Here is a 55,303-nt window from a genome sequence, read left to right on the forward strand (position 1 = left end):
CCCCGATCTTCGACCTCGTCGACTACGGCGTCGTCGGCGACCTCTTCGACGTCGTCCCCGCCCTCACCGAAGAGGTCAAGGCCCGCAAGGGCTGATCTCCGCAGGCGCTTGTACGAGGCCCCCGCGACCGCTTTCCCGGCGGTCGCGGGGGCCTTGTCTCATCCCAGGGTCAACGTGGCCTGGACCGGCAGATGGTCGCTCGGGAACTGCCCGTCCACGGCGAAGGTGTTGATCGAGGCCCGGTGGACCCGCACCCCCGGTGTGGCGAGGATCCAGTCGATGCGCTCGCCGTCGGGCGTCAGCGGCTCGTAGCCGTGGAACGTCCCGTAGGCGTCACCGCGCTCGGCGGCGGCGTCCCAGGTGTCCACGAGTCCGGACTCGATCAGGTCGAGGTAGGCCTGGTTGTCGTGGGCCGCCGCGTTGAAGTCGCCGGTGACGACGACCGGTAAGGCGCGGTCGAACGTGGCGATGCCGTCGGCGATCTGCAGTGCGGCGCGCTCGCGCGCGTACTGGCTCACATGGTCCAGATGGGTGTTGAGGACGTAGAACTCCCGCCCGTCGTCGGCGCGGTCGCGGAAGCGGACCCAGGTGACGATCCGGGGGAGCGCGGCGCCCCAGGTGTTGGAGCCGATGGCCCGGGGAGTGTCGGAGAGCCAGTAGGTGTCGTGTTCGAGCGGGGCCAGGCGCCGGGTGTCGTAGAAGACCGCCGTGGACTCGTCGTGGCTGCCGCCCTCGCGGCCGGTGCCGATCCAGGCGTAGTGCGGGCCGAGGTCGGTGTGGATGTCCAGCAACTGCTGGTAGAGGCCCTCCTGGGTGCCGATGAAGGTGGGGGCCTCGCGGCGCAGCAGGGCGCGCATCACCGGGCGGCGGACGGCCCAGCTGTTGGGTTCGACGGCACTGGCGAAGCGCAGATTGAAGGTCATGGCGTCGAGCCGGCGGCCCACCGGACGGGCGGCGGAGGCGGGCATCGTGGCCATCAGGGGCAAGGTGAGCGCGGTGGCCACCAGGGTTCTCAGTCCCATGCGACGCGTCATCCTGTCGGTGTCCGGCATGTGAATCCCCTCCCGACGGATCAGGATGAAGGGGCGAACCGGCGTGCGAAAGAGGGCGTGGTGAGGCCGGGGTGCCGGAAGGGGCGCGGTGGCTCACGCTGTGGACGGGGTGTTGACCTGCGGGAAGATCCACGGATAACTTCGCTCTACGGATTGTTGATTCCGTAGTGCGGAAAACAGGAGGGTGTGGCATGGGTCAGCAGGAGCAGGTGGCGACGAGCCTCGCGGGTGCCGTCAGCGAGGAGATCAGCGCCTCCCTCGCGCCGGTCGACGCCGAGCTGGAGCGCCGCTACCCCGGTGACCCGGGCACCCGCCAGCCCGTCCACACCGTCTACGTCCCCGGCAACCTCTTCGCCGCCGACACCCTCCGCTCCTGGGGCGACCAGGCCCTCGCGGCCCTCGACGCACACGCCCCGGACGCCGCGTCCTTCGCCGCCGTCCTCGGACTCGCCGACGACCTCGCCGAACCGGTCCACGCGCGCGTGCGCGCCAAGCTGGAACGCGAGCCCATCGAGGACCTCAGGGTCGACTTCGAGGACGGCTACAAGGGGGCCGACGAGGACCAGGACGCCGCCCGCGCGGCCCGTCTCGTCGCGGACGCGTACAAGAACGGCACGGCCGCCCCGTACATGGGCATCCGGATGAAGTGCATGGAGTCCCCGGTCCGCGACCGCGGCATCCGCACCCTCGACATCTTCCTCACCGGCCTGATGGAGGCCGGCGGCCTGCCCGACGGGCTGGTCCTCACGCTGCCCAAGGTGACCTATGCCGAGCAGGTCACCGCGATGGTCAGGCTCCTGGAACAGTTCGAGACGGCCCGCGGTCTGAACCCCGGCCGGATCGGCTTCGAGATCCAGATCGAGACCAGCCAGTCCATCCTCGCCGCCGACGGCACCGCCACCGTCGCCCGCATGATCGACGCCGCCGAGGGCCGTGCGACCGGTCTGCACTACGGCACCTTCGACTACAGCGCCTGCCTCGGCGTCTCCGCCGCCTACCAGGCCAGCGACCACCCGGCCGCCGACCACGCCAAGGCGATCATGCAGGTCGCCGCCGCGGGCACCGGCGTACGCGTCTCGGACGGCTCGACCAACGTCCTGCCGGTCGGCACCACCGAGAACGTCCACGAGGCCTGGAAGCTGCACTACGGCCTCACCCGCCGCGCCCTGGCCCGCGCCTACTACCAGGGCTGGGACATGCATCCCGGCCACCTCCCCACCCGGTACGCGGCCGTGTTCGCCTTCTACCGCGAGGGCTTCGAGGCGGCCGCCAAGCGCCTCGCCGCCTACGCCAACCACGTCGACGGCGCCGTCATGGACGAGCCCGCCACCGCAAAGGCCCTCGCCGGCTACCTCCTGCGCGGCCTGGACTGCGGCGCCCTCGACTCCGGCGAGGTCACCCGCCTCACCGGACTGACCCTGGCGCGCCTCCAGTCGTACGCCGGCCCGCGCCGGGCGGATCTGACTGCCTCGGCGAAGTAGCAGCCGTAAAGGGTTGTCACAGCCGCCCCGTAGTCTGTACGGCACGCACAAGACGTGTCACAGGAACGGGGCGGCCGCGGTGTCTTCGGGGGACGAAGGACAGACGGAGGGGACCGGCAGGCTGCTGGCCGGGCGCTATCGCGTCGTGGCGCGGCTCGGGCGCGGTGGCATGGGCATGGTCTGGCGCGCGGTGGACGAGGTCCTCGGCCGTGAGGTCGCCGTCAAGGAGCTGCGCACCTACACCGACGCCGACGGGCCGGAACTGGCCGATCTGCGGCTGCGTATGCAGCGCGAGGCCCGCGCGGCGGCCCGGGTGCGCCACCCCGGCGTGATCGCCGTGCACGACGTGGCGGAGGTCGACGGCCGCCCCCTGATCGTCATGGAGCTGGTCGACGGACCGTCCCTGGACGACGTCCTGCGCGACCGCGGCACCCTCGGCCCCCACGAGGCCGCCGCCATCGGCGCCAAGGTCATGGACGCCCTCGCCGCTGCCCATCGCGCCGGCGTCCTGCACCGCGACGTGAAGCCCGGCAACATCCTGCTCGACCGGTCGGGCCGCGTGGTCCTCACCGACTTCGGCATCGCCACGATGGACGACCCGGGTGACGGCTCGGCCACCCATCTGACCCGCAGCGGCGAACTCGTCGGCTCCCTGGACTACTTGGCGCCCGAACGAGCCCAGGGCGCCGATCCCGGCCCCGCCTCGGACGTCTGGGCCCTGGGCGCCACCCTGTACGCGGCGGTCGAGGGCTCCTCGCCCTTCCGGCGCACGTCGACCTTCTCCACGCTCACCGCCATCGTCACCGAGCCCCTGCCCGAGCCCACGCGCGCGGGGGCGCTCGGTCCCGTCCTCCAGCGGCTCCTGGACAAGCGCCCCGAGGCACGCCCGGAGGCGGAGGAGGCCCGGCAACTGCTCCAGGGCGTCGCGGATTCCGGGGCGGCCGACTCCGCCACGACACGGCTGCGGGGTACGGCGGTGGCGGCGCCGCCCGTGATGACGGAGCACAGCGTTCCGTCGGTGCCGCCGGGGTTCGGGCCACCGCCCGACCAGGGGACACCGGTCGTCACCGGCCCCATGGACACCGCCCGCCCCACCCGTCGCAGGCGCCCTGTCCTGCTCGTGGCCGCGGCCGTCACCGTCCTGCTCGCGTCGGCCGGAGCGACGGTGGCCCTCCTGAACGACTCGGGTGACACGGAGACGGACGCCCGCTCCACGTCCTCCGTCACCGACGCCGCGGTCACGTCGGCGGCGAGCGGCCGCGGGGACGCCGTGCGTACGGACGAGCCCGTGCCCACCGAGAAGGGCGGCACGAGGACACCGACGCCAACTCCGTCCGCGACACGTACGGCGGACGGCAAGCCCACCCCGCGGGCCACCAGCCCTGCCCCGACCAGGACTTCGGGCGGCACTCCCACGTCCGGCGGCGACGGACCCGGCGAGACGACCCCCGCCGCGTCCTGCGTCTCCGCGGGCGGCGGCAAGTACAACTGCCAGGTCTGGAAGACCGCCGACTCCTACACCGCGTCCGGCGCCAGGGCGGGCGTCCTCAACGCGGGCACGAACTACTTCTACTGCCAGCAGAACCTGGGCCGCCGCGAGACCTACGGCGAGTGGACCAACGTCTGGTGGGCGAAGACGGACGACGACAGCGGCAACACCGGCGTCTTCGTCAGCGACGTCTATCTCAGAGGCGGCGACAACGACGAGCCGGTGCCGGGCCTGCCCGTCTGCTGATCCCCGGTGTACCGCTCCAGGCCGGAGTCGGTCACCAGCTTCTCCCGCCGGAAGAGCCGTGTGCCCTCCTGGCACAACTGCCGGTCGGCGCGCGCCCGGGCGCAGAACTCCTCGGGCGTGACACCGAACAGCTCCCTCAACCGGGCCGACCCGACGAGGAGTTCGGTGAGCAGCGGTCGCTGGCCCGGATGGCCGCGCGGGGCGCCGGTGCCGTCGTGCAGCACCCCGTGCGTGTTGACGTACACGTACGCGCCCGGCAGGGCGGTGCCGTCCGCGAGCTCGAACCGCACCTCGGGGTCGGGCAGCCAGGCCCGCCGGTAGTTCCCGGCCGCCAGATGCGCACCCTCGCTGGCGTCGACGACCGCGAGTTGCTCGGCGTCGAGCCAGGTGACGAACAACTCCCTTACGGCCCCCGGTGCTTCGACGGGGGAGGCGGACACATAGCCGAGGCGGCTGACGTGCGCGGAGACGCCGATGTCGATGCCCGTCACGCGGGTGCGCACCATCGGGACCGGGGAGACGATCCCGTGCTCGGCCATCTTGTGCCGCAGTTGGGCCGGACTGGCGTTGGACCCGACGGCGAGGACGGGGACGCGGTCCTCGTGCACCAGGCGGTCGAGGGGCAACAGCCGGTCCCCGTCGAGGAGTCCGGAGTCCGGGGGCCACGCGCCCGGGTAGAGCAGCGGGTGATCGCGCGGCGCCTCGGCCAGCCCCAGTGCCTCCAACGTGCGGCCGTACACGGGCACTGCCTTTCAGTCCGCCGGCGGCAGCTCGCCCGAGCCGCGGGTGATCAGGCGGGTCGGCAGCTCGATCCGCTCCGGGGTGATCAGCGTGCCGTCCAGCTGCCGGAACAGCCGCTCGGCGGCCGTACGGCCGAGGGCGGCGGCGTCCTGGGCGACGACGGTGACGCCCGGCTGGAGGAGATCGGCGAGCTCGATGTCGTCGAAGCCGACCAGGGCGACCCGGCGCGACTGCTCGGCGAGGACGCGGACCACGGTCACCGTCACCCGGTTGTTGCCCGCGAAGACCGCGGTCACCGGGTCGGGCCCGGACAGCATCTCCTCGGCCGCCCGGCGCACCCGCTCCGGGTCGGTGACCCCGAGGGACATCCACTCCTCCTCGACCGCTATCCCGGCGTCCTCCATGGCGGCCCGGTAGCCGCGCAGCCGCTCGGCGGCGGTGTGGATGCGGGGCATGTCGCCGATGAAGCCGATCCGGCGGTGTCCGTGCGCGATGAGGTGGGCGACACCGTCGCGGGCACCGCCGTAGTTGTCGGACAGGACCACGTCGGCGTCGATCTGGCCGGCCGGACGGTCCACGAACACGGTGGCCACGCCCGCCTTCAACTCCGGCTCCAGATACCGGTGGTCGTCCCCGGCCGGGATGACGACCAGGCCGTCCACCCGACGCGCGCACAGCGCCAGCACCAACTCCTGCTCACGGTCCGGGTCCTCGGCGCTGGATCCGTTGATCAGCAGGGCGCCGTTGGCGCGGGCGACCTCCTCGACCGCGCGGCTCAGCGGGCCGTAGAACGGGTCCGCGAGATCTTCGAGGACCAGACCGATGCTGGCGGTTCGGCCCTTGCGCAGCACGCGCGCGCTGTCGTTGCGCCGGAAGCCGAGCGCGTCGATGGCCTCCTGGACCCGGCGCTCGGTCTCCGGGGTGACGCCCGGCTCGCCGTTGACCACGCGGGACACCGTCTTGAGGCCCACTCCGGCGCGTGCTGCCACGTCCTTCATCGTCGGACGGTTGCCGTAACGCGTGGCGGCGATTCGGTCTGCGCGGCGGGTGGTCTCGGGCACGATACGGCGTCCTGTCCTGTCGTCCACGGGTTGTCCAGGGACCATCCCAGGGGAGGGATGCGGCGTCCATGATTTTGTATGAGGATGTGGCGTCGAGCATAGAGCCTGGACAACGTTGTCAGATGCGGGGGACACTGTCCACCGCAATTGCCGTCTCCGTGCCCCCACTCCGGAACGGCCCGCCCTTTCTCATGGTTGACGGGGAGATCTGACACTGATGCACACCGACCTCGTGGCAGCGCTCGACATCGGCGGCACCAAGATCGCCGGCGCGCTGGTCGACGACCGCGGCCACATCCTGGTCCGCGCGCAGCGCGCCACGCCCGCCCGGGAGGACGGCGAGACCGTCATGCGGGCCGTCGAGGAGGTGCTCGGCGAACTCACCGTGTCGCCGCTGTGGGGACGCGCCTCGGCCCTCGGTATCGGCAGCGCGGGCCCCGTGGACGCCTCCGCGGGCACCGTGAGCCCGGTCAACGTGCCCGGCTGGCGCGACTATCCGCTGGTCCGGCGGGTCCGGGAGGCGACGGGCGGACTCCCGGTCGAGCTGATCGGCGACGGCGTGGCCATCACGGCGGCCGAGCACTGGCAGGGCGCCGCGCGCGGCCACGCCAACGCGCTGTGCATGGTGGTGTCGACGGGCGTCGGCGGCGGCCTGGTCCTGGGCGGCCGACTGCACCCGGGCCCCACCGGAAACGCCGGACACATCGGCCACATCAGCGTGGACATGGACGGCGACCCGTGCGCGTGCGGCTCGCGCGGCTGTGTGGAGCGCATCGCGAGCGGCCCGAACATCGCCCGGCGGGCCTTCGAGAACGGCTGGCGGCCCGGACCGGACGGCGACACCTCCGCCGTCGCGGTGGCCGCCGCGGCGGGGGCCGGCGATCCGATCGCCGTGGCCTCCTTCGAGCGGGCCGCGCAGGCGCTGGCCGCCGGGATCGCCGCCACGGCCACCCTCGTCGAGATCGACATCGCGGTGATCGGCGGAGGCGTGGGCAAGGCGGGCGAGGTGCTCCTCACCCCGCTCCGCAAGGCCCTGACCGACTACGCCACCCTCTCCTTCGTCCAGCGCCTCGCGGTCGTACCGGCCCAGATGGGCACGGACGCGGGGCTGGTGGGGGCGGCCGCGGCGGCGCTCGCCAAGGGAGCGGACAGGGCGACGGTCTGACACGGTCCCGCAGGAACGTTCAGGCCGGCGGCCGGGCCCGCCGTTCGGCGCACCCGGCCGCCGACGGACCTCAGCAGCTCAACCGGGCGTCCGCCCAGTCGGCGTGGTCCGAGTCGAGGCCGTCGCCGCCGTCGGTGACGACGAGCCGGACCACCTGGGCACCGGTGACGTCCGCGGTGAGCGGCTGGGCCGGCATCGCGTTGGTGAGGACCCCGGTCGAGGCGACCTTGGTGCCGTCCGCCCAGATCTCGAAGGCGACCGTCCCGGCGGCGCCCTTCTCGTCGTCGACGCCGACGTCCGCGCTGACCGTCTCGCACGTCTTGCCCGTGTAGTACTCGATGATGCTCTGGGCGTGCACGCCCAGGCCCTTGGCGTACACCACGCCGCCGATGGTGATCGGATGTCCGTCGCCCGCGGTGTTCTCTCCATTGCTGGTGTCGCGCTCCACCGGCCCCCATCCGCTGAGGGCCGACAGCCATGGAAGGTCACTCAGCTCGGAGGTGCCCGAGGGCGGCGGCACCACCACGGAGACCGTCACGGTCAGGGCGGTGGTGACGCGAGCACCGGCCGGTGAGCGGTAACGCGCCTTGAGTGTCAGGTCGTACGACCCCGCAGGCGTCCCGGCGGGTGCGGCCACCGTCCATCCGGTGCGCAGGGAACGGCTCGTCGGCAGGACGGCCGCCGTGGTCGCGGAGGTGGCGCGCACGGACCAGCCCGCGGGGCCGGTGAGGGCGACGGAGACCTGCCGGGCCGGGGTGCGGCCCAGATCGGTGACCGAGCTCGTCAGCGCGGCCTGGGTGCCGGCCTCGATCAACGGGCTGCCTTCCAGACCGAGTTCCACGGCCGGCGGGTGCTTGGCCCACGCGGGGTCGGCGGAGACCCGTACGAGGACCGTGCCGTGCGCCGGGACGGTCGCCGCGATGGTGCCCGCGGTGTTGTAACTCCGGTGCTGCCACAGGTCGCGCAGCGTGTAGGCGTCGGCGGCGGGCAGGCCGACCGCCGCGGCGGTCGTGGCGACGCGCTGTGGAGTGCCGGACTCGTTGAACAGGGCCACGGCGCGGCTGCCGTCCCGCATCTGCTTGGCGATGACCCACCGGCCGCCCTCCGAGGAGACGACGGTGCCCTGCTTGCCGAGCGGGTCCTGGTCGACCGCGACGACCTCCTTGTTGCCGAGGATCTCGTAGGTCGCGTCGCTCGCGCTGCGCAGGTCGGAGCCGATGAGGAGCGGCGCGGCCATGATCGACCACAGGGAGAAGTGGGAGCGGTACTCGGTGTCCGTCATGCCGCCGTTGCCGACCTCCAGCATGTCCGGGTCGTTCCAGTGCCCGGGGCCGGCGTGCTCGGCGAGGGGGAGGTTCTGCCTCAGGATCGAGAGCATCGAGCCCCAGTTGTCGCTGATGTCACCGGTCGTGCGCCACAGGTGGCCCACGTCGGACGCCCACTCCCAGGGCTTGTTCTCACCCCACTCGCAGATGCTGTAGACGATGGGCCGGCCGGTCGCTCGCAGGGCGTCGCGCATGGTCGTGTAACGCGACTTGGCGTCCACGCCCTGGTTGTTGCAGTTGTCGTACTTGAGGTAATCCACGCCCCAGTCCGCGAACTGCTGGGCGTCGCTGTACTCATGGCCCAACGCACCGGGAAATCCCGCGGTGTTGCACGTCTTGGTGCCCGCGCTCGTGTAGATGCCGAACTTCAGGCCCTTGGAGTGCACGTAGTCCGCGACCGCCTTGATCCCGTTGGGGAAGCGGGCGGGGTCCGGAACGAGCTTGCCGTTCGCGTCCCGGTCGGGCAGGGCCCAGCAGTCGTCGAGGTTGACGTACTGGTATCCGACGTCCTTGAGGCCCTTGTCCACGAAGATGTCCGCGATCGACTTGACCATGGCCTCGTTGAACTCGGCACGGCAGTGCGTGGAGTTCCAGTTGTTGAAGCCCATGGGCGGGGTGAGGGCGAGACCGTCGTCCAGGGCGGGTGCGGCGGCCTGCGCCGTGGGTGCGGCGAGTCCGGCGGCGGCGAGCAGGGCGGCGGTGAGTGCTCCGACCACTCGGCCACGGGTTGTGCGGGTGTGAAGGTGACGCATCGTTACGTTCCTCCGTACCGGCGAAAGGTGGGATGACTACATGTACGCGCCACGGTGTGATCCCGGTAGACCGCCTGTCGCGCGGGCCGGCGGAAGCCCTGGGTTGTGAACGCGTTCAACCCTGGAGGCAGGGTTCGCCTTCGAGCACCCGCAGTGGTCCGACGCCGCCCGCGAGCTCGTGTTTCGCGCTCGTGCCGGAGCCGGCCGGGTGCCCGCGCGGAGTGGGGCGTGACCCATGACCGGTTTCGCAGTTGAACCGGGCATGAAGAAGCGCACCATGGCTGCCATCGCCTCCCTGGCCACCGGTTTCGTCGTCGCCGCGATCACCCCGTCCCACGCGGTCGGCGACAATCTCACCGATCTCGACGTCGACAAGACCCTCAGCACCCTCGACCACACCATCGCCAGCGACAGCCTGGCCGTCGACAAGAACGCCCTCGGCCAGAACGACTGACGAGAGCGGGACCACGGTGCCGGCGCCCCTCGCCGCAGGGGGCGCCGGCACCGTCGTACGTGGGCCCTCAACTGGGGCTGGTTTCCGTGGCAGGGTGGAGCGGGCAAGCCTCAGGGGGCCAACAGAAGAGGGGGAACCGTGACCGTCGTTTGGATCAACGGCGCGTTCGGTGCGGGGAAGACCACCGCCGCACGGGAACTGATCGAACTGCTCCCGAACAGCACACTCTTCGACCCCGAGGTGATCGGCGGGGCGCTCGCGCACCTGCTCCCGCCCAAACACCTCGCCGAGGTCGGCGACCACCAGGACCTGCCGATCTGGCGCCGCCTCGTGATCGACACGGCGGCAGCGATGCTCGCCGAGCTCGGCGGGACCCTCGTGGTCCCCATGACCCTGCTGCGCCAGGAGTACCGCGACGAGATCTTCGGCGGCCTCGCGGCCCGCCGCATCAGCGTCCAGCACCTCCTCCTCGCCCCGGCGGAAACGATCCTGCGCGAGCGAATAGCCGGGCGGGACATCCCGCCCGACCTCCCGGACGGCGAGATACGGGTACGGCAGTGGTCGTACGACCACATCGAGCCGTACCGCACCGCCCTCGCCTCCTGGCTCACCGCCGACGCCCACCTGGTCGACACCAGCGCCCTCACCCCGTACGAGACGGCCGTCCGGATCGCCGAGGCGGTCGGATCCGGCACCGTGCCCGTCTGCGACATCGTGCAGACCCCCGAGCCGACCGCCGAGACCGTCGCCGCCGGCGTTCTCCTCTTCGACGAGCGGGACCGGGTGCTGCTCGTCGACCCCACCTACAAGGCCGGCTGGGAGTTCCCCGGCGGCGTCGTCGAGCCCGGCGAGGCTCCCGCGCGCGCGGGCATGCGCGAGGTCGCCGAGGAGACCGGGATCGAGCTGGACGACGTACCACGTCTGCTGGTCGTCGACTGGGAACAGCCCGCGCCACCCGGATACGGCGGTCTGCGCCTCCTCTTCGACGGCGGCCGGCTCGACTCGGCCGAGGCCGGACGCTTGCTGCTGCCCGGGCCCGAACTGCGCGCATGGCGCTTCGCCGACGAGGAGGAGGCCGCCGACCTGCTGCCTCCCGTCCGTTACGAGCGGCTGCGCTGGGCGCTGCGGGCGCGGGAACGCGGGGCGGCGCTGTACCTGGAGGCCGGGATTCCGGTGGGTTAGGCGCTCTCCAGTCTCAGTTCGTCCGTCGGATACGGCGTCGTCCTGCTCTCCCGCTGGAACCGGCGGTCGAAGTCGCCCATGAGCGAGGCCACGCGCGCGTGGCGGACGAGGATGCTCGCGGCGGCCCGGGGGATGCCCCTGGGCCGCATGCCCTCGGCGCACGCTTCGATGAACGACCGGCGGTCGTCGGGGCCGTAGCCGTGCAGTGCGACGGTGAGCCAGTTGACCAGATAGCTCGCCGTGTAGGCGCGGTCGTAATGGCGGTGCCTCGCGAAGAAGTCGCGTTCGTGTGGGGCCAGTTGAAAGCGGGCGGAGAGGGAGAGGCCGTAGTCGGCGAGGTAGAGCTGCCGGCCGTCGGTGAGGATGTTCTTGAAGTGGGCGTCGAAATGCAGGAGTTCGCGCGCGTGGAGGAAGTCGGTGACGGACCGCAGGCCCCGCTCCACCAGGGAGCAGGCGCGGTCGGCGTGGCTGGTGCGCAACTGGACGTCCAACCAGTCGTGCAGGGTGTACGGCACGTACTCCAGGAAGAGGGTCAGGCTCGCGGACGCCGTCCGCAGCCCTTCGAGGCGCTCGCGCACCCCCGGACCCCAGTACGCCACCGTCCGCTCCACATCGGCCAGTTCGGCCGGCAGCGGCTGGGGTGAGTCGGGCAGCACCCGCCAGTGGTGCAGCAGCGGAAAGCCCGTGTACCGGCCGGACAGCACCCAGTCGGTCGTCATCGTGTGGACCGCGAGCTCACGCCACGCCCCGAAGCCCGGCGCGCCGATCGTTCCGATGCCGTAGTGGCAGTAGGTCGGCACGCCGAAGACGTTCGCCGTGGACCGCACATGGTCCGGGTGCCGCTCGATGTCGGTGAGCGGCACCCGTTTCACGAACACCGGCCGGCCGGCGGCCTCGACGAGCGTGGCCCGCCCGCCGATTCCGGTGCCCAGCGGCCGCCCCGCCGCCACGAGCCCGGCGAGGTCGTGGTCGTCGAGACGGGCCAGGGACATACCGATGTCGGAATGTGCGGTCAGGCGGTTCACATCGCCGCGTAGTTGCGCAGGAACAGGGCCTCGGCCACCGACAGGCGCTCCAACTCCTCGGGCGAGACGCTCTCGTTGACCGCGTGGATCTGCGCCTCGGGCTCGCTCAGCCCGATCAGCAGGATCTCCGCGCCCGGGTAGAGGGCGGCGAGGGTGTTGCAGAGCGGGATGGAGCCGCCCTGACCCGCGTACTGCATCTCCTGACCCGGGTACGCCACCGACATCGCCTCGGCCATCGCCGTGTACGCCGGGCTCGTCGGGTCGGCGCTGAAGGGCTGGCCCTGGCCGACCTGCTCGGTGCGCACCCGCGCCCCCCACGGCGTACGCGTCTCCAGGTGGGCCTGGAGCAGCTTCGTCGCCTCGGCGGCGTCCGTACCCGGCGGCACCCGCAGGCTCACCAGCGCCCGGGCGCCCGCCTGCACGGACGGGGTGGCGCCGACGACCGGCGGGCAGTCGATGCCGAGGACCGTCACGGCCGGACGCGCCCAGATACGGTCCGCGACCGTGCCGGAACCGATCAGCTCCACTCCGTCCAGCACCTTGGCGTCCTGCCGGAACTGCTCCTCGTCGTGCTGAAGACCGTCCCACGCCGTCTCGGGGGCCAGCCCGTCGACCGTCGTCGAACCGTCCTCGGCGCGCAGCGAGTCCAGTACGCGGATCAGCGCGGCCAGCGCGTCCGGCGCCGCGCCGCCGAACTGGCCGGAGTGCAGGTTGCCCGCGAGGGTGTCGACCTGGACACGGACCAGGGTCATGCCGCGCAGGGTGGTCGTCACCGTCGGCAGGCCGACGCGGAAGTTGCCCGCGTCGCCGATCACGATGGTGTCGGCCTCAAGCAGCTCCGGGTGGGCCTCGGCGTAACGCTCCAGACCGCCCGTGCCCATCTCCTCCGAGCCCTCGGCGATCACCTTGACGTGCACCGGCACACCGCCGTTCGCCTTCAGCGCGCGCAGCGCGAGCAGGTGCATGATCACGCCGCCCTTGCAGTCGGCTGCACCGCGCCCGTACCAGCGGCCGTCCCGCTCGGTCAGCTCGAACGGCGGAGTCGTCCAGGCGTTCTCGTCCAGCGGCGGCTGCACGTCGTAGTGCGCGTACAGCAGGACCGTCCTCGCGCCCTCGGGGCCGGGCAGGTAGCCGTACACCGACTGGGTGCCGTCCGGCGTGTCGAGCAGCGCCACGTCCTGGAAACCCTCGGCGGTCAGCGCGTCCGCGACCCAGCGGGCCGCGCCCTCGCTCTCGCTCCTGGGGAACTGGTCGAAGTCCGCCACCGACTTGAACGCCACCAGTTCGGTGAGCTCCGCCTTCGCCCGGGGCATCAGCGAGGCGACGGTCTCGGCGACCGGATTCGACGACATGGGCACGCTCCTTGTAGGTGCGACGTTGTACGTGTGGGTGGAGAGATCCTCCCACAGTGGCCTGCGGCGATGGCGGTCGTAGGATGCACAAGGCAGCAGCGGCAAGCGGCTTGATCGGAGCGGCAGACCATCGTGACCAGCGAGAACTCTTCGGCGGACGACGCGCAGCAGGTGTGGGACGTCGTCGTGGTGGGCGCGGGACCCGCGGGGGCCTCGGCCGCCTATGCGGCGGCTGTGGCCGGGCGGCGTGTGCTGTTGCTGGAGAAGGCGGAGCTGCCCCGTTACAAAACGTGCGGCGGCGGCATCATCGGTCCCTCGCGCGACGCCCTGCCACCGGGCTTCGAACTGCCCTTCAGGGACCGGGTGCACGCGGTGACGTTCTCGCACAACGGCCGCTTCACCCGCACCCGCCGCTCCAAGCAGATGCTGTTCGGGCTGATCAACCGGCCCGAGTTCGACCAGCAGCTCGTCGAGCACGCCCAGAAGGCGGGCGCCGAGTTGCGTACGGGCGTCACCGTCCAGCGCGTCGAGCAGCACGGCTCGGCGGTCCCGGACCGGCGCACGGTCGCCGTCGTCCTCCAGGGCGGCGAGACGGTACTGGCGCATGCCGTGGTCGGTGCGGACGGCAGCGCCAGCCGCATAGGAGCACATGTCGGGGTGAAGCTCGACCAGGTCGATCTCGGCCTGGAGGCGGAGATCCCGGTGCCCGACACGGTCGCGGAGGACTGGCAGGGGCGGGTGCTCATCGACTGGGGGCCGATGCCGGGCAGTTACGGCTGGGTGTTCCCCAAGGGCGACACCCTCACGGTCGGGGTCATCTCCGCGCGCGGTGAAGGCGCCGCCACCAAGCGGTACTTGGAGGACTTCATCGCCCGGCTCGGCCTCGCCGGCTTCGAACCGAGCATCTCCTCCGGGCACTTGACCCGCTGCCGCGCCGATGACTCGCCCCTGTCGCGGGGGCGGGTGCTGGTGTGCGGGGACGCGGCGGGTCTCCTTGAGCCGTGGACCCGCGAGGGGATCTCGTTCGCGCTGCGTTCGGGGCGGCTCGCGGGGGAGTGGGCGGTGCGGATCGCCGAGGCGCACGACGCCGTGGACACCCGGCGCCAGGCCCTGAACTACGCCTTCGCGATCAAGGCGGGGCTGGGCGTGGAGATGAGTGTCGGCCGGCGGCTGCTGCTGGCGTTCGAGCGTCGCCCGGGGCTGTTCCACGCCGCCCTGACCGGGTTCCGGCCGGCCTGGCGGGCGTTCATGGAGATCACCCGCGGGTCGACGTCGCTCGGGGAGATGGTGCGGGGGCGTCCGATGGCGCAGCGGGCGCTGGCGGCGCTGGACCGGCGGATCGGTCTTCCGACGCCGGCCGAGCCGACCGCGCCGGCCGCTCCCGCCGACGGCGAGCCGGGCTCCTGACGTAGGGGGCCGCCGGTGAGGTACGGGGTCCGCCGGTGGGGTGGGCGCCGTGTCGGTGAGGTGGGTGCCGCGCCGATGAGTGGCGGGCGTCGGCCGGGGGCGGCGGGCACGCGTGGTGCCGGCGATGGCACATGGCGTCGGCGGTGAAGCGTCGTGTCAGCGCTGAAGCGGGACGTTGGCCTGTTGTGCCTGGCGTCGGCCGGGGAGTGCGTGGCGTCTGCCTCGGCGCGTGGCGGCGGTCGTAGGAAATGCGTCAGCGGCGGAGTGCGGTCCTGGCCGTCTGAGGGCGCTCGCCCGGTGGCTGGTGTCGAAGATGCCGGATGCCGGATGCCGGACGCCGCAGCCCGGCCGGTGGGCGTCGTCGCCGTGGCGCTGGTGACTCGTCCCCGGCTTCTCGGCCTGTCGTAGCGCGGGCGTCGGCCCGTTGCGTGTGTGTGCGGGGGACGTCGGTCTGTAGCGCGCGGCGTCGGCCCTTCGTGCCGGGCATCCGCCTGTGTGGTGCGTGGGCGTCGGCCTGTGGTGCGTACGCGTCCGCCGTGGAGGGTGCCGGCACCGGCGGAGCGTGATGGCGGTCGTGGTGAGCGGGGTCAGTTCGTGATCGTGATGCGGAAGACCGGGTGGTCCGGGGCGATGCGGCGCAGGTCGGCGTCGGGGGAGTCGGGGCCGACTCCGTCGAAGAAGACGCCGACCTCGGCCTTCCAGCGCTTGAGGTAGGCGCGCAGCAGCGGCACCTTGTCGTCGTCGGCGACCTCGACGGCGGTGAACACGTCGACGTTCTTGCCGAGGTGCAGCTCTCCGCCGGCGGCGGCGCGCATGTTGTGCGTCCACTGGACGTGACCGCGCGGGGCGAGGAGGTACTGCTGTCCGTCGACGGCCAGCAGGTTCACGGGGGTGGTCCGCCATTCGCCGCTCTTGCGGCCGCGGACGGCGAGCACCCGGGAGCCCCAGACGCTCAGACCGCGGCGGGTCAGCCAGGCCACGAGGCGGTTGAAGACGTTGACGGTGAACCAGCCGGGCTTCTTGACGTGCGTGGACGCGGCCATGAGGTCCCCCAGAGGGTCTGAGTGGAGCGCCGCTCTCTTTTGTGAGCGATGCTCTCGCTTGGCCTTCAGTCTGCACCGGATCGGTGCTCCAAAGCAAGAGCAGTGCTCTCGATTTATATCGGCGCTCTCGTTTGTGTGCACTGCTCTCCTTTCATGGGACACTGGCTCTCATGAGCACCGCAGACGACAGCACCCCCCGCGGCGCCCGAGCGCGCGCCCGTATCGAAGTCACCGCGGCCATCAAGGACGAGGCGCGCAGACAGCTCGCGGTCGACGGCGCCGCCAAGCTCTCGCTGCGCGCCGTGGCACGTGAGCTCGGCATGGTCTCCTCCGCGCTCTACCGCTACTTCCCCAGCCGCGACGACCTGCTCACCGCGCTCATCATCGACGCCTACAACTCCCTCGGCGAGAGCGCCGAAGCCGCGCACCACAAAGCCGCCGGCGCCGCGCCCGCACAGCGCTGGGTCGCGGTCTGCGAGGCGGTCCGCGACTGGGCTCTGGGCAATCCGCACGAGTACGCGCTGATCTACGGTTCCCCGGTGCCCGGATACAGCGCTCCCCAGGCGACCGTCCCGGCCGCCTCCCGGGTCGGGCTGCTCCTCATCGGCCTCACCCGCGAGGCGTATCAGGGCCGCGGCCTCGCCAAGCCCCGGCTGCCCGCCGAACTGCGCCCCGAGGCCGAGCGTATGACCGCCGACCTCGCCCCCGACCTCCCCCCGGAGACGGTCACGGCGCTCGTGGCGGCCTGGGCCCAGCTGTACGGGCTGATCGGGTTCGAGCTGTTCGGGCAGTTCAACCGGGTGGTCGAGGACCGGGCGACGTTCTTCCGGCACGCGGTGGGAGAACTGGCCCACGGGGTCGGGCTGGTGTACGGGGGATAGGGGACGCCCGGGCTCGGCCGGTGCGCGCATCCGAGAGGGCGGGGCCCCGTGGACGTACTTCGCGGAGCGGGGCGCGTACGTCGTGGTCGGGCCCTCGTACTTCCCCGGGAGTACCCGTGATGACCTCGCCCGGCTGACGCCCCGCGCCGCCGGTGGCGTCTAGCGTGGCGGACATGGACGAGCAGCGCGTGCGCGGAGGCGGTCCGCCGCTGTGGTGGCGGCACGGGCCGCCGTGGTGGAACCGGTGGGGCGACGAGGGCGGCGCCTCCCGGTTGCCCTGGCCCTCCACCGTGCTGATCACGGCCTTCGTGCTCGGTGGGTCCCGTTTCGCGGCCCAGCAACAGATGCACGACCGGGCGCCGCTCGACACCTTCGCGCGTGTGCTGCTCGTCCTCGCGGCCGGGCTGCTGCTGTGGCGGCACCGGTACCCGGTGGTCGTCGTGTTCGGCACGGCGGCCGCCACGATGCTCTATCTCGGTGCCGGATATCCCTATGGACCCGTCTTCGTGGCCGTCGCCGTGGCCTGCTTCAGCGCCGTCGTGGCCGGACACCGTACGGCCGCCTGGACCGCGCTCGGCGGGCTCTGGGTCGGACATCTGCTGGTGGCCCACTGGCTCTACCCGTGGCTGCCGCCGTCCGGGGACGCGGCCGCCTCCTGGGGGTCGCAGGGCGTGGTCGCGGCGTGGGCCGTCGCGATCGTGGCCCTGGCGGAGCTGGTCCGGACCCGGCGGGAGCAGTGGGCGCGGGAGCGGGCCGAGCGGGCCCAGGCGGCGCGGCGGCGGGCCGACGAGGAGCGGCTGCGGATCGCCCGTGAACTGCACGACGTCCTCGCCCACAGCATCTCCGTGATCAATGTGCAGGCAGGTGTGGGCCTCGCCCTCCTGGACAGCGACCCCGAACAGGCCCGCACCGCGCTCACCACCATCAAGGCCGCCAGCAAGGAGGCGCTCGGGGAGGTTCGCCAGGTCCTCGACACCCTGCGCGCCCCCGGAGACGTGCCCCGCGCTCCCGCTCCCGGCCTCGGCCGCCTGCCCGAGCTGGTGGAGCAGGCCGCGCGCACCGGTCTGACCGTGGCGGTCGAGGGCGAGGCGCCCAGGCTGCCGCCCGGCACGGATCTCGCCGCGTTCCGCATCGTCCAGGAGGCCCTGACCAACGTCGTACGGCACTCGGGATCGCGGCACGCGCGCGTGCGCCTCGATTCCAGGGGCGGTACGGCGCTGCGACTGCGCATCGACGACGACGGTCCCGCGACCGGCGCCGACGCGGGCGGCAGCGGCAACGGGCTGGCCGGAATGCGGGAGCGGGCCGCCGCGCTGGGTGGCACGATCGAGGCGGGACCGCGGCCCGACGGGGGCTTCCGGGTGCTTGCCGTACTGCCGTTGCAGGTCAACGCCAAGGAGGATGACCGGTGATCCGCGTACTGCTCGCCGACGACCAGTCATTGGTACGGGCCGGCTTCCGCGCGCTGCTCGACGCGCAGCCGGACATCGAGGTGGCCGGGGAGGCGTCCGACGGCGCGGAGGCGCTGCGCATGGTCCGCGAACTCCGCCCCGACGTCGTCCTGATGGACATCCGCATGCCGGTGCTCGACGGGCTCGCCGCGACCCGTGGGATCACCGGTGACGGCGAGCTGGCGGAGGTGAAGGTGGTCATGCTGACGACCTTCGAACTCGACGAGTACGTCTTCGAGGCGATCCGGTCGGGCGCCTCCGGTTTTCTGGTCAAGGACACCGAGCCGGAGGAACTCCTGCGCGCCGTACGGGCCGTGGTCGAGGGCGACGCGCTGCTGTCGCCGGGGGTGACGCGCCGGCTGATCGGCGAGTTCGCGGCCCGTTCCAAGGAGCCCGCGGCCGCGGGCGCCCTCGCGGGGCTCACGGAACGGGAGCGCGAGGTGATGGCCCTGGTCGGCATCGGGCTGTCCAACGAGGAGATCGCCCGCCGGCTGGTGGTCAGCCCGCTCACCGCGAAGACCCACGTCAGCCGCACGATGGTGAAGCTGGGCGCCCGTGACCGGGCCCAACTCGTGGTGCTGGCCTATGAGTCGGGGTTGGTGCGGCCGGGCTGGCTGGGCTGAGCGGCGTCGCGGCGGAAGCGGAGCAGCACGCTGATGACCCGGGCGGCGAACAGCACGGGGGCGATCCAGAGCCCGACGCGGATCAGCACCTTCTCCAGCGTGTCCGGCAGATCGAAGAGCAGCGCCGGCCCCGCGACCGCCCCGAACACGACGGCCGCCGCGAACGCCGCGCTGAACAGCGCGTATCCGATCTCGACGGTGATCGCGTCCCGCCTGGCCTGATCCGGTCGTCCCCCGTGTGTGGTCATACGACGAGTCTCACAGCCGGGTGCCCGGCGGAGCAAGCAGGCTCCGCCGGGCACCGGACAGGCCCTAGTCGCGTACGACGACGCGCTCCGCCTTCTCCTGGGAGGTGGACTTGGCGACCACCACGGACGGCTCCCGCGGGCGACGGACGCGCAGACCGGTGAGGGAGATCAGCAGGCCCGCGACCGCGATGCCGGTGACGACGACGAGGCCGGGCAGGTAGCCGTCGAGGACGGCCTGCTTCGAGGCGGCCGGGTCCTGCGGGGCGTTGGCGGTCATGACCGCCGTCACCACGGCCAGGAACAGCGCGCCGCCCACCTGTACCGAGGTGTTGAGCAGACCCGACACCATGCCCTGCTCGTGTTCGCCGACTCCGTTGGTGGCCTGGACGTTGAGGGAGGGGAAGGTCAGCGCGAAGGCCGCGCCGACCAGGAGCATGGTCGGCAGGATCACCGCGGCGTAGGCGGGGTCGAGGTCGATGCGCAGGAAGAGCAGATAGCCGACGACCATCAGGGCGAAGCCGACCACGATCAGCCGGGGAGTGCCGACACGGTCGATGACGGTGCCCACCTTCGTCGCGGAGAGCGCCACGAGCGCGCCCGCCGGCAGGAAGGCAAGGGCGGTGTGGAGCGCCGACCAGCCGAGCAGTTGCTGCATGTACAGCGTGACCAGGAACTGGAAGCCGATGTAGCTGCCGAGGAAGGTCAACGCGCCCAGTTGCGCTCGGACTTGGGGGCCGGAGCGCAGCACGCCGAGCCGAATGAGCGGGCTGGGGCTGCGCCGTTCGACGACCACGAAGGCGGTGAGGAGGGCGGCGACCGCGAGGAAGGAAAGGACGGTCCGGGCGGAGCCCCAGCCGACTTCGGCCGCTTCCACAACCGTGAAGACCAGCAGCAGCATCGAGGCGGTCCCGAGAACGGCGCCCGGGATGTCGTAGCCGCCGCTGTTCTTCTCGTGCGCGGTGCGCGGCAGCAGCTTGATGCCGACGGCGAGGGCGATGAGCGCGACGGGGGCGGGCAGCAGCATCGTGTACCGCCAACTGGCCTCCGTCAGCAGGCCGGAGAAGACGAGGCCCATCGAGTAGCCGGTGGCGCCGCAGGTGGTGTAGATCGACAGGGCGCGGTTGCGCAGCGGGCCCTCGGCGAAGGTCGTGGTGATGATGGAGAGGCCGGCGGGTGCGGTGAACGCGGCACTCAGGCCCTTGACGAAACGGCTGGCGATCAGCAGCGGCCCGGAGTCGACGAGTCCGCCGAGCAGCGAGGCGAGGGCGAAGACGGCGAGGGCGGCCAGGAAGACCTGGCGGCGGCCCAACAGGTCGGCGGCGCGCCCGCCGAGCAGCAGCAGCCCGCCGTAGCCCAGGATGTAGCCGCTGACGATCCATTGCAGGGTCGAGGTGGACAGGCCGAGTTCGGCACCGATGGACGGCAGGGCGACGCCGACCATCGACACGTCCAGCGCGTCCAGGAACATCGCGGCGCAGAGCACCAGCAGGGTGCCCCACAGCCGGGGGGTCCAACGCCCTTCGGGCGTAGGGGTGGTGAGCGGAGAGGTCATGCCGGAGACACTACATGCGCATGCATCGAATGCAAGCGCATTTAATTACGGTGCAATAATTCTTGTTCTCTGCTACGGTGCGCCCATGGCGGCGAAGAAGGCCGAGCAGGCGCTCGCGGAGCAGTGGCGGGACATCCTGGCGCTGCATGCGCGCACCCAGTGCGAACTCGACCGCGCACTCCATCAACACGGCCTGTGCGCAAGCGACTTCGAGGTCCTCGACGTGCTCGCCGACGGGCGCGCGAAGGACAGCGCCTGCTTCTACCGCGTCCAGGAGATCTCCGACCGCGTCCATCTCAGTCAGAGCGCGCTGTCGCGGCTGATCGCCCGCCTGGAGAAGGACGGGCTCGTCGAGCGCGGTATGTGCGCCGAGGACCGGCGCGGCGTCCGGGTGGGCCTCACGGACAAGGGGCGCACGCTGCACGGCGCGGTGCTGCCGGTGCAGCGTGCGGTGTTGACGCGGATGTTGAACTCGGGCTGAGCCTGGCCTTGTCGGACCCGGGCCGAGCCCGGTCCGGTTGACGGCGGGCGGGGTCTGCCGCCCCGGCTCAGCCGATGGCGGACCGATCGCGCCAGAGGTCGGCGAGCGAGCCGTCACCGCTCACGTCCGGGAACGGCACCCGGTTCCACAGCGACAGGTACAACTCCCCTGCGGGCCCGGCGATCTCACACTCCGCGTCCCCCGCCTCGCCCCGCTCGGCCGCCGGCGGCTCCTGGGTCAGCCGTACGGTCCACACGGCGTCGTCCATATCCGTCGCCCGCACCCGCAGCACCCGGGGCTCCTCGCTGCGCACCCTGCTCCTGGGCCGGGCGTGGAAGCCGCGCAGCAGTTCGTCGACGCCGTCGGCGGCGAACCGGGGGCTGAGCTCGCTCGGCGTACCGCCGCGGGCGCTCTGCGCGTCGAACCGGTGCACGGCCGTCTCGTGCGCCTGCCTGCGCGCCCAGAACGCGAGCGGGGACGGGGCGGGCAGGAAGTGCCAGCAGCGCAGGTCGGAGGGTGCGGCGGTCAGGGTGCGCACGAGGTTCGCGTGCCCCTCCCGGAACCAGGTCACGAGGTCGGCGCCGTCGAGGTCGGGCTCGTCGCCCGGCGGGCGGGGTGTCGGGTACGCCTCGGCGACGAACGCGGTCGCCCAGCGGTGCACCGTGCCGGTGTGCCGTACGAGATCCCGCACCTGCCACTCCGGGCAGGTCGGCACCCTGGCGTCGCTGCCGGCCTCCTCCGCGGCGTCGGCGAGCAGGCGGCCCTCCCGGTCGAGGATCCGGATGAACTCGGCGGTACCCAACGGGGCGTCGTCCGAGAGAGCGTCCGAGGGGGTGTCCATGGAGATGTCCATGGGGGTGAGTCTGCCGTATGGGGTGCGGAGCGTGCTCGAAAGACTGCTCGAAGGACGGGTCGGGACATTTGCGGCATCCTGGATCAAGGCGATGGCCCAGGCGGACTCGGGGTGAGTGCAAGGAGCGAGGCATGCCCGTGGCGGAGTCGGACGTGGCCGTGTTGATCGTCGGGGGCGGGCCGGTCGGGCTCACCGCTCGGGCGCTCCTGGAACGCTGGGTGTGGTTCCGGCTCGTGGGAGCCCTTCGCAACGGGCTCGTTCACGCTGCTCACGACGGATCCCACCCGCTGGCGGCGATACGCCGACGTACGGTGGCCGGTGCGTCTGGAGACCCTGCCCGCCGAACACGACGAGGTCTGTGAACTGGGTGCAGGAGGCGCCTCTGCCCTCGGGACGCACTCGCCTCGATCACGGGGGCGGGGGAACCCGTCGGCCTGTCCGAGGCGGCCAGTAGCCTCACGCGGTATGGGCATTGAGGTCGATGTAGTCGTGGGGCAACCGGTCGACGACGAGATGGAGCGGGTGCTCGGGCTGGCCGAGGCGGTCGGTGAGCCCGTCACGGTCACGTTCCTGTGGGAAGGGCGGGAGAAGGCGGAACGCGCGATGCTGGTGCCCGCGGCGACGCTCGCGCTCTGGGAGCACTGGGCGCCTGCCGCCTACCCGGGGAGTGACACGGGGGAGGAGCGTCCCGCCGAGACCGCGACGCAGGAGCCTGAACTGGCCCACCCGTTGCAGTGCGGCGCGTTCACGTTGTTCCGGCGCCGCGTGGGAGGGCGTACGGCGGTCGCTCGCCAGGGCGTGGTGGTCGCCGAGCTGCTGGACCCCGAGGAGGCGTACTGGCTCAGGCAACAGGCCGACCGGGTCCGCCACGGCTTCATGGATCCGAGGCAACGGGCGGCGTTCGAGGAGTTCCTGGCCCGGCAGGAGGCTCTTGACGATCAGTAAGGCCCTTCACCGCCACGGGACATGGAGGTGTGCACGGGCGTGACCGCCCACCTCCCGGCCGTTCGAAGGCCGGAGGTGGGCGGTCGGCGCCGGTCATGCCGGGTCGTCGAAGGTGACCACGACCTTCTCGGCGGCGCCCGGGGTGAGGGCGAGTTCGAAGGCGTGGGCGACGTCGGTGAACGGGACGCGGTGGCTGATGAGGCGGGCGAAGCGTTCGTGGTGCTCGACGAGTTCGGGCGTCACCTCGAAGATCTCGGTGGGGTAGCCCTGCGAGGCGATCAGCGTGAGTTCGCTGCGGAGCATGCCGCCGAGGTCGATCGCGTCGGACTTCTTCTGTACGGCGACCATGACCAGCCTGGCGTGCCACTTGGCGTTGTCGACGACGGCCTGGAAGACGGCGGGAGCGCCGGCGGCGTCGATGTAGATGTCGGTGCCGGGGCGGGGCTGGCCGAGGGCGTTGGCGGCCTGGCCGTGGAGTGCGGTGAGACGCTCGGCGATGTCCTCGGTCGCCGAGTTGATGACGGCGTCGGCGCCGACGGCCAGCGCGGTCTCCAGCCGCTCGGGGATGACGTCGGCGACGACCACGTGCTCGACGCCGCGCAGCTTCAGCCAGATCGTCGCGCCCAGCCCGATGGGCCCGGCACCGAAGACCACCACCTTGTCGGCGGGCCGGGCCTCGGAGCGGTTGACGCAGTGCCGGGCCACCGCCATCGGCTCGTTGAGGGAGGCGACCTCGAAGGGCACGGTGGCGGGGAAGACGGCGACGTTCTTGCCGGTCTCGACACCCTCGATCAGCAGGTACTCGCTCATCGCCCCGTGTGCGCCGCCGCAGCCGATGATGCCCGAGGGCACACCCTGCGGGTTGACGACGACCCGGTCACCGACCGCGACGTCGGTGACCTCGGCGCCCACCTCGACGATCTCGCCGGCCGGCTCGTGGCCCAGCGGGATGGCCCGCATCGACCCGTCGGTGCCGGCGGGCATGCCGCCCAGATGGAGGAAGAAGGTGTCGGTGCCGCAGATGCCGCAGGCGCGGATCCGTACGAGTGCGTCCTTGGGGCCGGGCGCGGGGCGCTCCACGTCCTGGACGTCGACCTTGTCCTTGGCGGTCAGGACGGACTTCATGGTGGCCATGGGCGGGGCTCGCTTTCTGGAGTGCCGGGACCCCTGGAAGTCCCGCGACGGACGTCATCGGGACCTTCTGGCGTCCCGCGACGAATGTCACCGGCCCGGCGGCGGACGGGGGAGTGTCCGGCCGCCGGCCCGGTGACCGCGCCGCACCCCGTCCCCACGGGCTGGGCGCGAGGGGCCGCATCCGCTCAATGCGATCCCGTTACTTGAGTTAGGCAAGCATAGGAATGTTACGTAAGTTAAGCAATTAAATGCGTTGCTTAAGTTAGGCAAGCACCTCTAGGCTGGGGGCATGCCCGCAGAGCCGCCCGCCGCAGCGCCCGCGTCCGCCACGCTGACCGAGATCGAGCGCGTGCTGACCCGCGTCGCCTATCTGGTCGGCCGGTCCCGGCGACACGAGCGGCTGATGGCGGTGACCGGCCTGCGCCTCGACCGGGCGGCCGTGGCGATCCTGCGGCACATCGCCGAGAGCGAGCCGATGCGCCCCGGCGTGCTGGCCGTGCGGCTCTCCGTGGAGGCCTCCCATGTCACCCGCCAACTCCGGCAGTTGGAGCGGGGAGGGTATGTGATCCGGGTCGCCGACCCCGACGACCGGCGCGCCCAGCGCGTCCGGATCACCGACGAGGGACTCGCCGCGGTCGCCCGTGTACGCGAGGTCGGCCGCCGCACGCTCGAAGTGGCCCTGGCCGACTGGTCCGACGACGACCTGCGCCGGCTGGCCGCGCTGTTCCACCGGCTCGTCGACGACTTCGTCGGCCATGCCGAGGTCCGTGTCGATCCCACGCCCTCCGCCTGACCGCGCCGGCGTCCAGGCATCCGCCCCCCACGATTGGTCATGCCATGTACGCGGATCTCATGGAGAAACCGTCGCCGCACCGCGGCAGCGGACAGCATGTCCTGGTCGTCGCCGACGACCCCGGCGACACCGAACTGCTCACCACCACCCTGGAGTTGGCCGGCTACCAGGTAGGCACCGCGGGCAGTGGTACCGAGGGCATGGCCCGCCTCACCAGGCAGCGGTTCGACCTGGTGGTCCTGGACGCCGCGCTGCCGGACCTCAGACACCTCGCCCGGGGCCGCCGTATCGCCCCCGCCGACCGTCCTCCGCTCCTCTACCTCGCCTCCTGCGACTCCCTCCACCGTCTGCTGCCCGAACTCGGCCTGGGCGGGGAGGACTACGTCATCAAACCGGTGCGGGTCGCCGAGGTCCTGGCCAGGGCGCAGGTGCTGCTGCGCCGCCGGGTCCCTGGATCGCACGACGCGATGCGGGGCCACGGCGACCTGGTCCTGGACGACATCACGTGCCGCGCCCGCCGCGGACCCCGGCCGCTCGACCTCACCCCCGCCGAGTACCGGCTGCTGCGCCACCTGCTCGCCAACGCGGGACGGGTGCTGTCGAAGGAGCAGATCAGCCGGCATGTGTGGGGGGAGTTCCGAGGGCACCAGGCGATCGAGAAGCTCGTCTCAAGGCTGCGGCAGAAGGTGGACCTGGAGGAGCCCGCGCTGATCCACACCCGGCGGGGATTCGGTTACTGGCTGGGGAGTTGGACCCTCTGAGGGACGGTCACGCGGCCGTCACTCGGACGGCCGTCACACGGACGGCAGCGCCGTCGGTCGCGCCGTGAGAATCCCGATCGCGTTCGCCCCGACCACCGCCGCGATGCCCGCCCACTCGGGCCACCCCAGCCCTTCCCCGAGGATCACCCACCCGACCACGGCCGCCAGGACCGGGTTGACGCTCATGAACAGCCCGAACACCGGAGCCGGCACCCGCCGCAGGGTGAACAGGTCGGCGAGGTAGGGGACCGCCGAGGACAGGAGACCGGCGGCCACCGCGCACCCCGCCGCCCCCGGGGTGGGCGGATGGCGCACGGCGACCACGATGCCGACCGGCAGGAACATCACGGCCGACACCGCCGCCGCGGCCGCCGGGCCCTGCGCGCCGGGCAGGCGGCCGCCGACCGTGCGGTTGAGCAGGATGTACGACGCCCAGCAGGCCGCGGCGAGCAGACCGAGCCCCATGCCGGGGTAGTCCGTGGAGGGCTGCGGCCGCATCAGCGTCACCACCCCCGCGGTCGCGAGCAGCGCGCAGAACGCGTCCACGCGCCGCCGGGTCGCCGCGAGGGCGATGCCCAGCGGGCCCAGGAATTCCAGGGTCACCGCCAGCCCCAGGCCGACGCGGTCGACGGCCGTGTAGAGCGACAGGTTCATCGTCCCGAACACCACGGCCAGCAGCAGCACCGGCCACCACTGGCGCCAGGTGAACGACCGCAGCCTCGGTCGGCCGACCGCCAACAGCACTGCCGCAGCCACATATTGACGTACCGCCACCACCCCCACGGGGCCGATGACGGGGAAGGCGAGCGAGCCGATCGCGGCACCGACCTGGTTCGACAGACCGCTGCCGGCCATCGTGGCCACCCCGGCGACGGAGACACCCGAGTGCTCCCGGGCGGCGGCGGGCAGGGGAGGGGCTGCGGCGGGGCGGCGTGCGGGGGCTCCTTGCATACGCCGATCGTGGGTTCTCACGCAGCTTGCGCAAAATGCATTGACCGAGGCATCTATACGCTTGAGTCATGGATGTGGAGCTCCGGCAGCTGCGCTGTCTCGTCGCCATCGTCGACGAGGGCACCTTCACCGACGCCGCCCTCGCCCTCGGCGTCTCCCAGGCGGCTGTCTCCCGCACCCTGGCCTCCCTCGAACGATCCCTCGGTGTACGGCTGTTGCGGCGCACCTCGCGCGCGGTCACCCCGACCGGGACCGGCGTACGGGTCGTCGCGCACGCCCGCCGGGTGCTCGCCGAGGTGGACGACCTGGTCCGTGACGCCACCTCGGGCCACGCCCAGCTGCGGATCGGCTACGCCTGGGCGGCGCTCGGCCGGCACACGCTCGACTTCCAGCGCCGCTGGGGGCGCGAGCGTCCGGAGACCGAGCTGCACCTGGTGCGCGTCAACTCGACGACCGCCGGCCTCGCGGAGGGCGCGTGCGATCTGGTCGTCGTACGCCGTGCCCTGGACGACCGGCGGTTCGAGTCGGCCATCGTCGGCCTGGAGCGGCGGCTGTGTGCGATGGCCGCCGATGATCCGCTGGCCCGGCGCAGGTCGGTGCGGATGGCGGATTTCGCGGGGCGGACGCTCCTGGTGGATCGGCGTACCGGCACCACCACCCCGGACCTGTGGCCGCCCGAGGCCCGGCCGGCCACGGAGGAGACGCATGACGTCGACGACTGGCTGAACGTGATCTCCACCGGCCGGTGTGTCGGGATGACGGCCGAGTCCACCGCCAACCAGTACCCGAGGCCCGGGGTCGTCTACCGGCCGGTGCGCGACGGCGAGCCGATCGCCGTGCGGCTCGCCTGGTGGCGCGACGAGCCGCATCCGGCGACGCAGGCGGTGATGGAACTGCTCACCGAGCTGTACCGCGAGGGCTGAACATCCCCGCGCCCGGGTATTCACGTGACCGATGCAAGCAATACGGCAGACAAAATTGTTGACAATCTTGTTTGGCTAGATTTAGGTTCGACAGGCACTCACTCAGGGAGGGCAACGATGCCGAAAGAAGCCCGTCCGAGCACCGGGGAGCAGGCCAAACAGCATGCGCTCGCGCAGCTGCGGCAGGCGATCCTGCACGGCGAGATGGCACCGGCGCAGCGGCTGGTGGAGAACGAGCTCGCCGAGCAGTTCGGTGTGACACGGGCCAGCATCCGGGCCGCGCTCATCGATCTGGAGGCCCAGGGCCTCGTCGAGCGGATCCGCAACCGGGGTTCCCGGGTGCGGGTGGTGACCGTGGAAGAAGCGGTCGCCATCACCGAGTGCCGGATGGTCCTCGAGGGGCTCTGCGCGGCCAAGGCCGCCGTCGCCGCCAGCGACGAGCAGCTCGCCGAGCTGACCGAGCTGGGCACGGCGATGACCAAGGCCGTGGCCGACGGCGAGCCGGTGACCTACTCCGAGCTCAACCAGGAGCTCCACGCCAAGGTCCGGGAGTTCTCCGGCCAGCGAACGGCACTGGACCTGCTGGAGCGGCTCAACGCCCAACTGGTGCGCCACCGGTTCCAGTTGGCGCTGCGGCCCGGGCGTCCCCAGCACTCCCTGAACGAGCACCTGGCGATGATCGAGGCGATCAGGGCCAGGGATCCGCAGGCGGCCGAGGAGGCCGTCCGCGCCCACCTCACCAGCGTGATCGAGGCGCTGCGCGACTGATCGCGACGGACCGGGGCGGGCGCTCACCTGTTACCAAGGGAGATTGCAGCAATGACCCAGGCCAACGCGCCCGCCACCCCACGCTCCACCCTCGTGGTCACCGCGCACGCCGGTGACTTCGTGTGGCGGGCCGGCGGGGCCATCGCCCTCGCGGCCTCGCGCGGCGAGCAGGTCACCATCGCCTGTCTGACCTTCGGTGAGCGCGGCGAGTCCGCCAAGGCATGGCGCGAGGGGAAGAAGCTCGAGGAGATCAAGGCGATACGCCGGGACGAGGCCGAGCGCGCCGCCGCCACCCTGGGCGCCGAGGTCCGCTTCTTCGACGCCGGCGACTACCCGCTGCTGGTCACCCCCGAGCTGACCGACCAGCTCGTGGAGGTGTACCGCGACACCCAGCCCGACGTCGTGCTCACCCACCCCGTCGAGGACCCGTACAACGGCGACCACCCCGCCGCCAACCGCATGGCCCTGGAGGCCCGGGTCCTCGCCCAGGCCATCGGCTACCCCGGCCCCGGCGAGATCATCGGCGCCCCGCCGGTGTTCTTCTTCGAGCCGCACCAGCCCGAGATGAGCGGCTTCAAGCCCGAGGTCCTCCTCGACATCACCGAGGTGTGGGACACCAAGCGCAAGGCCATGGAGTGCCTCGGCGCCCAGCAGCATCTGTGGGACTACTACACCGACCTCGCCGTCCGCCGGGGCGTCCAGCTCAAGCGCAACGCGGGGCCGAACCTGGGCCTCGCGCACAAGACCATGGCCGAGGCGTACATGCGCCCCTACCCGCAGATCGCGAAGGAGCTGGCATGAGCGGCGTGATCGTCACCGACCCGCCGAAGGCGGAGCTGAAGGACGTCGACGCGCTGGCCGGCTACGGAGTGGCGACGGTGAGCGAGGCGATGGGCCGAACGGGCCTGCTGGGCCCGGCGATTCGCCCCGTGCAGCAGGGCGTACGGGTCGCGGGCACGGCGGTGACCGTGCTCAGCTGGCCCGGCGACAACCTCATGATCCACGCCGCCGTCGAGCAGTGCGGCGAGGGTGACATCCTGGTCGTCACGACCACCTCCCCGTGCACGGACGGCCTGTTCGGCGAGCTGTTCGCGACCGCACTTCAGCAGCGCGGCGTTCGTGGCGTCGTGATGAACACCGGCATCCGCGACACCCAGGAGCTGCGCGACATGGGCTTCGCCGCCTGGTCGCGCGCCGTCTCCTCGCAGGGCACCGTCAAGGCCACCGGCGGCTCGGTCAACGTACCGATCGCCGTCGACGGCCAGATGATCCGCCCGGGCGACGCGATCCTCGCCGACGACGACGGTGTCGTGGTGGTCCCGCGCGAGCGCGTCCGCGAGACGGTCGAGCGGTCCGAGGCCCGCGAGGCCAAGGAGGCCGCCACCCGGGCCGCGTTCCTGGAAGGGCAACTCGGCCTGGACCGCTACGGATTGCGGGAGACCCTCAAGCGGCTCGGTGTCGAGTACCGCACGTACGAGGAGTACCAAGGAGAGCGGCCGTGACCTCCGTGCCCGAGGAGGTGCCCTGTCTGCTGATGCGCGGCGGCACCTCCAAGGGCGCCTACTTCCTGGCCGACGACCTCCCCGGCGACCCCGCCGTCCGTGACGAGCTGCTCCTGCGCATCATGGGCAGCCCCGACGAACGGCAGATCGACGGCCTCGGTGGGGCGCACCCGCTCACCAGCAAGGTGGCGGTCGTCTCACCCTCGTCCGCACCGGACGCCGACGTCGACTACCTCTTCCTGCAAGTAGCCGTGGACCGGCCCGAGGTGAGCGACCGTCAGAACTGCGGGAACATCCTGGCCGGCGTCGGCCCGTTCGCCGTCGAGCGCGGACTGGTCCCGGCGGGGGAGGAGCGCACCTCCGTCCGTATCCGCATGGTCAACTCCGGTGACCGCGCCACCGCGAGCTTCCCCACACCGGGCGGCCGGGTCGACTACACCGGCGAGGCACGGATCTCCGGGGTGCCCGGCACAGCCGCCGCGGTGGTCATCCAATTCCCGCCGGGGGAAGGGGCGTTGCTGCCCACCGGCAACGCCCGTGACGTCATCGCCGGGGTCCCGGTCACCTGTGTGGACAACGGCATGCCGACCGTGCTGATCGCCGCCACCGAACTGAAGGTGACCGGGTACGAGACGCCCAAGGACCTGGAGGAGGATCTGACGCTCGCCGACCGGCTGCGGGAGATCCGCCTGGCGGCCGGACGGCTGATGGGACTCGGTGACGTGTCGGACACGACCGTCCCCAAGCTCACCCTGCTCGCCCGGCCCCGCGACGGCGGCGCGGTCTGCACCCGCACCTTCATCCCCGTCCGCTGCCACACCTCGATCGGGGTGCTCGGCGCCGCCAGTGTGGCCGCCGGGCTGCGGATCGCCGGCGGGGTGGGTGAGGAGCTTGCGGAGCTTTCTGGCGAAAGTGACCGAATTCGCATAGAGCACCCCACCGGATTCCTGGATATCGAAAGTAGCCTCGGCACCACGTCCGACGGCCTGCCCTCCGCCCGCCGCACCGCCGTGGTGCGCACGGCCCGCAAGATCTTCGACGGCACCGTCTTCCCCCGGGCCGCCGCACGACCCCAAGGAGGTCACCGATGACTCCGCCCCTCGGCGACATCGCGCACATCGGCCACGCCCAGCTGTTCACCCCCGACCTGGACGCCAGTGTCGCCTTCTTCACCGACTATCTGGGCCTCACGGTCAACGGCCAGGACGGTGACACGGTCCATCTGCGGACCTTCGACGACTACGAGCATCACAGCCTCGTCCTCACCGCCCGCGAGCAGCCCGGCCTCGGCCGGCTCGCCCTGCGCACCTCCAGCGAGGAGGCCCTCCACCGCCGTGTGAAGGCGAACGAGGAGGCGGGTGGCACCGGGGTCTGGGTGGAGGACGAACCCGGCCTCGGGAAGCTCTACGTCACCACCGACCCGGACGGGCATGAACACGCCCTCTACTGGGAGAGTGAGCACTACCGCGCACCCGAGGAGCTCAGGCCCGCGCTGAAGAACCAGCCGCAGGCCAAGCCCAACCGGGGCGTGGGTGTACGGCGCCTCGACCACATCAACTTCCTCGCCGCCGACGTGCTCGCCAACGCCGAGTTCCAGCAGAACGTCCTCGGCGCCCGGCCCACCGAGCAGATCCGGCTCGACAGCGGGAAGATCGCGGCGCGCTGGCTGACGTACACGAACAAGTCGTACGACGTCGTCTACACCTCGGACTGGACCGGTAGCGAGGGGCGGCTGCACCACATCGCCTTCGCGACCGACACCCGCGAGGACATCCTGCGCGCGGCCGATCTCGCCATCGACAGCGGGGTGTTCATCGAGACCGGGCCGCACAAGCACGCCATCCAGCAGACGTTCTTCCTCTACGTCTACGAGCCGGGCGGCAACCGGATCGAGCTGTGCAACCCGCTCACGCGGCTGGTGCTCGCGCCCGACTGGCCGCTGATCACCTGGACCGAGGAGGAGCGGAAGAAGGGGCAGGCCTGGGGCCTGAAGACCATCGAGTCGTTCCATACGCACGGGACACCGCCGGTCGCCTGAGCTGGGCAAAAGGGCGTCCGCCAAGGGTCGTCAGCGATTGTCGATGAGATTGTTGACAAAAACGTTGACTCTTGGCGGGTCGCTCCTTAGCGTCTAGCGCACCAAGTACGAGAGGTAACCAACGATGTCTTCCTCCCCCTCCCTCGTCGCATCCGCTCGCGGCGCGAGACTGGCCAAGCTGGTCGTCGGACTGTGCTGGCTGGCCGTTCTCTTCGACGGCCTCGACATGTTCATCTACGGCTCCGTGCTGCCGCACCTGCTCGCCACCAAGACCTTCGGCCTCACCGCCGACCAGGCCGGCGACCTCGGCTCCTACGCCACCTTCGGCATGCTGGTCGGCGCGCTGACCGCGGGCACCGTCGCCGACCGGATCGGCCGCAAGAAGCTGATGGTCGTCTGCGTGACCCTCTTCTCGCTCGCCTCCGGGCTGTGCGCGGTCTCCGGCAGCGTCGAGGTCTTCGGCCTCGGCCGCACCCTCGCCGGCGTCGGCCTCGGCGGTCTGCTGCCCACCGCGATCAGCATGGTCTCGGACTACGCCCCGCGCGGCCGCGGCGCCATCGTCATCGGCGTCCTGATGACCGCCCATCACGCGGGCGGCATCCTCTCCGCCTACGTCGCCAAGTGGCTCATCGACCCCGTCGGCTGGCGTGCGGCGTTCTGGGTCTGCGTGCTGCCGCTGCTGTTCGCGCCGGTGCTCGCCAAGATGCTGCCCGAGTCGCTGAGCTTCCTGGTCGCCAAGGGCCGCACCGAGGAGGCCGCGGCCCTGGCCGAGAAGTACGACGTCGAACTGCCCGCCGCGGCCGGCAAGAAGTCCGCGGCCGACCGCTGGGACGCGCTGGTCGGCCTGTTCCGCGGCGGCGAGTGGCTCCAGACCCTGCTGTACTGGTTCGCCTCCTTCGGCGGTCTGCTCCTGGTCTACGGCGTCGCCACCTGGCTGCCGACCCTGATGCGCACCGAGGGCTACGCGCTCGCCGACGCCCTGACCTTCGTGGTCGTCTTCAACATCGGCGGCATCGTGGGCATGCTGGTCGCCGGACGGGCCGCCGACCAGTTCGGTGCCCCGCGCATCTCGGCCCTGTGGTTCGCGCTGACCGCGGTGGGTGTCTTCCTGCTCGGCACCCACATGAACCAGACCCTGACCATGGTCGTCGTCTTCCTCACCGGCGTCTTCCTCAACAGCGCCCAGACGATGATCTACGCGACGGTCTCGATCCGCTCCCACCCCGCCAACCGCGCCACCGCCGTGGGCTGGACGTCCGGAATGGGCCGCTTCGGTGCCGTCTTCGGCCCCTGGCTCGGCGGCCAGCTGCTCGCGGGCGGCCACGGCGACTGGGGCTTCACCGCGTTCGCCATCACCGGCGTCTGGTCGATGTGCTTCATCGGCTTCGCCGCGCTGCGCACCGCCAAGCAGGGCGTGCCGACAGGCAGCGAGCAGGAGCTGGTCGGCTCACACTGACCTGAGTCACCACAGGGGGAGCAGGCCGAAGCCGGCCACCGCGGAGTCAGGGGCGGTGGCCGGCTTCCTGTGTGAGGCCGGGCGCGGCGATGTCGATGGGTCCTGAGAAGGCCCCGGCGGCTGTCTGGAGTGCGGCTTCGGCATCCGTGCCGGGCCAGAGGTGAGTGAGCAAAAGGCGTCCGGCGCCGGCCTGTCGGGCGTACTCGCCCGCGAGGCGCGCGGTGAGCAGGTACGGCGCGTCGGCGTCCGGGACCTTGTCCACGTACGTCGCCTCGGACAGGAACAGGTCAGCCCCCGCCGCCAGACGCGGGATGTCGGGGCTGGGGCCGGTGTCGCCGGTGTAGGCCAGCACGGCGTGCGGGGTGGCGAGCCGGATACCCGCGTTGGGCACGAAATGCGGCAGGAGCCATGTGTCGGCCGTGAACGGGCCGATGGTCAGCGGGTCGCCGGGCCGGAACTCGTGGAGGTCGTACGCCGTCGCCAGCATGCCCGGCCGGTCGAGCGCGAGTACGGCGTCCAGCGCCCCGTGCGGGGCGTACACCGGCAGGGCCGGTGGCGGAACGTCACTCAACCCCCGTGCACGCAGCAGGGGGTTGAGATCGGCGCAGTGGTCCGGGTGTCCGTGGCTGACCAACACGGCGTCGACCGCGTCGACTCGGATGTGCCGGAGCAGTCGGGGCAGCGTCGCGTAGCCGGGATCGATCAGCAGGCGGAAACCCTCGTACTCGACGAGATAGCCGCTGCACGCCTGTTCCGCGGTGGGCCAGGCACCGCAACCGCCGAGAACCGTCAATCGCATGCCATGGAAGCCTAGGCCGTGTCTTTCGGATCAGCCCGACTCGGAGCGACGGTGCTGAACCGGTGCGGCCCCGGGATGATCCGAAAGACACGGCCTGGGTGACGTCAGTCCTTGCCCATCTGGTCCTCGGCCGACAGGTGTTCCACCGTCCTGCCCGTCTCGGTGAACGTGCGGGTGACGTGGCCCGAGGAGTACACCCACAGGATGCGCAGCGGGGTGTTCCCGATGTTGCGGAACAGGTGGGGGACGGGGGAGGGGATGTACGTGGTGTCGTACCGCTCCAGCTGCGTGACCTCGCCGTCGACCCACACCTCCGCCTCGCCGTCGAGGATCGTCACGTGCTCGTCGCAGTTGTGCGAGTGCAGCGGCGCCCCGGAGCCGACCGGATAGACGCTCATCCCGCTGGTGATCAGGTTCTCCCCGTCGGCCGACAGCGTGGTGATCAGCGGTGTCGTCACCACGGCCCCGCCCCGGTCGAGCAGGGGTACCGACGCGGCCTTGATGATCGTGGTCATCCGGAGTTCCTCTCCACTGCACGGTGCTGTGTCGACCGACGTTAGGTCGCGCGCGCTCCGACCGGTGCCCTCTGGCGTGCACCTTTACCTTGCATTTCGGGAGGGGTGAGCTTCGCGAACCCGGCTGTACGGTCGGCTCGCATCGCACGGCTTTCGGATCCGTGCCGGAAACGCGCCGGAAAGAAAAGGCAGGTATCGGCCACATGAGGCTCCCCGTTCTCAGCCAAGAGGAAATGGACCAGCGGCAGCAGGAGCTGGCCGCGCGCATCGCCGGCCGCCGAGGTGCCGTCCGTGGGCCGTTCCGCGTCTGGCTGCACAGCCCGGAGATGTGCGAGCGGGCCGAGTCGCTCGGCGCGTTCGCCCGGTTCGACTGCAGCCTGCCCAAGCATCTGCGTGAACTGACGCTGCTGATGGCCGCCCGCAACTGGGACGCCCAGTACTCCTGGAACGCGCATGTCCACCAGGCGATCGAGGCCGGTATCCCGGCGGCGGCGGTGCAGGCCATCGCCGAGAAGCGCGAGGCGGTCCTCGACAGCGAGGCCGACCAGGCCTTCTACCAGTTCTGCCGGGAAATCCTCGAAGAGCACTTCGTCGGCGACGAGACCTTCGCCCGGGCGCTTGAGCACTTCGGCTCCAAGGGGCTGGTCGACGCCATCGGCGCGCTCGGCAACTTCACGATGCTCGGCATGTGTCTGAACACCTTCCAGGTGGACCTCCAGGCCGACAAGGAACCCCCGTTCCCGGACGTCCGCGGATACGGGCGCGTGACCCCCGAGGGTGACCGGCCGTGACAGCGGTACTCCGGGTCCGGGGTGTCACCAAGAGTTTCGGCGGGGCCGCCGCCCTCAAAGGAGTCGACCTCGACCTGTACCCCGGTGAGATCCACGCCCTGATGGGCATGAACGGCGCCGGCAAGTCGACCCTGGTGCAGATCCTCTCCGGCGCCCATCCCGCCGACGGCGGCACGATCGAGGTCGGCGGCGAGCGGCACTTTGCGCTCACCGTCCGCAAGGCGCGCAGGCTGGGCATCGCCTGCGTCCCGCAGCGCCGCGAGCTGGCCATGGGGCTGACCGTCGCCGAGAACGTCCTCCTCGGCGACCTGCCCACCCGGGGCCGTACCGTCCACTGGAAGGCGGTGAAGGACGCGGCCCGCACGGCCCTTCGCGGGCTCGGCATCGACATCGACGTGGACCGCGTCGCCGGTACCCTCACCGTCGCCGAGCAGACCATGGTCGAGGTGGCCCGCGAGGTCCGCCGCGGTGGACGCATCCTCATCCTCGACGAGCCGACCGCCTGTCTGAGCGCCAAGGACGCCGACCGGATACGGGAGTTGGTGCGGACGCTGCGGGACGACGGGGTCGCCGTCGTCTACATCTCGCACTACATCGACGAGGTCATGGCCGTCGCCGACCGGCTCACCGTGCTGCGCGACGGCGCGGTGGTGACCAGCGCGCCGGCCGCCGAGATGGACCCGGCTTCACTGGTCCGCAACATGGTCGGGCGGGACGTCGTCTCACGTCGGCCGGAGCGGCCCGCTCCGAAGCCGGAGAGCGGGCTCACCGTCCGGGGGCTCAGCGACGGCCGAGCCATCGAGGACTTCTCCGTCGACGTCCGCAAGGGGGAGATCGTCGCCGTCCTCGGACCCGCGGGCGACGCCCAGTCGCGGCTGTTCGACCTGCTGTCGGGACGGCAGCGCCCCGACGCCGGTGAACTGCGGGTCGACGGGCGGGCCGTGCCCTTCGGGCGGGTGCCGGCCTCGCTCGCCAGCGGGCTGCGCTGCGTCACCGGCGACCGGCGCACCCTCGGCCTGGTCCAGGGCATGACGGTCGACGAGAACCTGATGCTGGCCGGCGACCGCTTCGCCCGGCGCCGACTTCACCGCCGTGGCGAACTCGCCCGCAGGGCAGCGCCGTTGCGCGGCAGCTACGGCGTCGTCGCCCTCACCGGCAACCCGCCCGTCGGCACCCTGTCCGGCGGCAACCAGCAGAAGGTGCTGCTCGGCAAGTGGCTGGAGACCGAGCCGGTCGCCTGCTTCCTGGAGGACCCCACCAACGGGGTCGACGTCGCGGCCATGGCCGACATCCACACGCTTGTCGACGAGCTCGCCTCGCGCGGCGTCGCCGTACTGCTCGCCTCCTCCTCCGCCGAGGAGGTCATGCGCCTCGCCGACCGGGTCGTCGTCGTCAGCGCCGGACGCACCGTCGCCGAACACGACATCACCGCCATCACCCGCGACGAGCTCGTCGCCACCGCACTCGGAGGTCAGCCGAAGTGAGCCTCAAGACCCCCTCGGCCGCCCCGGACACCACGGTCGAAGCCACCGCACCCCGCAGGTCCCCCCGGGCCCTGCTGCACATCCCGCACGGCGGACTCGTCGTCGTCCTCGTCCTGGTCGCCGTGTTCACCGCCGTCCAGGCCGACTCCTTCACCACCTCGCAGAACCTGCTCAACGTGCTCCGCCAGATCAGCGTGAACGCCGTCATCGCGGCCGGACTCACCCTGCTGATGACGGCCGGCGGCATGGACTTCTCCATGGGCAGCAACGCCGCCGTCACCCTGTCGGTCGCCGCCCAACTCCTGCACGACGGCTGGTCCACCCCCGCCGCCGTAGTGGTGAGCCTGCTGCTGGCGACCCTCATCGGCCTGGTCAACGGCCTCGTCGTGACCTTCACCCGGGTCGCGCCCTTCGTCGCCACCCTCGCCTCCGCCATGCTGCTCGACGGCGTCGCCCTCCTCGTCCTGGACGGTATGAGCGTCACCATCGGCGACAAGCTGACGTCCCTCGGCAACGACAAGCTGCTCGGCATCCCCTATCTGACGGTGGTCGCGGTCCTGGTGCTCGCGGGCGTCGGCCTGTCGATGCGGTTCACCACCTTCGGGCGGGACGCCTACGCCATGGGCGGCAACGAGCACGTCGCCCGGCTCAGCGGCATCAACGTGCCCGGTCGCAAACTCGCGTTGTACGCCCTCGCCGGGGCGCTCGCCGGTCTGGCCGGACTGATGCTGCTCTCCCGGCTGGGCGCCGCCGCCCCCAACACGGCAGGTCTGATGACCCAGTTGACGGCCGTCGCCGCGGTCGTCATCGGCGGGACCTCGCTCGCGGGCGGACACGGCAGCATCGTCGGCACGGTCCTCGGCGTGGTGCTGCTCGGGGTGGTCGCCAACGCCCTCAACCTCCTTCAGGTCGACGGCAATTACCAGTACGTCGTGACCGGCGGAGTGCTCCTCGTCGCGGCCGTCATCAACGAGTTCCAGCGCAAGTCGTCGCCTGGCCACTGAAGCCCCGACGCCCCTTGATCTCCCCCCACTTGTCGCTCCTTCTCTTCAACGTTGCAGGAAAGGCGTACCCATGATCCGCACTCCCCGCAGGCGCCGTGCCGCCGCGGTCTCCCTCCTCGGCGCCGCCGCGCTGATGCTCTCCGGCTGCGGTACCGAGGACGACGCCTCGGGCGCCGCCGACGGCGCGGTCACCCTCGGCTTCGTCAACGGCGCCGCCACCCACTTCCACACCTGTCTGCTGAAGTCCGTGGAACAGACGGCCAAGGCCGAGGACGCCAAGCTCTACTCGGCCAACTCCAAGCAGGACGCCGGAACCGAGCTGTCCAACATCGAGGACATGATCTCCCGCAACGTGGACGCCCTCATCGTCCAGACCGTCAACGTCGACGCCCTGGAAGGCGACATAGCCAAGGCCAAGAGCGCCGGCATCCCGGTCTTCCTCACCTCCGTCGCCACCGACGACATGTCCGACGTCCTCGGGGTCGCCAAGGTCGACCTCAAGCAGGTCGGCGCGCTGGACGCCGACTGGATCGAGAAGGACGCGGCCGGCAAGGACGTCAAGGTCGGGATCGTCGCCGGTGCGCCCGGTGCCGCCTCCGACCTGCTGGTGGGCGGCTTCAAGGACGCCCTGCCGGACACCGCGAAGGTGGTCGCCAACCAGCCGGGCATGTTCAACCCGGCGAAGGCCCAGGACGTCGCCGAGAACATGATCCAGGCACACCCGGACCTCGACTACGCCTTCGTCGCCAACGAGGAGATGGCCTTCGCGGTCCGCAAGGCCTTCGACACGGCCGGCGCCAAGGACGTGAAGATCGTCAGCGTCAACGGCACCGAGGACGGCGTCGCCGCGGTGAAGAGCGGAGAGCTCTCCGCGACCGTCGCGAACTCGGCGATGACCATCGGGCAGACAGCGGTCAAGAACACGATCGCCCTGCTCAACAAGGACAAGACCGTTGACAAGATTGCCAACATTCCTCTTGTCTTGGTCACCAAGGACAACGTGGACGAAGCGCCGCAGTACTGCCCCAAGTAAGGAGCCACCCATGGACCGCCTGCTCCTCATGCACAGCTTCGTCACCGTCGCACAGGTGGGCAGCTTCAGCGGAGCCGCCAAGAAGCTGGGCTCCTCCGGCTCGCTGGTGTCCCGGCACGTCGCCGAGCTGGAACGGCAGGTGGGCGTCCGACTGGTCAACCGTACGGCCCGCTCGGTGAGCCTCACCGAGCCGGGCCAGCGGTACGCCGAGTTCGCCGCCCGCATCCTCGACGAGATCGAGGCCGAGGACGCGGGAATCGCGCAGTCGCACGACCGCGCCGAGGGAACGCTCAGCATCATCTGTCCGAAATGGATAGGCAGCCTGGATCTCGGCGATGCCATAGCGGCGTTCTCCGCCGCCTATCCCAAAATCCAGGTGCGTTTCGAGCTCGGCGGTATGTCGGACCGGACGTACGACTTTCTGGACAGCGGATTCGACATCGCATTCCACACCCGGGATCTCCGGGATTCGAGCGTCCGTCTGAAGAAGATCTCGTCCCTGCCGTTCGTCCTGTGCGCCTCCGAGGCGTACATCGAGCGGCACGGGGCGCTCACCCACCCCAACGACCTCGCCGGCCACGACTGCCTGGTCCACGTCAACGACCCGGTCTGGCGCATCGGCCACGGCCACGCGAGCACCCTGCACAAGATCCGCAACATCGCGTTCTCGTCCAACTCCTACATCGCGCTACAGAAGGCCGCCGTCCACGGCCGCGGCATCGCCCTGCTCCCGCAGCGCCCGGCCTACGACGACCTCGTCTCCGGCGCCCTCCAGGTGCTGCTGCCGGAGCTGGCGGTCCCGGATCGCCCGCTGTACGCGATCTACGGCCCCGGGCAGGACACGCCCCGCAAGGTCAGCGTCTTCCTGGACTTCCTCGCCGAGTGGTTCTCCCAGAACCCCATTCCGGCCATCCGGTCCTGACTGCAAGAAACGATTGCGCACCTCGTGCGGCTCGGCCCATTGAGGCTGCCCAGCGGCGAAACCTACGCTCACGAGGCGACCCGGAAACGAGGAATCCATGGGAATCCAGAGAATCGAATCGGTCATCTACAGCATTGACGACCTCGACGAATGCGTCCGGTTCTACGACGATTTCGGACTGTTCCTGGTGGAGCGGACCGACGACCACGCGGTGTTCGAGACGCTCACCGGGCAGACCCTCCACCTCGACGCCTGGCCGAGCCCGCTGCTGCCGCCCCCGGTGGAGGACGGGCCCACCCTGCGCGAGGTCGTGTGGGGCGTCGACACCCAGGAGGAGCTGGACCGGATCGTCGCCGCCGCCGGCAAGGACCGCGAGGTCCGCGCGAGCGCCGACGGCGTCCACCACACGGTCGACGAGACGGGCTTCGGCGTCGGACTGACGCTGGCCCGCCCGAAACCGGCACCGGTCACCCCACGCCCCGCCAACGCGCCGGGCGACGTGCAGCGGTGGAACACCGCCCTGGAGCCGATCGAGCGGGTCCGCCCGCTGCGGATGTGCCATGTGGCGCTGAACATCCCCAAGCCCGGCAAGGACGAGGCCGTCGCCTTCTACACCGACCGCCTCGGCTTCCGGCCCACGGACGTCGTCGAACCCATGGGCGTCTTCATGCAGGCCCCCGGCGACGACGACCAGCACACCGCGCTGCTCTGCCACCGCCCCGACCGCGCCGGGATCAACCACATCGCCTACGAGGTGCCGGGCTTCGACGACGTCGTCGAAGGCGGCAACCACATGATCGAACACGGCTGGCGCGAGGCCCGCAGGCTCGGCCGGCACACCATCGGCTCCAACGTCTTCCGCTTCCTGCACGCCCCGAGCGGTGGCCGCGTCGAGTACGCCGCCGACATGGACCGGGTCGACGACTCCTACGAGACCCGCGTCCACGCCACCACCCCGCCCCACCACATCTGGGCCCTGCGCACCAACCGCGACAACGAAGCCTCTTGAGAGGGCACCCACCCATGACGACCGACCACGGCTACCCCGCCGTCCGCATGTACATAGCGGGCGAGTGGTGCCAGGGCGGCACCGGACGTACCGCCCCGATCGTGAACCCGGCCACCGAGGAGGTGATCGGCGAGGTACCCCTCGCCACCACCGCCGACCTGGACCGCGCGCTCGCCGCCGCCGACGAGGGCTTCCGTGTCTGGCGTGCCACGCCGATCGCCCGGCGCACCGCGATCCTGCACGCCGCCGCCGACCTGATCGCCGAGCGCGCCCCCGAGATCGGCCGCGTCAGCACCCTGGAGCAGGGCAAGCCCCTCTCCGAGTCCACCGGCGAGGCCCGCCGCACCGCCGACACCCTGCGCTGGCACGCCGACGACGCCCGCCGCGCCTACGGCCGCATCATCCCGACCGAGCCCGGCACCGTACTGACCGTCCGGCGGGAGCCCATCGGCCCGGTCGCCGCCTTCGTACCGTGGAACTTCCCCGTCGGCGGCCCCAACCGCAAGATCTCCTCGGCCCTCTCCGCGGGCTGCTCGATCATCATCAAGGGCTCCGAGGAGACGCCCGCCACCGCCGCGGCCCTCGTCAAGTGCTACGAGGACGCGGGCCTGCCCGCCGGTGTCCTCAACCTCGTCTTCGGTGAGCCCGCCGAGGTCTCCGCGCACCTCATCGCCTCACCTGTCACCCGGCTCATCGCCTTCACCGGCTCGGTCCCGGTCGGCAAGCTGCTGGCGGCCAGGGCGGGAGAGGTCATGAAGCCCTCCCTGATGGAGCTGGGCGGCCACGCCCCGGTGATCGTCTGTGCCGATGCCGACCCCGTGCGGGCCGCCCGCAGGGCCGCCCAGGCGAAGTTCGCCAACGCCGGCCAGGTGTGCACCTCGCCGAGCCGCTTCTACGTCCACGAGAGCCTCGTCGAGGAGTTCACCGCCGAGTTCGTGCGGGCCGCCGAGGAGGTGACCGTGGGCGACGGACTGGCCGAGGGCACGACGATGGGACCGCTGGCCAACGAGCGCCGCCTCAAGGCGCTGGAGCGGCTCGTCACCGACGCCGTCGCGCGCGGCGCCAAGGTCCTGACCGGCGGCGCCGCCCTCGACCGCCCCGGCTACTTCTTCGCGCCGACCGTCCTCACCGACGTGCCCGAGGACGCCGGGCTGCTGCACGAGGAACCCTTCGCGCCGGTCGCCCCGATCGTCCCCTTCAACGACCTGGACGAGGTCCTCGCGCGGGCGAACGCGCTGTCGTACGGTCTCGCCGCCTACGGCTTCACCCGCTCCGCCGCCACCGCCGAGAAGCTCTCGGCGGAGCTGGAGGCCGGCATCCTCTCGATCAACCACTGCGGTGGCTCCGTGCACGAGGCGCCGTCCGGTGGGGTGAAGGAGAGCGGCTACGGCCGCGAGGGCGGGCCGGAGGCCCTGGACGCCTACCTGGTCACCAAGCGCGTCTCCCATCTGCTGGTGCCATGAGGTACGCACGCCTGTCGGTCGGCGGACGGCCGGTCTGGGGCCGGGTCGGGGAGACTGACGTCGAGCTCCTGTCCGGCTCCCCGCTGGAGGACGCCCCCGACGTCATCGGCACGGTGCCGCGCGCGACGGCCGTCTGGCTGCCGCCGGTCGTGCCCGGCGTCTTCTACGCGGTCGGCATGAACTACCCCCGGCACATCGCCCACGCCGGAGTCGCCACCCCGGACCGCCCCGAGGTCGGCTACCGCGCCAACAACGCGCTCACCGGGCACCTTTCGCCGATCGTCAAGCCGCGCGAGGTCACCGGGCGGTTCGAGGCCGAGCCCGAACTCGTCGCCGTCATCGGCCGCACGCTGCGTCACGCCACCTACGACGAGGCCCGCAAGGCCGTCTTCGGCTGGACGATCGGCAACGACGTCAGCGCCCGCACCTGGCAGCACCAGGACCGCACCTTCTGGCGCAGCAAGAACAGCGACACGTTCAAGCCGATGGGCCCCTGGATCGAGACGGACGTCGACGCCCTCGCCCAGACGACCACGCTGCGCGTCAACGGCGAGAAGCGCGCCGAGTTCGCCACCGGCGACATGGTCTTCGACCCCTTCGCCTACCTCGCCGAGATGACCCGGCACCTCACCGTCCACCCCGGCGACGTGCTCTGGACGGGCGCCGAGTCGACCTGCCAACTGGAGCCGGGCGACACCGTGGACGTCGAGATCAGCGGCATCGGCGTGCTCTCCAACCCCGTACACCTCGAAGGGAATCAGCCATGACCGCGGCACCGCGCTACATCCACCACGTCAACTTCCCCACCACCGACCCCGACCGCACCGCGGAGTGGTACGCCAAGGTCTTCGGGATGAAGCGGATCATGCCCAAGTCCAACACCCGTGTGGTGCTGATGACCCGGGGCAACTTCGACCTCCACTTCACCCCCGTCGAGGAGATGGAGCGCATGGCGCCCTATCACTTCGCCGTCGAGGTCGACGACTGGGACGACTTCCTCGCACACCTGGGGGAGCTGGGCATCCGCCACACCCGACCGATCCAGCGCCCCGAGAACCAGTCCAAGTTCTGCTACATCCACGACCCCGACCACACCATGATCGAACTCGTCTACCACGCCAAGCGCCCCAACTGAGCCTGCGTACACGGGAGTTGACCCCCATGCCCATTGCCGACTCCGACGGCACCTCCATCTACTACGAGCGCCACGGCAGCGGTCCGGCGATCCTGTTCGTGCACGGCAGCGGCGGCCACCACGCCGCCTGGTGGCAGCAAGTGGCCGCACTGCGCGACGAGTTCACCGTCGTCACCATCGACCTGCGAGGCTTCGGCAAGTCCGACTCGTCCATGCCGGAGTTCGACGGCCAGGACTTCCCCGGCGATGTCGTGGCCGTCCTGGACCAGGAAGACCTCACCGACGCCATGCTCGTCGGCCAGTCCATCGGCTCCGTCGCCGCCCTGCGCGCCGGCCTCCTGCGCCCGGAGCGCGTCTCCTCGGTCGTCCTCGGCCACTCCCTGGGCGGCATCAGCCACCCCGAGCTGAGGGAACTGGCCGCGGCGGACCGCGCCGAGGCGGTGCAGCTGCCCGTCATCGACCGGCTGCTGACCAAGGATTTCCAGACCACCCGCGCCGACCTGACCTTCCTCTTCCAGCAGATGGGCACCTTCAACGTCGCCCGGATGCAGGACCTGCGCAACCTCGACACCGACGGCCCCTCCCTGGAGGAGATCCAGGCATCCGGCGTCAGGGTCGCCTTCCTCGCCGGCGAGAAGGACGCGGTGCTCAGCGTGAAGACCGTGACCCGCGCCCACGAACTGCTCCCCGGCTCACACCTGGAGATCGTCGAAGGCGCCCCGCACTCCATGTACTGGGAGACGCCGGGACCGTACAACACCGCGATCGCCCACCTGCGCCGCACCCTCACCGCACCGAAGGACTCCGCATGACCACCCTCACCCTGGACGCCGCCGAGAAGATCCTCGACGCCGCCCACCAGCGCGCCCAGGCGATCGGCAAGGCGGTGAGCGTGGCCGTGGTCGACGCCGGCGGCTTCCCCGTCGCCATCCGCCGCCCCGACGGCGCCCGTCCCCTCACCCCCGACATCGCCCGCGCCAAGGCCTACACCGCGGCGGTCATGCAGCGCCCCGGCACGATGCTGAAGAAGTGGCAGGAGAGCCAGCCCGTCTTCTTCTCCCAGCTCTCCCAGCTCCCCGGCGCCGCGATGCCGATCATGGCCACCGAGGGCAGCGTCACCATCAAGAAGGACGGCGAGATCATCGGCGGCCTCGGCATCGCCGGCGGCACCGCGGCCGAGGACCAGCAGATCGCCGAGGACGTCCTCAACTCCCTCGGCTACGAACTGGAGTTCGCCGCGTGGGGCGTCGCGGGCGGAGGGAACTGACATCATGGCCGACACTTTCAACTACCGCATCGACCACCACGGCAGCCTGGTCCGGCCCACCGACCTCGACGCGACCGGCGCCGATCAGGCGGTCCAGGACGCGGTGGTCTTCCAGCGCAAACTGCGCTCCACGGTCGTCACCGACGGCGACTTCCCCCGAGAGGACTTCCGCAGCGCCGTCCTTGACGGGGTGTCAGGTCTGCGCCGCACGGACGAGACGGGGCCCGAGGGCTTGGTCCGCTGGGTGGCCGAGGCCCTCCCGAAGGCCAACGGCCCCTTGGTGGCGGACTGGGCGACCCGCCTCACCGAGCTGACGGTGATCGCCCCGAAGGTCTCGCTGCCGTCCCCGGCCTACCTGGCCGCCACCACCTTCCAGCCCGGCCTCGGCGCAGGCTCCGCACGCGAGTTGGGGGAGGCGCTGGCCGAGATCATCGCGACGGAGATCGCGCTGCTGGTCTCGAAGGGCGTACGCCTGATCCAGCTCAACAACCCGCTGTTGCTCGACGCCGATCCGGGGGCGCTGTCCTACGAGGACGCGCTGGCGGTCGACGCGCTCGCGGTAGGGCTCGACGAGCGCCCCGAGGGCGTACGCATCGGCGTCTGCCCCGGCTGGACGGCCCCGGCGGAGGTGGACCGGGCGCGCCTGGACAAGCTGTACGCGGGCATCCCGGCCGACCGCTGGATCCTGCCCCTCCTGGACGGCTCCGAGGCCGAGCTGGACCTCATCAGGGCCCTGCCGGAGGACCGGGACGTCTGCCTGGGCGTGGTCGACGCGACGGTGCCCGACCTGGAGGACCTCGACACGGTACTGGCTCGTATCGACGCGGTGGGCGAGCTCAAGGACCTGGAGGACGCGGCCCTGTCCCCGTCGAGAGGCTTCGCCGACGTGGCAAGCAGGCCCTTCCTCACCACAGAGGAACAGCGCAAGAAGCTGGTCCTGGTCGAGACACTGGCCCGGTACGTCTGGGGCAACGAGTTCTAAAAGGGCCTTGAGGGGCGCGGGGCTGTGTCAATTTGCGGCTCCGCCGCGTGTGCGCGACAAGCCACAGAGCACCCGCGCCCCTCAACGAAACACAAGCCAGCAAACGCTCAGAGCACCTCGGCGAATGTCACGGAACGCTCCGTGAGCAACGGCCACACCGTCTCCGCGATCAACTCGGTGAAGTGCGGAGCGGCCTTGTGCGCCTCGAAGCCCGCCTGGTCGGCGTACTGCTCGTACAAGACGAAACTCCCGGTCTCGCCCACCTCCGTGTGCACCTCGTACGCCAGGTTCGCGGGCTCGGCGCGGGTGTGCTCGCGCACCTTCAGCAACGCACCCCGCACGGTCGCCTCGTCGGCGGCGGCGCAGTGGTAACGGGCGATGACTGCGTAGGCCATCGGGTTCCTCCTCATGGATCGTCCGGCTCACCGATCCCACCATGAATGCCCTGATGAGCGGCTCGCACGGAGTGCAAGCAATGTCTGCCGCCCCGGAGCTGGTCCCATCACCGTCCCGTGAGGTGTCGTGAACGACATGCGTACTCTCGAAACCCTCTCGGGCGGGGAGTGGGTGACGACCGGCGAGTGGATCGACGTCCACGACCCGGCCGACGTCCGCACCTCGTTCGCCCGCGTCCCCGCCCTCGCCGCCAAGGACGTCACCCGCGCCTACGACCACGCCGAGCGCGCCTTCGCCCACTGGAAGCGCACCAGCCCCTTCGAGCGGGCGCAGATCCTCACCGACGCGGCCCGGCTGATCCGCGAGCGCGTGGACGAGATCGCCGCCGACGTCACCGCCGAGAACGGCAAGACGCGCGCCGAGGCCCGCGGCGAGACCCTCAAGGCCGCCGACTTCCTCGACTACTACGCCGGTCTGGGCCGCCAGGGCTACGGCACCCTGCTGCACGACGTACGCCCCAACCACCGTACGCACACGCAGCGCGAGCCCATCGGCGTGATCCTGGTGATCAGCCCGTGGAACGACCCGCTGATCACCCCGGCCCGCAAGCTCGCCCCGCTGCTCGCGGCCGGCAACGCGGCGGTGTTCAAGCCGGCCGGCGAAACCCCGGTCTCCGGCCTGCACTTCGCCCGCGCCCTGCACGACGCGGGCCTGCCGGCCGGTGTCCTGAACGTCGTCACGGGCCGTACGGCCGAGCTGGAGGAAGCCCTCCTCGACGACCCGCGGATCACCGGCATCACCTTCACCGGCTCCAACGCCGTCGGCAACCGCATCCGCCGCCGGCTCGCCGACCGCAACGTCCGCTTCCAGGGCGAACTCGGCGGCAAGAACGCGTCCGTGGTCCTGCGGGACGCCGATCTGGCGGCCGCCGCGAAGGCCGTGGTCGCCGCCTCCTTCGGGCAGGCGGGCCAGCGCTGCACCGCCACCAGCCGGGTCGTCGTCGAGCGGCCCGTGTACGACGCGTTCGCCCGCCTCCTGCTCGCCGAGGTCGAGGCGCTGACGGTCGGCCCGGGCAGCGACCCGGCGACGACCCTGTGCCCGCTGTCGAGCCCGAGGCAGCGCGACAGCGTCCTCGCCGACATCGACCAGGCGATCGAGGAAGGCGCGACCCTCTTCACCGGCGGAACGGCGGACACCGACCGACCGCACGGCTGTTACGTCCGGCCGACCGTGCTGGCCGACGTCACCCCGGACATGGCGATCTGGCGCGAGGAGGTCTTCGGGCCCGTCCTCGCCCTGCGCGCGGTGGACGACTTCGGCGCGGCCGTCGACGCGGTCAACGACTCCGACTTCGGGCTCGCCGCGGCCGTGTTCACCCGCGACCTGGGCAACGCGTACCGGTTCGCCGACGAGGCCGAGTGCGGGCAGGTCGCGGTCAACACGACCACCACCGGCTGGGACGTCCACCTGCCCTTCGGCGGCTTCCGCGACTCCGGTACGGCGTACAAGGAGCAGGGCGACGAGGTGCTCCGCTTCTCCACCCGGGTGAAGACCGTCGCCGTCCACTTCGGGGAGACGGCGCGTGGCTGACGAGACCGTCGGCGTCGTCGGCGCCGGGATCGTGGGGCTCGCCACCGCCCGGGAGATCGCCCTGCGCCGCCCCGGCACCCGGGTCGTGGTGCTGGAGAAGGAACAGGAAGTCGCCGTCCACCAGACCGGCCACAACTCGGGCGTCGTGCACGCCGGCATCTACTACGCGCCGGGCAGCCTGAAGGCGGACCTGTGCGTACGGGGCGTGTCGCTGCTGCGGGAGTACTGCCAGGAACGGGCGCTGCCGTACGAGGAGATCGGCAAGCTCGTGATGGCGGTCCGCGACGACGAACTCGGCCGTATGGAGAACCTCTACGAGCGGGCGAAGAACAACCACGTGCCCGATCTGCGCAGGGTCTCCAGGGACGAGATCAAGGAGATCGAGCCGAACGCCGGCGGTATCGCGGCCCTGCACTCACCACGCACCGCGATCACCGACTACAAGGCGATCGCCCGGGAGTTCGCCCGGGACATCGAGGCCTCCGGCGGCGAGGTGCGACTGGGCTTCCCCGTCACCTCGATCACCCAGGTCCCGGGCGGCATCGAGGTCGCCTCCGGCCAGGAGCGGATCAGGGTCGACCGGCTGATCCTGTGCGCGGGCCTCCAGTCGGACGCGGTGGCGAGACTCGCCCAGGACAAGCGGGAACCGAGGATCATCCCGTTCCGCGGCGAGTACATGCTCCTCAAGCCGGATCGCACGCACCTCGTACGGGGCCTCGTCTATCCGGTCCCCGACCCGCGCTACCCCTTCCTCGGCGTGCACTTCACCCCACGCGTCGACGGCTCGGTGGAGGTCGGTCCGAACGCCGTCCTGGCCCTGGCCAAAGAGGGCTACACGCTCGGCAGGATCTCCCCGAAGGACCTCCTGGGCATCGCCGCCTACCCAGGCACCTGGCGGATGGCGGCCCAGCACTGGCGTACCGGCGTCAAGGAGTACCGCGGCGCCCTGTCCACGGCGGCCTTCATGAAGGACGCGGGGCTCTACGTCCCCGGCGTCGGCGTAGGGGACGTCGTACGCGGCGGAGCGGGCGTACGGGCCCAGGCGCTGGACCGCGACGGCACCCTCGTCGACGACTTCCGGATCCATGGCGCCGGCCGGATCACCGCCGTACGCAACGCGCCCTCGCCCGCCGCGACGGCCTCGATGGCGATCGCGGAACACATCGTCGATGCAGTGTTCGCACGCTGAAAGTGCCCTGCTGAGAGGGCACTTGAGCGCAACAAGTGCTTGCGCTCCCAGGGGCTCCGCAGAGCCTCGGAACCCGCCTAGCGTTCCACCCGCACCACAGCGTCACCCCCGCCTTCGAAGAGAAAGAGTCCCACGATGTTCGTTGTCGACACACAGATCCACATCTGGCTGGAAGAGTCCGCGGACCGCCCCTGGGTGCCCGGCGCGCGGGAACGCATCCGCCTCAACGGTCACCGCGAGGACCCCTTCTCCTACGAGGAGGCCCTGGAGCTGATGGACGAGGCCGGCGTCAACCGCGCGCTGATCCTTCCGCCGTCCTGGGAGGGCGACCGCATCGACTACGCCCTGGAGGCGTGCGAGGCGCACCCGGACCGCTTCGGCATCATGGCCCGCGTCCCGCAGAACAAGCCCGAAGAGGGCAAGGCCATGCTCAAGGACTTCGCGCAGAACCCGCATGTGAAGGGCACGCGGCTCACCTTCCACCGGCCGCAGGACCGCAACTGGATGATCGACGGCACCAACGACTGGTACTGGCCGATCGCCGAGGAGCTCGGCATCCCGACGATGGTCCACGCGCCGATCTGGAAGCGGGAGTTGGGCGAGATCGCCACCAAGCACCCCGAGCTGAAGATCATCATCGACCACATGGGCATCATGGCCCGCTGTGTGGACGACGCGATCGGCTACTGGGTCGCGGAGACCGCCGACCTGGCCGCCCACCCCAACATCTACGTCAAGGTCTCGGCGCTGCCCGGCTACTCCACCCAGCCCTTCCCGAACAACAACATCCAGAAGTACGTGCGCGAGATGGTCGACAAGATGGGCCCGCAGCGCTGCTTCTACGGCACCGACATCACCCGCCTGCTCGGCCACGGCATCACCTACACCGACACGATCGAGCAGTTCACCAAGCACTGGGACTTCACGCCCGAGGAGCTTGAATGGATCATGGGCCGCGGTATCTCCGAGGTCCTGAACTGGCCGATCGAGGGCTGAGGAAACACGAGAGATGACCGACACCACCACATCCCCCGGCGCCGACGGCGGCGACGCTCTCGTCACCGCCTTCAACGCCGTCGGCGCCGACTACCTCTTCTGCTCCTCGGGGTCCGAATGGGCCCCGGTGTGGGAGTCCCTGGCCCGCCGCCACCGGGACGGGCTGCCCTGCCCCGAGTACCTCGACCTGACCCACGAGACGGTCGCGGTCGGCATGGCCACCGGCTACGGCCTGCTCAGGCGCCGCCCCCAGGGGGTGCTGCTGCACGCGGCGCCCGGACTCCTCCAGGGCTCGATGGCGGTCCACGGGGCGCTGCTCGCCGGGGTCCCGATGGTGGTCAGCTCCTCGGAGTCGACCACCTACGGCGACGGCCCCGGTCAGGACCCGGGCGGCCAGTGGTACCGCAACCTGTCCATCGTGGGCGGCCCGCACTCCGTGGCCCAGCCGTTCACCAAGTGGTCCACCGAGGCGGCGAGCGTCCACACGCTGCCGACGATGGTCACCCGCGCGGCGGAACTGTCCTGGCGGGCGCCGGCGGGACCGGCGTACCTCAACATCCCGCTGGAGATCCTCCTGGAGGAGTGGGACGGGCGCGAGGCCAAGCCCCTCGTCGCCCCCGGCTCCACCCACAGCTCACCGGAGGAGGTCGACCCGGTCGCGCAGCTGATCAGGGAGGCGAGGAACCCGGTCGTCGTCACCGAGACGGCCGGCCGTGAGGCGGGCGGCTTCGAGGCCCTCGTCGCCTTCGCCGAGGCCTGGAACATCCCGGTCGTCGAGCCCGACTCGGCGGTCTGCGGCAACTTCCCGCGCACCCACCCGCTGCACGCCGGCAGCGACATCGGCCCCTGGATGGACGAGGCGGACCTCATCCTCCTGGTCAACTGCCGCGCCCCGTTCTACCCGCCGTCGCGCCGTCCCTCGAAGGCGACGATCGTGGTGATCGACGAGGTGCCGCAACGCCCGCACGTCGTCTACCAAGTCCTCTTCGCGGACCGCTACTTGGAGGGCAACGTCGCCAACACCCTGCGCCAGCTGACGAAGCGGGCGAAGGATCTGGACGCGAGCGCGGTGGCGGTCCGCCGGTCGGCACAGGAGGAACGGCACACCGCCGAGCAGCAGGCGATCGCGGCGGCCGAGTCGAGGGCCGCCTCTCAAGTCGGGGGCGTCGACCCCGTGTTGGTGGCCGCGACCCTGCGAAAGCTGCTCGACGGCCAGAACGGGATCGTCGTCGACGAGACCATCACCCACAGCCGCGTGGTGAAGCGGCACGTCCAGACCGCCGAGCCCGACTCGTACTTCTATGTCCAGGGCGGACTGGGCCAGGGCATCGCGGTGGCGCTGGGAGTCAAACTCGCCGCGCGCGAACGCCCGGTGGTCCTCACGATCGGCGACGGTGCCTTCACCTACAACCCGGTCATTCCGTCGTACGACGCCTCGAAGGCGTACGAACTCCCGCTGTTGATCGTCGTGTTCAACAACCGTGTCTACAAGTCGATGAATCTCAACCATCGTCGCTTCTACCCCGAGGGCGCCGCCGCGGAGACGGGGGAGTGGCTCGGCACCGATCTGCACCGCCTGCCCCGACTGGCCGCGTTCGCCGAGCCGTTCGGCCTGCACACCGAGACCGTCGACACCCCGGACGCACTCACCCCCGCGCTGGAGCGCGCCCTCAAGTCCGTGGCCGAGGGCACGACCGCGGTCGTCGACGTCCTCGTCACTCGCTAGGAGACCTTCATGTCCACCACTCCCCAGAAGGTGCTCGTCCCCGCCGATGACCTGCGCACCTTCGCCGCCGCCCTCCTGGAGAAGGGCGGTCTGAGTCCCGAGCACGCCCGGACCACCGCCGACGTGTTCGTCTGGGCCGCCCAGCGCGGCGTCGACTCCCACGGCACCGCCCGGGTCCCGGCCTATCTGGACCTGCTCGCCAAGGGCGTCGCGAACGCCACCCCCGAGATCAGGGTCGAGTCGACCACGCCCGCCGCCGCGGTCCTCCACGCCGACCGCGCCCCGGGCCCGGTGGCCCTGAGCGCGGCGGCGGAAGAGGCGGTACGTCGGGCCCGTACGACCGGCATCGCCACCGTGGGCGTACGCGAGACCGTCCACACCGGTGCCATCGGCCACTACGTCTCCAAGATCGCCGAACAGGGCCTGGTCGGCCTCGGCTTCGTGGCCGGGATGCCCAACATGGGCTACACGGGCGCCAAGGGCGCGGCGGTGGCCACGAGTCCGCTCGCCATCGCCGTACCGGCCCGGACCCACGCCCCGCTGCTCCTCGACATGGCCACCGCCACCATCGCCCTCGGCAAGATCCGCCAGGCGAAGGCGAGCGGCACGCCGCTCCCGCAGGGCGCCGCCGCCACGGCGGACGGCACCCCGACGACCGACCCCGAGCTGGCGGTCATGCCCCTCCCGCTGGGTGGGGCGAAGGGCTCCGGCATGTCCCTCGCCTTCGAACTCCTCACCAGCGTCCTGGTCGGCGCCCCGATCTTCACGTCCTTCCACTCGGACGACCCGAAGGGCCGCAAGCACCGCCAGAACGCGCTGCTGATCGCGATCGACCCGGTGGCCTTCGGTGACGCGGATGCGTTTGTGGAGGCAGTCGACGGCACGCTGGGGGCGTTGAAGGCTCTCCCGAGCGAAGAGGGCGTCTACTACCCGGGAGAGCGCAGCGCAGCGGTGGCCGCGGAACGAGGGGAGAAGGGCATCCCGGTAGCCCCGAAGGTATGGCGTGAGTTGACGGAGCGAGCTGAACAACTAGGCGTGCCTGTACCTGCCTAGGGGCGCGGGGCTGTATCAATTCGCGGCTCCGCCGCGTGGGCGCGAACAACCCCCACAACCCGCACACGCGAACGGCGAGAAGGACCCGAGCTCTCAGGCGCCCGGGTCCTTCCGCATGCGTACGCCGTCCAACGCGATCCCCAGCACCCGGACCTGCTGCGCCTCGTCCTCGAACGCCGTCGCCATGATCCCCGCGACCATCCGCAGCAGATCCCCGAACTCCATGTCCTCCCGCACGGCCCCCGCTTCCTGGGCCCGTTCGAACAGCGGCCCGCCACCCGCGTACATCGACTCCCGGCACGCCACGAAGACCTCCGACTCGCCGTCGAGAGCCTCCCGCACCGCCCGCTTGGTCACCATGTATCCGGCGAACCGGTCGAGCCAGGCCGTCAGCGCCTCCCACGGCTCCCGGTCCGCCACCTCCACCGCCAGCCGGCACAGCGCGTTGACCTCGTCCGCGTAGACCGTCTCGAAGAGCTGCCGCCGGGTCGGGAAGTTCCGGTACAGCGTGCCGATGCCGACTCCCGCGCGCCGCGCGATGTCCTCCAGCGACGCCTCCGCGCCATGCTCGGCGAACGCCTCCCGCGCGGCGGCCAGCAGCGCGTCGTAGTTGCGGGCGGCGTCCTTCCGGGTGGGGCGGCGCGCCGCGACCAGCTCGGTGACGGGGAAGGGCTGGGTGGTCACGGACGCCTCCCGGAGGGTGAAGCGGAGGTATGCCTCCGATACGGGTTGAAGCGGAGGGTTGCCTCCGATAGAGTGGAGGCGCACCTCCACTTTAGCAGTCGAGGTGCCTCCTCCATCCTTCCCGCGACCGCTCCCAAGAGGCTCCGGCCGCACACCCCCGTGCTCGGAGAGGCTTCTCCATGCCCCGCAACTCCACCCGCCTCACCTTCGCGGTCCTCGCGACCGGTGCGGGCGTGTTCGCCATGCTCCAGTCGCTGATCGCGCCGGCCCTGCCGACCGTCCAGCACGCCCTGCACACCTCGCAGTCCACCGCGACCTGGGTGATGACGGCGTACCTGCTCTCCGCGTCGATCTTCACCCCGATCCTCGGCCGTGTCGGCGACCTGATCGGCAAGAAGCGCACCCTCGTCGCCGTCCTGGTCACCGTGGCGGTCGGCTGTCTGCTGGCCGCGCTGGCGCCGACCATCGGCGTCCTGATCGTGGCCCGGGTCGTCCAGGGCGTCGGCGGCGCCCTGTTCCCGCTCTCCTTCGGCATCATCCGGGACGAGTTCGCCCCGTCGCAGGTGAGCAGGAGCATCAGCAACCTGTCCGCCGTGATCGCCGCCGGCGGTGGCGTCGGCATCGTCGCCGCCGGACCCATCGTCTCCGCGCTCGACTACCGCTGGTTGTTCTGGATCCCGGTCGGTGTCGTCGCGGTCGCCACGCTGATCGCCGTACGGTATGTGCCCGAGTCGCCCAACCGGGCCGAGGGCAGCGTCAATTGGCTCGGCGCCGGGCTGCTGTCGGCCTGGCTGGTCGCGCTGCTGCTGCCGCTCAGCCAGGCCGCCGTCTGGGGATGGGGGTCGGCGCGGGTGATCGGCCTGTTCGCCCTGGCCGTGGTCCTGTTCGCGCTGTGGCTGTACTCCGAGGCCCGTTCCCGCACGCCGCTGATCGATCTGCGGGTGATGCGCCTGCCCGCCGTGTGGACCACCAACACCGTGGCGCTGTTGTTCGGCGCGGGCATGTACGCCCTGTGGTCCTTCCTGCCGGGCTTCGTCCAGACGCCGAAGGCGGCCGGGTACGGCTTCGGCGCGAGTGTCACGGCGGCCGGGCTCCTCATGCTGCCGATGCTGGTGGCGATGTTCCTCTCGGGTGTGGTCGGCGGCCGGCTGGAGCCGGTTGTCGGCGCGAAGACACTGCTGGTGACGGGCGCCGCGCTGGGTGCGGGGGCCGTCGGTCTCCTCGCCCTGTGGCACGACGAGCAGTGGCAGGTCGCCCTTGTCTCGGCCCTCTTCGGCCTCGGCGTCGGGCTCGCCTTCGCCTCCATGGCCAACCTGATCGTGGGCAGTGTCCCGGCCGACCAGACGGGCGCCGCGACCGGCATGAACGCCAACATCCGCACCATCGGCGGCTCCATCGGCGCCGCCGTCACCAGCGTCCTGGTGACCGGGCACCTCCAGCCCTCCGGACTGCCGTACGAGTCCGGATACACCCATGGCTTCACCCTGCTGGCGCTGCTGCTGCTCGGGGCGGCCCTGGCCGCGCTGCTCGTCCCCGTCGGGCGAGCCGTACGCAGGGTCACCGTGAACACCCCGGCCCGCCCGGAAACCGTCTCCACCCGGGGCTGACGTCTGGCCAGTCGGATCGGCCGCGCGCGTGCGGTAGGGTTTACCTGCGCGTTCACACGGAACACCCGTGGCGATCGCGGCCGGGACGTGGCGCAGCTTGGTAGCGCACTTGACTGGGGGTCAAGGGGTCGCAGGTTCAAATCCTGTCGTCCCGACGGCAGGAGAGGGGCCCCGCGGGCGAAAGCTCGCGGGGCCCCTCTCCTCGTCTGCCGGTGGCTGTCTCAGGCGTTCGGGTCGAAGGGGATGCCGGAGGGCTTCGAGAGCCCGAGGGCGTACTGGAAGTCACCGTCGTCGATCTTGATGGTGGCCGAGCCGAAGTCGGCGCCCAGCAGCTTGTCGCGGTAGCCGGCCGGATAGCCGTTCCAGCCGACGAGGCGCGGGAAGAACCAGCCGCCGGTGGCGTTCTCGGGTGGTTCGTCGTTGGTGTTGGCGAAGCGGAAGCAGTGGGTGGACACGCCGTCCTTGTGGTAGACGATCTTCGGATGCGTGCCGTCGAAGCGGACGGAGCCGCGGGCGGCCACCT

At 71.2% G+C, this 55,303-nt stretch carries 55 protein-coding genes and 1 tRNA gene (1 of these 56 cut by a window edge); 39 read left to right on the plus strand and 17 right to left on the minus strand.

Annotated features, from left to right (window positions below; all coding sequences use genetic code 11):
• Window positions 1-158: 158 nt before the first annotated feature.
• Window positions 159-1,052: an endonuclease/exonuclease/phosphatase family protein gene (locus ACIHIX_RS35205; protein ID WP_399963472.1), complete on the minus strand. Its 894-nt coding sequence runs from the start codon at window positions 1,050-1,052 to the stop codon at window positions 159-161.
• A gap of 191 nt (window positions 1,053-1,243) precedes the next feature.
• On the opposite strand from ACIHIX_RS35205, the gene ACIHIX_RS35210 reads away from it, so the two are divergent.
• Both ACIHIX_RS35210 and ACIHIX_RS35215 read left to right on the plus strand, forming a co-directional pair.
• Window positions 1,244-2,533 (plus strand): DUF6986 family protein, encoded by a 1,290-nt coding sequence (locus ACIHIX_RS35210; RefSeq protein WP_399963474.1) that lies wholly within the window; start codon window positions 1,244-1,246, stop codon window positions 2,531-2,533.
• A gap of 79 nt (window positions 2,534-2,612) precedes the next feature.
• Window positions 2,613-4,268 (plus strand): protein kinase, encoded by a 1,656-nt coding sequence (locus ACIHIX_RS35215; RefSeq protein WP_399963476.1) that lies wholly within the window; start codon window positions 2,613-2,615, stop codon window positions 4,266-4,268.
• On the opposite strand, the gene ACIHIX_RS35220 is transcribed toward ACIHIX_RS35215, so the two are convergent.
• Window positions 4,214-5,008, minus strand: a complete 795-nt coding sequence (locus ACIHIX_RS35220; RefSeq protein ID WP_399963478.1) for a hypothetical protein — start codon at window positions 5,006-5,008, stop codon at window positions 4,214-4,216. The genes ACIHIX_RS35215 and ACIHIX_RS35220 overlap by 55 nt on opposite strands.
• A 12-nt stretch (window positions 5,009-5,020) precedes the next feature.
• On the minus strand, window positions 5,021-6,070 hold the full coding sequence (locus ACIHIX_RS35225; protein ID WP_399963480.1) for a LacI family DNA-binding transcriptional regulator: 1,050 nt from the start codon (window positions 6,068-6,070) through the stop codon (window positions 5,021-5,023).
• A gap of 217 nt (window positions 6,071-6,287) precedes the next feature.
• Between ACIHIX_RS35225 and ACIHIX_RS35230 the strand changes: the two genes are divergently transcribed.
• A complete protein-coding gene (locus ACIHIX_RS35230) occupies window positions 6,288-7,235 on the plus strand; it encodes an ROK family protein (protein WP_399963482.1) in 948 nt (315 codons plus the stop codon).
• Window positions 7,236-7,305: 70 nt separating this feature from the next.
• Here ACIHIX_RS35230 and ACIHIX_RS35235 read toward each other — a convergent pair whose 3' ends face one another.
• Window positions 7,306-9,312, minus strand: coding sequence for an NPCBM/NEW2 domain-containing protein (locus ACIHIX_RS35235; protein ID WP_399963484.1), 2,007 nt, complete (start codon window positions 9,310-9,312; stop codon window positions 7,306-7,308).
• A gap of 262 nt (window positions 9,313-9,574) precedes the next feature.
• Here ACIHIX_RS35235 and ACIHIX_RS35240 point away from each other — a divergent pair, with 262 nt between their 5' ends.
• The gene (locus tag ACIHIX_RS35240) at window positions 9,575-9,766 is read left to right on the plus strand and encodes a hypothetical protein (protein ID WP_126270356.1); all 192 of its coding nucleotides are present in this window, start codon (window positions 9,575-9,577) and stop codon (window positions 9,764-9,766) included.
• A 138-nt stretch (window positions 9,767-9,904) separates the two neighbouring features.
• On the plus strand, window positions 9,905-10,948 hold the full coding sequence (locus ACIHIX_RS35245; RefSeq protein ID WP_399963486.1) for an NUDIX domain-containing protein: 1,044 nt from the start codon (window positions 9,905-9,907) through the stop codon (window positions 10,946-10,948).
• On the opposite strand, the gene ACIHIX_RS35250 is transcribed toward ACIHIX_RS35245, so the two are convergent.
• Window positions 10,945-11,940, minus strand: coding sequence for a protein kinase family protein (locus tag ACIHIX_RS35250; RefSeq protein ID WP_399963488.1), 996 nt, complete (start codon window positions 11,938-11,940; stop codon window positions 10,945-10,947). The two genes, ACIHIX_RS35245 and ACIHIX_RS35250, sit on opposite strands and share 4 nt — an antisense overlap.
• A 29-nt stretch (window positions 11,941-11,969) precedes the next feature.
• Window positions 11,970-13,325 carry a dipeptidase gene (locus tag ACIHIX_RS35255; RefSeq protein ID WP_399963490.1) on the minus strand — a complete coding sequence of 452 codons (1,356 nt, stop codon included), beginning with the start codon at window positions 13,323-13,325 and terminating at the stop codon, window positions 11,970-11,972.
• 132 nt (window positions 13,326-13,457) lie between these two features.
• Here ACIHIX_RS35255 and ACIHIX_RS35260 point away from each other — a divergent pair, with 132 nt between their 5' ends.
• Entirely contained in the window at window positions 13,458-14,732 is a 1,275-nt protein-coding gene (locus ACIHIX_RS35260; RefSeq protein ID WP_399963492.1) for a geranylgeranyl reductase family protein, read from the plus strand.
• A gap of 587 nt (window positions 14,733-15,319) precedes the next feature.
• Here the strand turns inward: ACIHIX_RS35260 and ACIHIX_RS35265 are convergent.
• Complete coding sequence (locus ACIHIX_RS35265) at window positions 15,320-15,775, minus strand: nitroreductase family deazaflavin-dependent oxidoreductase (protein ID WP_399963494.1); 456 nt, start codon at window positions 15,773-15,775, stop codon at window positions 15,320-15,322.
• A gap of 170 nt (window positions 15,776-15,945) precedes the next feature.
• Here ACIHIX_RS35265 and ACIHIX_RS35270 point away from each other — a divergent pair, with 170 nt between their 5' ends.
• From ACIHIX_RS35270 to ACIHIX_RS35280, 3 genes are all read left to right on the plus strand, one after another.
• Window positions 15,946-16,656: a TetR/AcrR family transcriptional regulator gene (locus ACIHIX_RS35270; RefSeq protein WP_399963496.1), complete on the plus strand. Its 711-nt coding sequence runs from the start codon at window positions 15,946-15,948 to the stop codon at window positions 16,654-16,656.
• Between the two features lie 173 nt (window positions 16,657-16,829).
• Window positions 16,830-18,068 (plus strand): sensor histidine kinase, encoded by a 1,239-nt coding sequence (locus ACIHIX_RS35275; RefSeq protein WP_399963498.1) that lies wholly within the window; start codon window positions 16,830-16,832, stop codon window positions 18,066-18,068.
• Window positions 18,065-18,730, plus strand: a complete 666-nt coding sequence (locus ACIHIX_RS35280) for a response regulator (protein ID WP_399963500.1) — start codon at window positions 18,065-18,067, stop codon at window positions 18,728-18,730. The genes ACIHIX_RS35275 and ACIHIX_RS35280 overlap by 4 nt, the downstream gene beginning before the upstream one ends.
• Here the strand turns inward: ACIHIX_RS35280 and ACIHIX_RS35285 are convergent.
• Both ACIHIX_RS35285 and ACIHIX_RS35290 read right to left on the minus strand, forming a co-directional pair.
• The gene (locus tag ACIHIX_RS35285) at window positions 18,691-18,978 is read right to left on the minus strand and encodes a DUF6332 family protein (protein WP_399963502.1); all 288 of its coding nucleotides are present in this window, start codon (window positions 18,976-18,978) and stop codon (window positions 18,691-18,693) included. The two genes, ACIHIX_RS35280 and ACIHIX_RS35285, sit on opposite strands and share 40 nt — an antisense overlap.
• A gap of 64 nt (window positions 18,979-19,042) precedes the next feature.
• Entirely contained in the window at window positions 19,043-20,530 is a 1,488-nt protein-coding gene (locus tag ACIHIX_RS35290; RefSeq protein ID WP_399963504.1) for an MFS transporter, read from the minus strand.
• 85 nt (window positions 20,531-20,615) lie between these two features.
• Between ACIHIX_RS35290 and ACIHIX_RS35295 the strand changes: the two genes are divergently transcribed.
• On the plus strand, window positions 20,616-21,011 hold the full coding sequence (locus ACIHIX_RS35295) for a MarR family winged helix-turn-helix transcriptional regulator (protein ID WP_399963506.1): 396 nt from the start codon (window positions 20,616-20,618) through the stop codon (window positions 21,009-21,011).
• A gap of 67 nt (window positions 21,012-21,078) precedes the next feature.
• Here ACIHIX_RS35295 and ACIHIX_RS35300 read toward each other — a convergent pair whose 3' ends face one another.
• Entirely contained in the window at window positions 21,079-21,813 is a 735-nt protein-coding gene (locus ACIHIX_RS35300; RefSeq protein WP_399963924.1) for a maleylpyruvate isomerase family mycothiol-dependent enzyme, read from the minus strand.
• A gap of 516 nt (window positions 21,814-22,329) precedes the next feature.
• On the opposite strand from ACIHIX_RS35300, the gene ACIHIX_RS35305 reads away from it, so the two are divergent.
• Entirely contained in the window at window positions 22,330-22,809 is a 480-nt protein-coding gene (locus ACIHIX_RS35305) for a hypothetical protein (RefSeq protein WP_399963508.1), read from the plus strand.
• Between the two features lie 93 nt (window positions 22,810-22,902).
• On the opposite strand, the gene ACIHIX_RS35310 is transcribed toward ACIHIX_RS35305, so the two are convergent.
• Entirely contained in the window at window positions 22,903-23,943 is a 1,041-nt protein-coding gene (locus tag ACIHIX_RS35310) for a zinc-binding dehydrogenase (protein ID WP_399963510.1), read from the minus strand.
• 289 nt (window positions 23,944-24,232) lie between these two features.
• Between ACIHIX_RS35310 and ACIHIX_RS35315 the strand changes: the two genes are divergently transcribed.
• Both ACIHIX_RS35315 and ACIHIX_RS35320 read left to right on the plus strand, forming a co-directional pair.
• Window positions 24,233-24,736 (plus strand): MarR family winged helix-turn-helix transcriptional regulator, encoded by a 504-nt coding sequence (locus tag ACIHIX_RS35315; RefSeq protein ID WP_399963512.1) that lies wholly within the window; start codon window positions 24,233-24,235, stop codon window positions 24,734-24,736.
• 44 nt (window positions 24,737-24,780) lie between these two features.
• Window positions 24,781-25,497 carry a response regulator transcription factor gene (locus ACIHIX_RS35320; protein WP_399963514.1) on the plus strand — a complete coding sequence of 239 codons (717 nt, stop codon included), beginning with the start codon at window positions 24,781-24,783 and terminating at the stop codon, window positions 25,495-25,497.
• 33 nt (window positions 25,498-25,530) lie between these two features.
• Here the strand turns inward: ACIHIX_RS35320 and ACIHIX_RS35325 are convergent, their stop codons facing one another.
• Window positions 25,531-26,448, minus strand: coding sequence for an EamA family transporter (locus tag ACIHIX_RS35325; RefSeq protein ID WP_399963516.1), 918 nt, complete (start codon window positions 26,446-26,448; stop codon window positions 25,531-25,533).
• A 68-nt stretch (window positions 26,449-26,516) separates the two neighbouring features.
• On the opposite strand from ACIHIX_RS35325, the gene ACIHIX_RS35330 reads away from it, so the two are divergent.
• The 7 genes from ACIHIX_RS35330 (at window position 26,517) to ACIHIX_RS35360 (ending at window position 33,135) form a co-directional block, all read left to right on the plus strand.
• Entirely contained in the window at window positions 26,517-27,371 is an 855-nt protein-coding gene (locus tag ACIHIX_RS35330; RefSeq protein ID WP_399963518.1) for a LysR family transcriptional regulator, read from the plus strand.
• A gap of 117 nt (window positions 27,372-27,488) precedes the next feature.
• Complete coding sequence (locus ACIHIX_RS35335) at window positions 27,489-28,139, plus strand: GntR family transcriptional regulator (RefSeq protein ID WP_399963520.1); 651 nt, start codon at window positions 27,489-27,491, stop codon at window positions 28,137-28,139.
• 51 nt (window positions 28,140-28,190) lie between these two features.
• Window positions 28,191-28,940, plus strand: coding sequence for a PIG-L deacetylase family protein (locus tag ACIHIX_RS35340; protein ID WP_399963522.1), 750 nt, complete (start codon window positions 28,191-28,193; stop codon window positions 28,938-28,940).
• Window positions 28,937-29,641: a 4-carboxy-4-hydroxy-2-oxoadipate aldolase/oxaloacetate decarboxylase gene (locus ACIHIX_RS35345; RefSeq protein ID WP_399963524.1), complete on the plus strand. Its 705-nt coding sequence runs from the start codon at window positions 28,937-28,939 to the stop codon at window positions 29,639-29,641. The genes ACIHIX_RS35340 and ACIHIX_RS35345 overlap by 4 nt, the downstream gene beginning before the upstream one ends.
• Window positions 29,638-30,732 carry a 4-oxalomesaconate tautomerase gene (locus tag ACIHIX_RS35350; RefSeq protein WP_399963527.1) on the plus strand — a complete coding sequence of 365 codons (1,095 nt, stop codon included), beginning with the start codon at window positions 29,638-29,640 and terminating at the stop codon, window positions 30,730-30,732. Before ACIHIX_RS35345 ends, ACIHIX_RS35350 begins: the two co-directional genes overlap by 4 nt.
• Entirely contained in the window at window positions 30,729-31,679 is a 951-nt protein-coding gene (locus tag ACIHIX_RS35355; protein ID WP_399963529.1) for a VOC family protein, read from the plus strand. The genes ACIHIX_RS35350 and ACIHIX_RS35355 overlap by 4 nt, the downstream gene beginning before the upstream one ends.
• Before the next feature lie 124 nt (window positions 31,680-31,803).
• Window positions 31,804-33,135 (plus strand): MFS transporter, encoded by a 1,332-nt coding sequence (locus ACIHIX_RS35360; RefSeq protein ID WP_399963530.1) that lies wholly within the window; start codon window positions 31,804-31,806, stop codon window positions 33,133-33,135.
• A gap of 46 nt (window positions 33,136-33,181) precedes the next feature.
• Here the strand turns inward: ACIHIX_RS35360 and ACIHIX_RS35365 are convergent, their stop codons facing one another.
• Both ACIHIX_RS35365 and ACIHIX_RS35370 read right to left on the minus strand, forming a co-directional pair.
• Complete coding sequence (locus ACIHIX_RS35365) at window positions 33,182-33,934, minus strand: MBL fold metallo-hydrolase (RefSeq protein WP_399963532.1); 753 nt, start codon at window positions 33,932-33,934, stop codon at window positions 33,182-33,184.
• A 104-nt stretch (window positions 33,935-34,038) separates the two neighbouring features.
• A complete protein-coding gene (locus ACIHIX_RS35370; RefSeq protein ID WP_399963534.1) occupies window positions 34,039-34,449 on the minus strand; it encodes a cupin domain-containing protein in 411 nt (136 codons plus the stop codon).
• Between the two features lie 233 nt (window positions 34,450-34,682).
• Here ACIHIX_RS35370 and ACIHIX_RS35375 point away from each other — a divergent pair, with 233 nt between their 5' ends.
• From ACIHIX_RS35375 to ACIHIX_RS35430, 12 genes are all read left to right on the plus strand, one after another.
• Window positions 34,683-35,240 carry a carboxymuconolactone decarboxylase family protein gene (locus ACIHIX_RS35375; protein WP_399963925.1) on the plus strand — a complete coding sequence of 186 codons (558 nt, stop codon included), beginning with the start codon at window positions 34,683-34,685 and terminating at the stop codon, window positions 35,238-35,240.
• Window positions 35,237-36,724 carry a sugar ABC transporter ATP-binding protein gene (locus ACIHIX_RS35380; RefSeq protein WP_399963535.1) on the plus strand — a complete coding sequence of 496 codons (1,488 nt, stop codon included), beginning with the start codon at window positions 35,237-35,239 and terminating at the stop codon, window positions 36,722-36,724. The genes ACIHIX_RS35375 and ACIHIX_RS35380 overlap by 4 nt, the downstream gene beginning before the upstream one ends.
• The gene (locus ACIHIX_RS35385) at window positions 36,721-37,728 is read left to right on the plus strand and encodes an ABC transporter permease (RefSeq protein ID WP_399963537.1); all 1,008 of its coding nucleotides are present in this window, start codon (window positions 36,721-36,723) and stop codon (window positions 37,726-37,728) included. The genes ACIHIX_RS35380 and ACIHIX_RS35385 overlap by 4 nt, the downstream gene beginning before the upstream one ends.
• A gap of 70 nt (window positions 37,729-37,798) precedes the next feature.
• On the plus strand, window positions 37,799-38,761 hold the full coding sequence (locus tag ACIHIX_RS35390; RefSeq protein WP_399963540.1) for a sugar ABC transporter substrate-binding protein: 963 nt from the start codon (window positions 37,799-37,801) through the stop codon (window positions 38,759-38,761).
• A 10-nt stretch (window positions 38,762-38,771) separates the two neighbouring features.
• Entirely contained in the window at window positions 38,772-39,683 is a 912-nt protein-coding gene (locus ACIHIX_RS35395) for a LysR family transcriptional regulator (RefSeq protein WP_399963542.1), read from the plus strand.
• A 97-nt stretch (window positions 39,684-39,780) separates the two neighbouring features.
• The gene (locus tag ACIHIX_RS35400) at window positions 39,781-40,692 is read left to right on the plus strand and encodes a VOC family protein (protein WP_399963544.1); all 912 of its coding nucleotides are present in this window, start codon (window positions 39,781-39,783) and stop codon (window positions 40,690-40,692) included.
• A gap of 14 nt (window positions 40,693-40,706) precedes the next feature.
• Complete coding sequence (locus ACIHIX_RS35405) at window positions 40,707-42,155, plus strand: NAD-dependent succinate-semialdehyde dehydrogenase (protein ID WP_399963546.1); 1,449 nt, start codon at window positions 40,707-40,709, stop codon at window positions 42,153-42,155.
• Window positions 42,152-42,922, plus strand: a complete 771-nt coding sequence (locus tag ACIHIX_RS35410; protein WP_399963548.1) for a fumarylacetoacetate hydrolase family protein — start codon at window positions 42,152-42,154, stop codon at window positions 42,920-42,922. The genes ACIHIX_RS35405 and ACIHIX_RS35410 overlap by 4 nt, the downstream gene beginning before the upstream one ends.
• On the plus strand, window positions 42,919-43,290 hold the full coding sequence (locus ACIHIX_RS35415; protein ID WP_399963550.1) for a VOC family protein: 372 nt from the start codon (window positions 42,919-42,921) through the stop codon (window positions 43,288-43,290). Before ACIHIX_RS35410 ends, ACIHIX_RS35415 begins: the two co-directional genes overlap by 4 nt.
• Before the next feature lie 26 nt (window positions 43,291-43,316).
• Entirely contained in the window at window positions 43,317-44,102 is a 786-nt protein-coding gene (locus ACIHIX_RS35420) for an alpha/beta fold hydrolase (protein WP_399963552.1), read from the plus strand.
• The gene (locus ACIHIX_RS35425; RefSeq protein ID WP_399963554.1) at window positions 44,099-44,557 is read left to right on the plus strand and encodes a heme-binding protein; all 459 of its coding nucleotides are present in this window, start codon (window positions 44,099-44,101) and stop codon (window positions 44,555-44,557) included. The genes ACIHIX_RS35420 and ACIHIX_RS35425 overlap by 4 nt, the downstream gene beginning before the upstream one ends.
• A 4-nt stretch (window positions 44,558-44,561) precedes the next feature.
• Window positions 44,562-45,539: a methionine synthase II (cobalamin-independent)-like protein gene (locus ACIHIX_RS35430; RefSeq protein ID WP_399963556.1), complete on the plus strand. Its 978-nt coding sequence runs from the start codon at window positions 44,562-44,564 to the stop codon at window positions 45,537-45,539.
• A 107-nt stretch (window positions 45,540-45,646) separates the two neighbouring features.
• Here ACIHIX_RS35430 and ACIHIX_RS35435 read toward each other — a convergent pair whose 3' ends face one another.
• A complete protein-coding gene (locus ACIHIX_RS35435; RefSeq protein ID WP_399963558.1) occupies window positions 45,647-45,934 on the minus strand; it encodes a putative quinol monooxygenase in 288 nt (95 codons plus the stop codon).
• Window positions 45,935-46,070: 136 nt separating this feature from the next.
• Here ACIHIX_RS35435 and ACIHIX_RS35440 point away from each other — a divergent pair, with 136 nt between their 5' ends.
• The 5 genes from ACIHIX_RS35440 (at window position 46,071) to ACIHIX_RS35460 (ending at window position 52,489) form a co-directional block, all read left to right on the plus strand.
• Window positions 46,071-47,525, plus strand: coding sequence for an aldehyde dehydrogenase family protein (locus tag ACIHIX_RS35440; protein ID WP_399963560.1), 1,455 nt, complete (start codon window positions 46,071-46,073; stop codon window positions 47,523-47,525).
• Window positions 47,518-48,714 (plus strand): L-2-hydroxyglutarate oxidase, encoded by a 1,197-nt coding sequence (lhgO, locus tag ACIHIX_RS35445; RefSeq protein ID WP_399963562.1) that lies wholly within the window; start codon window positions 47,518-47,520, stop codon window positions 48,712-48,714. Before ACIHIX_RS35440 ends, lhgO begins: the two co-directional genes overlap by 8 nt.
• Window positions 48,715-48,849: 135 nt before the next feature.
• Window positions 48,850-49,710 (plus strand): amidohydrolase family protein, encoded by an 861-nt coding sequence (locus ACIHIX_RS35450; protein WP_399963563.1) that lies wholly within the window; start codon window positions 48,850-48,852, stop codon window positions 49,708-49,710.
• A gap of 13 nt (window positions 49,711-49,723) precedes the next feature.
• Window positions 49,724-51,436, plus strand: a complete 1,713-nt coding sequence (locus tag ACIHIX_RS35455; protein WP_399963565.1) for a thiamine pyrophosphate-dependent enzyme — start codon at window positions 49,724-49,726, stop codon at window positions 51,434-51,436.
• A gap of 9 nt (window positions 51,437-51,445) precedes the next feature.
• Complete coding sequence (locus tag ACIHIX_RS35460) at window positions 51,446-52,489, plus strand: Ldh family oxidoreductase (protein WP_399963567.1); 1,044 nt, start codon at window positions 51,446-51,448, stop codon at window positions 52,487-52,489.
• A gap of 93 nt (window positions 52,490-52,582) precedes the next feature.
• Here the strand turns inward: ACIHIX_RS35460 and ACIHIX_RS35465 are convergent, their stop codons facing one another.
• On the minus strand, window positions 52,583-53,173 hold the full coding sequence (locus tag ACIHIX_RS35465; protein ID WP_399963569.1) for a TetR/AcrR family transcriptional regulator: 591 nt from the start codon (window positions 53,171-53,173) through the stop codon (window positions 52,583-52,585).
• A 179-nt stretch (window positions 53,174-53,352) separates the two neighbouring features.
• On the opposite strand from ACIHIX_RS35465, the gene ACIHIX_RS35470 reads away from it, so the two are divergent.
• Both ACIHIX_RS35470 and ACIHIX_RS35475 read left to right on the plus strand, forming a co-directional pair.
• On the plus strand, window positions 53,353-54,780 hold the full coding sequence (locus tag ACIHIX_RS35470; RefSeq protein WP_399963571.1) for an MFS transporter: 1,428 nt from the start codon (window positions 53,353-53,355) through the stop codon (window positions 54,778-54,780).
• 81 nt (window positions 54,781-54,861) lie between these two features.
• Window positions 54,862-54,935, plus strand: a tRNA-Pro gene (locus ACIHIX_RS35475).
• 66 nt (window positions 54,936-55,001) lie between these two features.
• Here ACIHIX_RS35475 and ACIHIX_RS35480 read toward each other — a convergent pair.
• Window positions 55,002-55,303: the final stretch of an NPP1 family protein gene (locus tag ACIHIX_RS35480; protein ID WP_399963573.1), read on the minus strand. Its footprint extends 457 nt past the window's final position; the window shows 302 of its 759 coding nt (coding positions 458-759); its start codon lies off the right edge, out of view — the gene reads right to left on this strand; its stop codon occupies window positions 55,002-55,004.

The organism is Streptomyces sp. NPDC051913, from assembly GCF_044593635.1.
In the GTDB taxonomy this organism is placed as follows: Bacteria; Actinomycetota; Actinomycetes; order Streptomycetales; family Streptomycetaceae; genus Streptomyces.

Coding starts and splice junctions, on each gene's coding strand:
- ACIHIX_RS35205 (WP_399963472.1), bottom strand. CDS start 1,052: ATGCCGGACACCGACAGGATGACGCGTCGCATGGGACTGAGAACCCTG.
- ACIHIX_RS35210 (WP_399963474.1), top strand. CDS start 1,244: ATGGGTCAGCAGGAGCAGGTGGCGACGAGCCTCGCGGGTGCCGTCAGC.
- ACIHIX_RS35230 (WP_399963482.1), top strand. CDS start 6,288: ATGCACACCGACCTCGTGGCAGCGCTCGACATCGGCGGCACCAAGATC.
- ACIHIX_RS35235 (WP_399963484.1), bottom strand. CDS start 9,312: ATGCGTCACCTTCACACCCGCACAACCCGTGGCCGAGTGGTCGGAGCA.
- ACIHIX_RS35240 (WP_126270356.1), top strand. CDS start 9,575: ATGAAGAAGCGCACCATGGCTGCCATCGCCTCCCTGGCCACCGGTTTC.
- ACIHIX_RS35250 (WP_399963488.1), bottom strand. CDS start 11,940: ATGTCCCTGGCCCGTCTCGACGACCACGACCTCGCCGGGCTCGTGGCG.
- ACIHIX_RS35255 (WP_399963490.1), bottom strand. CDS start 13,325: ATGTCGTCGAATCCGGTCGCCGAGACCGTCGCCTCGCTGATGCCCCGG.
- ACIHIX_RS35265 (WP_399963494.1), bottom strand. CDS start 15,775: ATGGCCGCGTCCACGCACGTCAAGAAGCCCGGCTGGTTCACCGTCAAC.
- ACIHIX_RS35270 (WP_399963496.1), top strand. CDS start 15,946: ATGAGCACCGCAGACGACAGCACCCCCCGCGGCGCCCGAGCGCGCGCC.
- ACIHIX_RS35275 (WP_399963498.1), top strand. CDS start 16,830: ATGGACGAGCAGCGCGTGCGCGGAGGCGGTCCGCCGCTGTGGTGGCGG.
- ACIHIX_RS35285 (WP_399963502.1), bottom strand. CDS start 18,978: ATGACCACACACGGGGGACGACCGGATCAGGCCAGGCGGGACGCGATC.
- ACIHIX_RS35290 (WP_399963504.1), bottom strand. CDS start 20,530: ATGACCTCTCCGCTCACCACCCCTACGCCCGAAGGGCGTTGGACCCCC.
- ACIHIX_RS35295 (WP_399963506.1), top strand. CDS start 20,616: ATGGCGGCGAAGAAGGCCGAGCAGGCGCTCGCGGAGCAGTGGCGGGAC.
- ACIHIX_RS35305 (WP_399963508.1), top strand. CDS start 22,330: ATGGGCATTGAGGTCGATGTAGTCGTGGGGCAACCGGTCGACGACGAG.
- ACIHIX_RS35310 (WP_399963510.1), bottom strand. CDS start 23,943: ATGGCCACCATGAAGTCCGTCCTGACCGCCAAGGACAAGGTCGACGTC.
- ACIHIX_RS35315 (WP_399963512.1), top strand. CDS start 24,233: ATGCCCGCAGAGCCGCCCGCCGCAGCGCCCGCGTCCGCCACGCTGACC.
- ACIHIX_RS35320 (WP_399963514.1), top strand. CDS start 24,781: ATGTACGCGGATCTCATGGAGAAACCGTCGCCGCACCGCGGCAGCGGA.
- ACIHIX_RS35325 (WP_399963516.1), bottom strand. CDS start 26,448: ATGCAAGGAGCCCCCGCACGCCGCCCCGCCGCAGCCCCTCCCCTGCCC.
- ACIHIX_RS35330 (WP_399963518.1), top strand. CDS start 26,517: ATGGATGTGGAGCTCCGGCAGCTGCGCTGTCTCGTCGCCATCGTCGAC.
- ACIHIX_RS35335 (WP_399963520.1), top strand. CDS start 27,489: ATGCCGAAAGAAGCCCGTCCGAGCACCGGGGAGCAGGCCAAACAGCAT.
- ACIHIX_RS35340 (WP_399963522.1), top strand. CDS start 28,191: ATGACCCAGGCCAACGCGCCCGCCACCCCACGCTCCACCCTCGTGGTC.
- ACIHIX_RS35345 (WP_399963524.1), top strand. CDS start 28,937: ATGAGCGGCGTGATCGTCACCGACCCGCCGAAGGCGGAGCTGAAGGAC.
- ACIHIX_RS35355 (WP_399963529.1), top strand. CDS start 30,729: ATGACTCCGCCCCTCGGCGACATCGCGCACATCGGCCACGCCCAGCTG.
- ACIHIX_RS35360 (WP_399963530.1), top strand. CDS start 31,804: ATGTCTTCCTCCCCCTCCCTCGTCGCATCCGCTCGCGGCGCGAGACTG.
- ACIHIX_RS35365 (WP_399963532.1), bottom strand. CDS start 33,934: ATGCGATTGACGGTTCTCGGCGGTTGCGGTGCCTGGCCCACCGCGGAA.
- ACIHIX_RS35370 (WP_399963534.1), bottom strand. CDS start 34,449: ATGACCACGATCATCAAGGCCGCGTCGGTACCCCTGCTCGACCGGGGC.
- ACIHIX_RS35375 (WP_399963925.1), top strand. CDS start 34,683: ATGGACCAGCGGCAGCAGGAGCTGGCCGCGCGCATCGCCGGCCGCCGA.
- ACIHIX_RS35390 (WP_399963540.1), top strand. CDS start 37,799: ATGATCCGCACTCCCCGCAGGCGCCGTGCCGCCGCGGTCTCCCTCCTC.
- ACIHIX_RS35395 (WP_399963542.1), top strand. CDS start 38,772: ATGGACCGCCTGCTCCTCATGCACAGCTTCGTCACCGTCGCACAGGTG.
- ACIHIX_RS35400 (WP_399963544.1), top strand. CDS start 39,781: ATGGGAATCCAGAGAATCGAATCGGTCATCTACAGCATTGACGACCTC.
- ACIHIX_RS35405 (WP_399963546.1), top strand. CDS start 40,707: ATGACGACCGACCACGGCTACCCCGCCGTCCGCATGTACATAGCGGGC.
- ACIHIX_RS35410 (WP_399963548.1), top strand. CDS start 42,152: ATGAGGTACGCACGCCTGTCGGTCGGCGGACGGCCGGTCTGGGGCCGG.
- ACIHIX_RS35415 (WP_399963550.1), top strand. CDS start 42,919: ATGACCGCGGCACCGCGCTACATCCACCACGTCAACTTCCCCACCACC.
- ACIHIX_RS35420 (WP_399963552.1), top strand. CDS start 43,317: ATGCCCATTGCCGACTCCGACGGCACCTCCATCTACTACGAGCGCCAC.
- ACIHIX_RS35425 (WP_399963554.1), top strand. CDS start 44,099: ATGACCACCCTCACCCTGGACGCCGCCGAGAAGATCCTCGACGCCGCC.
- ACIHIX_RS35430 (WP_399963556.1), top strand. CDS start 44,562: ATGGCCGACACTTTCAACTACCGCATCGACCACCACGGCAGCCTGGTC.
- ACIHIX_RS35435 (WP_399963558.1), bottom strand. CDS start 45,934: ATGGCCTACGCAGTCATCGCCCGTTACCACTGCGCCGCCGCCGACGAG.
- ACIHIX_RS35440 (WP_399963560.1), top strand. CDS start 46,071: ATGCGTACTCTCGAAACCCTCTCGGGCGGGGAGTGGGTGACGACCGGC.
- ACIHIX_RS35450 (WP_399963563.1), top strand. CDS start 48,850: ATGTTCGTTGTCGACACACAGATCCACATCTGGCTGGAAGAGTCCGCG.
- ACIHIX_RS35455 (WP_399963565.1), top strand. CDS start 49,724: ATGACCGACACCACCACATCCCCCGGCGCCGACGGCGGCGACGCTCTC.
- ACIHIX_RS35460 (WP_399963567.1), top strand. CDS start 51,446: ATGTCCACCACTCCCCAGAAGGTGCTCGTCCCCGCCGATGACCTGCGC.
- ACIHIX_RS35470 (WP_399963571.1), top strand. CDS start 53,353: ATGCCCCGCAACTCCACCCGCCTCACCTTCGCGGTCCTCGCGACCGGT.